Source organism: Brevibacterium sp. UBA7493 (assembly GCF_002479565.1).
GTDB lineage: Bacteria > Actinomycetota > Actinomycetes > Actinomycetales > Brevibacteriaceae > Brevibacterium > Brevibacterium luteolum.
Genome location: NZ_DLOD01000019.1, coordinates 1 through 55,558 on the forward strand (window position 1 = coordinate 1; position 55,558 = coordinate 55,558).

Sequence of the window (55,558 nt, forward strand, 5' to 3'; positions counted from 1 at the left end):
ATTTTGCCCAGGCGGAGCTCGACCGCCGCTGACAGATATCGATGGTTTCATCGATGATCATCGCCATGAGTTCGGAGTCGAGCCGATCTGTCGAACACTGTCTCAGACAGGTGTACAGGTCGCTGCGAGCTCGTATTACGCGAGAAAGACGAGACCGGTCTCAGCCCGGAAACAAGCTGACGCGAAATGGGATGATCGGATTCGGAAAGTGCATTCTGACAATCGTGGATTGTTCGGCGCACGGAAAGTGTGGGTGATGCTGCGCCGGCTCTACCCGAACGAGCCGATCGCCAGGTGCACGGTCGAACGCCGTATGCGCGCCCTGGGGCTGGCCGGGGTGTCCAATGCCCGGTCGACGACTACGACACGGCAGACCAAGACCGCTTCGTATCCGGGTGACCTCGTCCAGCGGGATTTCACCGCAGATACTCCTGATACTCGCTGGGTCGCCGATATCACCTATGTGCCGACATGGACTGGTTTCGCCTATGTCGCTTTCGTCACGGATCTGTTTTCCCGAATGATTGTTGGGTGGCGAGTCGACACGACTCTACGAACCGATTTGGCGCTGGATGCTCTGGAGCACGCGTTATGGGAAAGGAAACGAAAGAACAGGAGCATCGACCAGTTAATTCATCATTCGGACAAGGGGAGCCAGTATGTTTCCATTGCTTATACAGAGCGTCTACGTGAAGCTGGAATAGAAGCCTCGGTCGGTTCGACTGGAGATTCTTATGATAATGCCGCAGCAGAAGCGCTGAATAAACTATATAAGAAAGAGGTGGTGTGGCGCGAGGGCCCGTGGACCGGTCGTGATGCTGTGGAATTCGCGACTTTGGAATGGGTTCATTGGTATAACCACACCCGCCCGCATTCGTACTGCGGAGACCTCGCTCCAGCGCAGTTCGAGGAACACTACTACACTGAAACCAGTCGGCCAGAGGTGGCTGGCGTACCGCTATGAGCTCTCCACCGAACTCGGGGCGATCCACGGCTGCCGGCCACCGCCTCGGGCACGGGGGACTGGCCGGCATGCTGGCACCCAGGGCAGCGGCTACACTGGGGGATCGTGGCTTTAACTATCGGAATCGTCGGACTGCCCAACGTCGGCAAGTCGACCATGTTCAACGCATTGACCAAGAACCAGGTGCTGGCAGCGAACTACCCGTTCGCGACGATCGAGCCGAACATCGGCGTCGTCGAACTGCCCGACGAGCGGCTGACCCGGCTGGCGGAGATCTTCGGCTCAGCGAAGATCCTGCCGGCAACGGTGAACTTCGTCGACATCGCCGGCATCGTCCGCGGCGCCTCGGAGGGGGAGGGGCTGGGCAACCAGTTTTTGGCCAACATCCGCGAGGCCGACGCGATCTGCCAGGTGATCCGCGGGTTCAGCGATTCCGACGTTGTCCACGTCGACGGCAAGGTCAACCCGGCCGACGACATCGACACGATCAACACCGAACTCATCCTCGCGGACCTGCAGACCCTCGAACGGGCGCTGCCCCGGATCGAGAAAGAGGTCAAGCAGAAGCGCGCCGAGCCCGAGGTGCTGGCTGCGATGCAGGAGGCGCAGGGGATCCTGGAGGAAGGGCGCACCCTGTACCAGGCGATGCAGGCCGACGGCTTCGACGCAGCCCCCCTGCGCGAGCTGCAGCTGATGACGACTAAGCCGTTCCTCTATGTCTTCAACGTCGATGACGATGTGCTGGCTGATGAGGCGGAGAAAGACGAGATGCGCGCACTGGTCGCCCCGGTCGAGGCGATCTTCCTCGATGCCAAGTTCGAGTCCGAGCTCGCTGAGCTCGACGACGAGGAAGCCGCTGAAATGCTGGAGATGAGCGGCCAGGACGAGGCCGGGCTCGATCAGCTGGCCCGCGTCGGATTCGATACCCTCGGTCTGCAGACCTACCTGACTGCCGGGCCGAAGGAGGCGCGGGCCTGGACGATCCGCAAGGGCTGGACCGCTCCCGAGGCCGCCGGCGTCATCCACACTGATTTCCAGAAGGGCTTCATCAAGGCTGAGATCGTCTCCTTCGAGGACCTCGATGCGCTCGGTTCGATGGCCGAAGCGCGCGCGGCCGGCAAGGTGCGCATGGAGGGCAAGGACTATGTCATGGCCGACGGCGACGTCGTCGAGTTCCGAACTGGGCTAACGTCTGGAGGTAAAAAGTGACAAAATCACGCAACCTGCACGCCAGGGTCCGCAACTTCATCGACGGAGAGGTCAGCCACATATGGGCGTGTGAGCTGGGGGCTCCTCGATGATCAAATCTGCCAACCAGTATCCGGTGCACACGCTGTTCAGTCACGAAGGCAACGTGCTTTACCGGATCCCGCCCTACCAGCGCGAGTACTCCTGGTATAAGTCCCACTGGGAAGACCTGTTCGAAGATCTCATCGAGGCCGAGGGCGCGCACTTCCTGGGCACCATCATCACGCTCGACCAGACCACGGACACGCTCGAGGGCAACATCCTGCAGGTCATCGATGGGCAGCAGCGACTGACGACGCTCACCTTGTTGTTGGCCGCCGTCTATTCGGTACTCAAGGAACACTTCGACGATCTCGACGAGGACACACGAACGGACGTCATCAACCTCGGTCGGCAGTTGGTGCGGAAAGCAGACCAGCAGCCGAGGGTGACACCGCAGAAACAGGGCCACAACCTCTCCGACTTCCGCAAGGTGCTCGAGGAAGCCGGCTTGCCGGTGGAGGGAGAATGGAAGCCGTACTTCCCCAGCCGCAGGATTGCCAAGTGCTACCGCTACTTCCGCTCCGCGATCCAGAGGCTCGCCGAGACTGAGGAGATCACACAGCCGGAGGCGGCCCTGCGGGTGCATGAGGCGGCCCTACAGGCGGTGATCGTGAAGATTGAGGTGGCCAACCACGCCGACGCCTTCGTGCTGTTCGAGTCCCTGAACAACCGCGGGATGCCCCTCTCACCGGTGGACCTGATCAAGAACCACCTTCTCGCCGAGTCGGAGAAGAAGCAGATCATGGACGTCGACGAGGCGTTCAAACACTGGAACGACATGCTGACCAGCCTAGGTGACAGCTACTCCACCCAGGAGCGCTTCCTCCGCCAGTACTACAACGCGTTCAAGTCAGAGCTGCCCGAAGTCTCAAACGCCTCGGTCGCCACGAAGTCCAACCTGATCAGGGTCTACGAGAAGATTCTCGAGCAGGGCCTCAAACGCGTCGTCGATTCGCTGGTGACGGCGAGCAAGATCTACGGGCGAATCAACTGCGTCGTTGAACTCGATCAGCCGACAACCCTTGACAGGTCGTTCCAGCGCCTGATGCGCGCTCAGGGCGCGCCGTCCTACGTGCTCCTCATGTGGCTGATATCGAAGCAGTCCGATCTGGCTCTGACAGATGCACACATCGAGACGGTCGTAGACCGCCTCACGAGCTTCTTTGTCCGACGCAACCTAACGGGATACCCGCAGACGTATGCACTGGCGAAGCTGTTTATGACGACCATCGACGCTGTGGGTGATGCCCGAGGTGACGAGGTGGTGGTGATCGTCGAGGAGAAGCTAAGTGCGGCCTCAGTGTCCGACGAGGAGTTCCGCACCCGCCTCCTGGGGCGAATCTACGAGGAGAACAGCGACGTCGCCCGGTTCGTCCTCGCGACGCTGGCCGAGGACGCCATGACCAAGGAGACGCGCATCGACCTGTGGCGCCAGGAAAAGAACCGTTTCGTTTGGACGATCGAGCACATCCTCCCGCAGGGCGAGAACCTTCCGGCTGAGTGGCAGGAGATGCTCGGGGGTGAGGAGGTCGCTGCCCAGGTTCAGGAGGAGCACAAGCATAGGCTCGGCAACCTCACCATTACCGCGTATAACAGCAACCTCAGCAACAAGTCTTTCCTTGAGAAGCGCGACCGCCAGGACTCGAAGGGCAGGCGTATCGGCTATCGAAACGGCCTGTCACTGAACGCTGACCTGGCCACGAGGGAGTCTTGGACCCCTAATGACATCGAGAATCGCACCGAAGAATTGGCGGAACGGGTGATACAGCGCTTCCCACTGGCCATTGTCAGATAAAGTATCAATGGTGACGCGGTTGAGTTCAGGTTTAACGTGTAGCGTTATTGACGCTGTGCGTTATTGGTGGGTATGGTTAAGTTGTGATCCAGTCATTCGCCGACAAGGACACCGAGCGACTTTGGAATCGAGAGCGGGCGCGTTCAATCGATTCCCGAATCCACTCAGTGGCGTTGAGGAAACTGCGCCAGCTCGGTTACGCGCAGAGTCTCGAAGATTTGCGGATTCCGCCAGGTAACCGTCTCGAAACACTTAAGGGCGATCGCGCGGGTCAGCACAGTATCCGTATCAACGACCAGTGGCGGATTTGCTTTCGGTGGACCGTTGCTGGGCCAGAGGAGGTTGAGATCGTTGACTACCACTGACAAGCTCCCTCCGGTTCATCCCGGAGAAGTCCTCATGGAGGACTTTCTTAAAGACATGGGTATTACACAGCACAAGCTCGCCGTCTCCATCGGAGTTCCGCCTCGCAGGATCAACGAGATCGTCCATGGTAAGCGTGCGATCACCGCTGACACTGCACTTCGGTTGGCGAAGTTCTTTGGTATAAGCCCGCAGTTCTGGCTTGGGCTGCAGACTCAGTACGACCTTGATGTGGCAGAAGACAAGATCTTTCCCGAAATCGAGCAGATTCAAACCATCGAAGTTGCCTGAATAAGAAACAGGCGATCCCACTCGGCGAGATCGAGGAGTTGACGGAGGTGCCGAGAATGTCAAACTTGGCGACTACCACTGAAGCCGATGTGATCGAGCCGATTCATCCGGGCGAGGTCCTCATGGCGGACTTCATCAAGGGGCTCGGAATCACGCAGAACAGGCTTGCCGTCTCGATCGGTGTTCCGCCTCGTCGAATCAATGAGATCGTGCACGGAAAGCGTGGAATCACTGCCGATACTGCAATTCGTTTGGCGCGATACTTCAGGACTTCCGACGAATTCTGGATGAACCTGCAGTTGAACTACGAGTTGAGGCGCGGGCGTCTTGCGCTGCGTGATCAGGTTGCCGAGACCAAACCCCTTGAACTTGCCTGACGATAGGTTCGAGTGAGATCGTTCGACGATGGTCGTGGTCGCTTTGCCAGAACTGCGAGTCATCATGCTCATTGCAGTGTCAGCTGCTCGGTCTGATACTTGAGCCATGACGATCGGGAAAGTGTCCGACGACCGGTTTGATCGGCACACGACTCAAGACCTTGCTTACCGCGTCCGAGTGCGCGTCATCACGCCGAACGCGCTGGACTGCGTGGGCGCGCATCGTTGAAGAATACGGTTCTGACGGTGAGGGCGTTGTGCCCATCGGCGGGGCCGCGCTCATTCGAGTGAATGACTGCGAGGCCGAAGCCATCAGCGGGGGAGAAGACGCTCTTGACTCGCTCGAGTGGGCGGTCAATGACGTCCTCGGGGAACCCCACCCTTCGACTAAACCCCTCAGAAGGTCCTGTGGGTGTTGAGATCACAGCGGTAGACCACCTCGTGTTCAAACTGCTCCGACGTCCGTTCCACTGCCGAGTGGTACCAACGCGCCCTCGGCGTCGAGGTTGAAACTCACGATGACCCTTGCCTCCAGCTGGGTCGGTGGCTGACTGCTCTCTAAGTTGGGCGCGAAGGTCGTCATCATCTCCGGTGCCGCGGTCACGACCGCAGGCCTCCTCTTTCTCCAGGGGCTGGCAGTGGACTCGTCTTACACCGCCGTACTCTTTCCCGCGCTGATCCTTGTCGGTTTCGGCATGGGTACAGTCTTCACAGCGGCAATCGCGACGGCAACGACGGGTGTCGACCTCGCCGACGTCGGCGTCGCCTCAGCGACCGTCAACATGGTCCAGCAGATCGGCGGCTCTATCGGCATCGCCCTATTCATTGGCCTTTATGCCTCCGCCGTGGCGCGACGCATCGCAGCGACGGGAGCCGGCGCCGCAGAGGCAACTGTCCATGGCTACTATTTCCCGCCCTGCGGGGAGACGCCGAATACAACGCGATCAGCAACATCATGGACCCGCTCATGGGGCCTGCGGCTATTTCACTGGCCACAAGCAACATCGGGTTCGTGGCTGAGCGATTTCCGTCTCTTTCCACATGGTCAAAATAGACCTCATCAGCCGGTCAGAACCAAGGCTCTGAAAATGAACGCAGGTCTCGACGGTGGGTTGCGAGTGCGGATCGGCACGGTTCCATTCCTGCTGGACATCCCGGCAGCACTTTGCAGACCAGGGCGTTGCAGGGGCACGTGAATCTGCATGGTGGCGATCTGATGGAGCTCGTTCGAGAACGACGCACGTCAAAGGTCTTTGCCCACAGATCCTTACGGATGCGACCTATACTCCTGTTGAGACGACCATGATCACAGTGCCGTGCCACCAGTCGCGCGTTGTCGTAGGGGACTTAACGCTGCCGGGAACGATGCCTGAGGCCGGCCACACTGAACGCCGCGCCTCCCCTGCGCGTGCTGAGGAGCTAAGCACATCTCATGACCCCGTCGTCACGTCACCGGTCGCGCATAACCATCGGGGCCGCATCGATCATCGCCCTAGCGCTGACAGGCTGCACGGATGGCGAGGACAGCGCATCAGTGGAGCTGAGGGAATATGTGAGCCGCCCGGACCTCACCGCCCCGCCTATCGAGGGTGAGCCTCTCGATCTGAGCGTCAATGGTATCGACCAGTATGTCTTCCTCGGCCCGAAGTCACAGGAGACAGGCATCTGGTCCGGCCGGCTCATCGTCGACGGCGCCGGGGAGCCCGTATGGATCGAGGAAGATTCCGACCCGGACGGCGACACCGCAGGGTGGGATCTGCGCGTCCAGGACTACCAGGGCCAGGGAGTCCTCACGTGGTGGGAGGGAACGGTCGATACCCCGCTGGCCGAAGGAGAGGTTGTCAATCTCGATGACTCGTATGAGCAGATCGCCCGTGTGGGCACCGGCGGGGACCTGCCGCATCGCATGGTCGATCTCCATGAGACGACGGTGACGGAGGAGGGCACGCTGCTGGTGCTCGCCTATGTTCCGAAGCAGACTGATCTCACCGCGTTCGGAGGTGAGACGGACGGCTGAGTCTGGGACGGCGTCGTTCAGGAGATCGACCTCGAAACCGGCGAGGTCCTGTTCGACTGGAGCTCACTCGACCATATCCCCGTCACCGAAACCCAGCGCGAGTTCGAAGACGACGCGGGAACCGAGGAGAAGCCCTTCGACTACTTCCACGGCAATTCCGCCACCGTCGATGACGACGGTTCGCTGCTGGTGAATGCGCGCAACACACACGCCTTCTACAACCTCGACAGGGAATCCGGCGAGGTGAACTGGACAGCCGGCGGGCCTGAGTCCGACTTCGAGCTTGGTGACGGCGTTTACTTCGCATGGCAGCATGACATCGAACGTCAGGCTGACAGCTCGATCACGATGTTCGACAACCAGTCAGCACCCACACGCGGTGACTCTTCGCGCGGGCTGCGCCTCGACGTCGACACCGACGAGATGACCATCGAGATCATCACCGAGTATCTGCCGCCAGTTGATCGGATCGCAGCCAACCAGGGCTCGTTCCAGGAGCTGGCCAACGGACGCGTCGTGCTGGGCTGGGGTGCCCTACCGTCATGGACGCTGTACGCCCAGGACGGGGAGGTTCTCGGCGACTGGACCGTGGCAGCTGACTCGAACTATCGCGCGTACTTCCACGAGTGGACGGCGACACCCACGGCACCGCCCGCAGCCGTCGCGCGGACAGAGGATGGCGTCACGAGTGTCTATGTCAGCTGGAACGGTGCGACAGAAGTCGAGTCATGGCGCGTGCTGGTCGGTGCCGATTCGTCCACGCTTTCCGAGGTCGCCACCAGTGAGCGCACTGGCTTTGAGACGGCGATCGAACTGCCGGAGGGCGCGGACGGAAACGGCGACGATGATGCTGATGAGGGCTCGGGGGAGTCACCGCAGTCGTTCGAACACATCGTTGTCGAAGCACTCAATGCCGACGGTGACCCGATCGGCAGCGCGGCAGTCCAGCCCGAGGGCGAAGGACTGGCACAGTAGACGGAAGACCAGCCGTGAGCTGGAGGTGCGGTGTGAAGTGGAAAGGGCCAGCAGCGCTGTTCAGCGCGTGGCTCCTGCACGATGTCGAGGAAGCACTCGCGTTTCCGGCGACCTGTGAGCGCCTTGCCGCTCAGACTGGAATCCAGCAGCTGCGTATGACCCCGCGCCAGTCTTAGATCGCTGTTGGTCTCATGGGGCTGCTGGCACCGGCGGCATGCGCACGAGGAGTTGCAGAATCGGGTGATTCTCGCTTCTACCGGGCGGTCGCTGCTGGGCTCGAAGCCCACGTGGGAACACATCTGCTCGCATCAATCCTCCAGCGCGGATACACCGCAGGTGTGGTCTCAGCCGTGTTGGTGATGTTGCCGGGAACAGTCAACGCTCGCAGGGAGTTGGCACGCTGCGGCCTCGACATCAGCGTGCGAGACACAGCAGCAGGCATCGCGATCCTGGTGCCAGCAGCTACCGCTTGCCACGTCCTCGCCCGGTTCGCAGATTCGAGGAAGTGATCTCCTTCTGCGCAACACTGTGACCGGTGCTCTCAGCCACCCGGCCACCGCATCGCTGAGATAGGGTTGAAGATGCTGACGGATACTGCATTTCTCTACAGGAGGCAGCGATGAGCTTCAATGTCTATCTTTCCGGCGAGATCCACACTGACTGGCGGGACGAGATCGAACGAGGTGCCGAGGCCGCCGGTCTGGACGTCGTGTTCACCGCACCGGTGACCGACCACCCTGCAAGCGATGCAGCCGGCGACCATCTGGGTGAGACGCCCAGCCAGTTCTGGCGCGATCACCAGTCAGCCAAGGTCAACGCCATCCGCACCCGCACCCTCATCGAGAACAGCGATATGGTCGTTGTGCGCTTCGGCGACAAGTACAAGCAATGGAATGCCGCCTTCGATGCCGGGTACTGTGCGGCGCTGGGCACCCCGTACATCACCCTGCACGACGAAGACACCGTCCATGCGCTCAAGGAAGTGGACGCCGGTGCCCAAGCCTGGTGCAAGACCACTGATCAGGTCGTCGAGACTCTGCGCTACGTGCTCAACGCCTAAGAGCTCTATCACAGCGGTTGCGGGGCGGGCTTTCGCTGACCTGCCGCGTGGAGGTGAGAACATGGACCTCACCGACACCGATCCGGTTTCGCGGTCTCCCCGTCTGGCGATCGCGCCAGCTTCCCCGTTCGCTGCCCCCGAAGCTCCTGCCAGCGCCGCCCGAGGGAATCGGCGTCGGCAGGCCTGCTCTCACGCCATAGTTCTGATCGCCTCGGCGAGGCCGGAATACTGTACGGCCTGACCAGCGTGCCGTTCGAGCGTCGGCAGACTGATAGCCGAATAACCGAGCTGCTGCAGGATGCGGCGAGGAAGTACGTAGAACTTCCATTGCGAGACGGCGAGTGCGTCGTACTCTTCGTGCGTCTGTGCCGTGTGCACTGCGAACACGTACATATCGGCGTTGTACGTCTTTTCGGCACTCAGACCGGAGGCGGTGTCCCATATGCGTCCTTTCAGACCGCTGAAGCTGATGCGTGAGACTGTGCGCTGTTCCCATGCCTGGACATAGGCGGATGTTTTGACCTCGATTGTGGTTCCCTCAGGTGTGACCACATCGTAGGCGTCCCACTCGATTCGAGATCCGACAGCGCCGACCGCGCGAGAGACGAGGAACTCGGCGATGTATCCGCGCACGTTGTTCACCCTCAAGTTCGACAGCGCGAATCGCCAGAAGTCGAGAACTGTCGCATCGATTCCGTCGAATGGTTCGTCTCCTCGCAGAGGGGCAGGCTGCGGTGGCTGCAGTGCAAAGTCCGACATGATCCCATTATCGGGGTCTCTGCCGGCGCGGAAGGGCGATCGCGCCGAATCAGATGCTTATGCGCTCTTCGACGAGTCAGACTTCTTCGTCGAAGACTTCTTTCCATCGGACTTGTTGCCACCGGACTTCTTGCCGCTCGAGGACCCGCCCGATTTCTGCTTCGACCCGCCGCGCTTGCGATCCAGTGAGGACTTCAGCGCCTCCATCAGGTCGACGACATCAGCGTCATCACCACCGTCGGCCTCGTCAGGCGTCTCACCGAAGGTCGCCTCGGTGTCGAGCGTGTCACCGGCTTCGAGCTTGGCGTCGATGAGCTTGCGCAGCTCGACCTGGTAATCATCCTCGAACTCTTCGGGGGTGAAGTCCGAGGCGAACTGCTCGACCAGCGCGCCGGCGAGCTCCTTCTCCTTGCTGCTGATCTTCGCCTTCGACTTCACGCCCTTGAAGTCGACGCTGCGGACCTCATCGGCCCATAGCATGCCCTGCAGCACGAGCACCTTCCCGCGCACCCGCAGCACACCCAGCCGGGTCTTCTGCCGCAGCGAATACGTCACAACGGCGGTCCGGTCGCTGTCCTCCAGCGCCTGGCGCAGCAGCAGATACGACTTCGGCGACTTCGCTGCAGGCTCCAGATAGTACGTGCGGTCGAGCATGATCGGATCGATCTGCTCAGTCGGGACGAACTGCACGACCTCGATCTCGTCGTTGTCGCTCTCCGGCAGCGCCTCGAAGTCATCATCAGTGACGATGACGGTGTCGTCACCGGACTCGTAGGCCTTGTCGATGTCCTTGTACTCGACCTTCTCACCGCAGACCTCGCAGCGTCGCTCATAGCGGATCCGCCCGCCATCTGCGTCGTGGACCTGGTGGAAGGACACGTCGTGATTCTCCGTGGCGCTGTAGGCCTTGACGGGAACGTTCACGAGCCCGAAGGTGATGGCGCCGGTCCATATTGCTCGCATAGCATGGATTCTACGCAGAAAGGGACCACGATGGCGCCAGCTCGCAAGAAGTTCCAGGTCGGAGACCGCACGCTCACCGTCTCCAACCTCGACAAGGTCCTCTACCCGGAGACCCGCACCACGAAGGCCGACGTCATCCGCTACTACCTCACCGTCGCTGACGTCCTCATCCCGCAGGTGACCGGCCGGCCGGTCACCCGCAAACGCTGGGTCAACGGGGTCGGCGCCGCCGCCGAGGCAGGGGATGCCTTCTTCCGCAAAGACCTGGAGGACTCGGCCCCGGACTGGATCCCCACCGGCACCATCAAGCACAAAAGCGGCACCAACACCTATCCGCTCGCCGAGGAACCGGCCGTGCTCGCGTGGTTCGGCCAGGTCGCAGCCCTCGAACTGCACACCCCACAGTGGCGCTTCGGCCGCAACGGCCAGCCGCGCAACCCCGACCGCCTCGTCCTCGACCTCGACCCCGGCCCGGGAACCGACCTCACCGACTGCGCCACCGTCGCCACCTGGTGCCGGGAGATCCTCGAGGACATGGGCATGCCGACCTACCCGGTGACCTCCGGATCGAAGGGCATCCACCTCTACGCCGCTCTCGACGGTCGGCACAACTCCGAGCAGATCTCCGACGTCGCCCACGAACTCGCCCGCGCACTCGAAGCCGACCACCCCGATGAGGTCGTCTCGACGATGAAGAAGACCGACCGCACCGGCAAGGTCTTCCTCGACTGGAGTCAGAACAGCGCATCGAAGACCACCGTCAGCCCCTACTCGCTGCGCGGCCGTCTGCGCCCCACCGTCGCCGCCCCGCGCACCTGGGAGGAACTGGCCAGCCCAGAGCTTGCTCAGTTGGAGCTCGACGACGTCATCGCCCGCATCGAAGAGGGGCTTGACCCAATCGCGGACCTCGGTGCTGACCGGTTGGAGACCTACCGGTCGATGCGCGACGCCGCCAAGACCAGCGAACCGGTTCCGGCACACAGGCCAGCCGACACCTCGGGAACGGATGACCCGAGCTTCGTCATCCAGGAGCACCACGCCAGCAGCCTGCACTGGGACTTCCGGCTGGAGCACTCCGGAGTGCTCGTCAGCTGGGCGGTGCCCAAGGGCGTGCCGCTGAAGCACAACGTCAACCGGCTGGCCGTCCAGACCGAGGACCACCCGCTCGAATACGGCAGCTTCGAGGGCACGATCGCCAAGGGCGAGTACGGCGCCGGCGAGGTCACCATCTGGGACGCCGGCACCTATGAGCGCGAGAAGTGGCGCGATGACAAGGAGATCATCGCCGTCCTCCACGGCCGCGAGGACGGCGGGCTCAAAGGCATCCCACGCCGGTTCGCACTCATCCGCACGAAGGGAATGAACGGGAAGAACACGTGGCTGCTGCAGCTGATGAAGGACCAGCCCGGCGACGGGAACGGTCCCGCGCCCGAGGCGGGGGAGCGCGGCGAGAAGGCGGCTCCTTCTGCAGGTGGCCAGGACTCCGGCGACGTTCCTGCGCTCAGCGACATCCCCGCCCCGATGCTCGCCCGCGCGGGCTCGGAGGCCGACATCCGCCTCGGGAAGGGTGCTGGCGAGACGTGGGTCGCGGAGATGAAATGGGACGGTTACCGGATGCTCGCAGGCGTGGGCACCGGGGGAGTGGTGCTCGCCAGCCGCAACGGCAAGGACATGAGCGCGCAGTTCCCGCAGGCAGGTGAGCTTACTGAGCTGCTGGACGGAACTGGAATCCTCGACGGGGAGCTCGTAGCGCTCGACGGGGACGGGAGGCCGGACTTCAGTCTGCTGCAGGCGATGCTCAGCGGCGAGGACGACGTGCCCGATGACGCCGAGCTGCGTTACATGGTCTTCGACATCCTCGCCCACAACGGTCGCTCGCTCATCCGCGAAACCTACCGGGCCCGCCGGAAGATTCTCGCCGAGGTGCTTGATGAAGGTGAGTACGTCATCGTGCCGCCTGCTCACGACGGGTCGCTTGAGGCGGCGGTCAAGGCCAGCCGGGCGCTCGGGCTCGAAGGGGTCGTCGCCAAGCGCGCCGATTCGGTCTACCTGACCGGTCAGCGCGGCTCAGCGTGGGTCAAACTCAAAACGCAGCTGCATCAGGAGGTCATTGTCATCGGCGCCCGCGACGGGAAGGGTGCCAGGGCTGGTGGGATCGGTTCGCTGCTTGTCGCCGTGCCTGATGATGCCAGCGAGCTGCGCTACGCCGGCCGGGTCGGCACAGGATTCACCGACCGGCAGCTGGCTGAGATCGAGGCGAAGCTGCGGAAACTTGAGCGCAAGACCCCGCCGGTCGACGATGTGCCGACCGAAGACCAGGCTGATGCATGGTGGGTGAGGCCGACGCTCGTCGCCGAGGTGGCGCTTGCCGGGCGGACGCGGCAGGGCCGGGTCCGGCAGGCCGCCTGGCGCGGCTGGCGTGAGGACAAGGATCCTGCTGAGGTGCGGTGGGAGGTGTGACACATCGTGACGGTGCCGTGGGAAGCTGGAGTCTTCGCCGGTGTCGATCTCGCTGCCGAACCGGGCAGGACCGGATTCGCCCGACTGCAGCGCACACCGCAGAACCGGGTCGTCGTGGAAGACGCCGGTTGCGGGCTCGCTGATGAGGAGCTCATCGAGATGCTCAGTGGGGTCTCGAAGGCCGGCATCGATGTGCCCTTCGGCTGGCCGGCGGGGTTCATCGAATTCCTCGCAGATCATGCACTGCAGCAGCACGCGGCGCCTATGGCAGCAGATGTGCGGTGGCGCCGGGGGATGGTGCTGCGCCGGACGGATCAGCTCGTGCACCAGTGGTGCGGTCTCACGCCCTTGAGTGCGGCCGCCGATCGTATCGCGTACCCGGCGCTGCGCTGGGCCGCAGTCGAGGCGCGCCTGCGCGACCGCGGCATCAACTGCCGACGCGATGGTGCCGGGCGGGTGTGTGAGGTGTACCCGGCGGCAGCGCTGAAGGTGTGGCAGCTTCCATTTCGCGGCTACAAGCGGGACCCAGGGCTGCGGGAGGACATCGTGGCGGGGCTGAACGGGCGGTGCGCAGTTGACTGGAACGGATACGATTCGGTCTGTGTGGCATCGGATGACGCTCTCGACGCGGTGATCTCTGCTTTGGTTGCCGTCGAGGCGGCAGACGGGCACACGCGTGTGCCGGCAGCGGCGGAGCACGCAGATGCCCTGATAGAGGGGTGGATCCACGTTCCGTTTGGCACGGTGGCCGTGTGAGTGGTGCATGTTCGGCACCGCAGTGTCGCGAGCGAGTTTCACGCCCGGTGGGTTGGTCGGTGGTGCCGGTGGGTACTCGTGCCTCTGGTTCCACGTCGCCGAACATTTTGCTACCGTGATGAACGTCACATGCGGATGGTGATACGTGCCTTCTGTTCTGAAGTCCTAGTCAGGGTCTGCGGGACGGTGCGGCTCTGACTGGTCCTTGTCCACAGTTTCGTTTCGGCTGTTCCTTCGCAGGTATGAGTGACCTAGTTTTGGTGTAACCGGAAGAGGAGTCGACAGGATGCGGTACCGAGGACGAGGCGTGGTGATGGGTGCGTCGCTGAGCGCGCTGGTGCTGGTCGCTAGTGGGTGCACCGGTGCCGAGGAAGCGGAGCCGACCCCCTCGTTTGCTTCATCCACCGCCGATGCGGATCCGAGCCCTGAGCTCACCGAGCCTCCATACGAGACCGAGTTGAACCTAACGCCGGATGAGAAGAAGGCGGCGGACGAGGCTTACGACGTGCTGGTGGAGTTCCTCGACGCCTACAACCGGGTAGCGGCAGACTCTGGATCCGATCCGGATCGAGCTCTTCAGTTCACGGATGGAGAACTCTACGAAAAACACTCGGCGGGATACGCCGAGATGGCTGAGAACGGTGAGAAGCAGGTCGGAGATATTGTGCACAGATCTCACCACCTCGATCGGGTGGAAATTTCCGAGGAGGCGACAGGCTCAATCCAATTCGAATCATGTGTGGACTACAGCCAGATCGATGTCGTAGATGCAAGCGGCAAGTCAGTAGCAGCGCCGGACCTAGAGCCGATAGTCGTTTTTTATGAGTTTCAGAACTCTGGTTCCGCTTGGAAGCTGGATTCGGTCGAGTTTACGGACGAATCATGCGGCTAATAGCGCGTGCGGTGCCTGTCTACGTTCTGGCGGTTGTTTCGCTCCTCTTGACAGGCCTGGTCCCTATGCCCTTCTTAGCATCCCCGGGGCTCGCAGCCTCCTGTGAGTCGGAGCTTTTCCGCGAGAACATCCGGACAAAGTGTAAAAATAGGAACGAGGGACCAAAACGCGAACGGACGCCACCGAAGAAGGACCGCGACGGTTCGGGCCGGGGCGGCGGCAACCGCAACGGCGACAATTCCGATCGTGATCGCCGGGACAACAACGCTGATTCCGGGCCTCGGGCCTGCCAGTTGCTTGAGGGCGACCCGGGGAGCCGGGCCAGGCAGTGTGAGCGCCGGCCGCAGCCGTCGCCGGATCGTGACGGCAACAGCCCGCCTGACACAGACTTCTATGTGGAGCCTCCACCGGATGTGACGTGGGAAGACGTCGGGGAGACCTCGATCCCGCCGTCTGACATCTTCGTCATGCCCGAGGGGTGGGGTGTGGTGAACAAGCCTGTAGCCGTATGGGCCGGCAACAATTCCTCGCGGACAGAGACGATGGAGCTCGCCGGATACACCGTCGAGATCCGGGTGACGCCAGCGCAGTACAAATGGAACTTCGGTGACGGCAACACAATCACCACGACCTCAGCCGGCCGCAAGCCCAGATACGCACACGACGCCGATATCAGCCATTCGTACACGGAAAGCGGTGACTACACGATCAATCTGACGACCAGTTACGTCGGTCAGTTCCGTGTCGACGGCGGAGCATGGGAGGACATTCCCGGCACAGCTGAGATCGCATCGAGACCGGTGCCAGTCGAGATCTACCGATACGTGCGCTACCTCGTCGACGAGGACTGCACCAAGAACCCCGACGGCCCCGACTGCCCATGAGAACGCCGTCGGTCCGCTGGGCGATCGTCATCGAACCTCAGATGTGAGTGCCGGCGTTGACGACACGTCCCGAGGAGTCACGCCAGAAGTAACGGCGCACGCCACACTCATCTGATCACAGCGGGTGGACCAGCTCGGCGCCGGTGTCGAGAGCTTTCTCGGATCCGGGGTCAGGCGACCGTGCGCCCACCGAGCTGCCCGCCGGACTCATCGCGCAGCCGTGGTGTCACCTGCCGGTGCGGGCGGATGCCGGTCTTATCAGCGTAGAAGGCGCGGATCCGATCCATATCGGATGCGATATCACCGGTCATCTCCAGGGTCGGGCCGAGCCCGGTCGTGTGCGTCGTCGAATCGACGTAGCCCAGGGTCACCGGCATGCCGGTCTCGCGAGCGATGCGGTAGAACCCGGATTTCCAGTGGGTGTGCCCGCTGCGGGTGCCGTCCGGGGTGATGACGAGCCCGAAGATCTCCCCAGCGCGGGCGGCCTCGACGACCTCGGCGACGACGCGGCTGGGATTGTCGCGGTCGACCGGGATGCCGCCGGTGGCGCGCATGAACGGCCCCCGCCAGGAGCGGAACAGGCTCTTCTTTCCCATCCAGCGCACATCGATGCCCAGCTCCCAGGCGATGCAGAGCATGAGTATGAAGTCCCAGTTCGAGGTGTGGGGTGCGCCGATGAGGATCGTCGGCTGAGTCGGTGCCGGCTGGGTGCGCAGCGTCCAGCGGCTGAAGCGCCAGAAGGCGCGGGCGGTGAGTCGTCGGAGCATAGCTCAACCGTAGAGCACTCCCGACCCCCGAAGCGCACCGGTCCATCCGGCGTGCAGCCAGGCGCGCAACGTCGGTCACCGCTCCCGAGGTGGTTCACACGATGCACAACTCGTTGCCTTCGGACTCGTGCATGAGCAGCCAGTGGCCCGCCGGTTCGTGGAACTTGCCGGTGAACGCGATATCAGGCTCGACGAGACTCTTGGCATGGACGTGCATCGACTCGACGTCCTTGGCCTCGCTGGAGCTGCGCGATTGATCTCGGCTGTTGCGTCTCAGCGCCGACGGCGCCGGCCGGTGCCGAAGATCCCGCGGGCGATCTCGCGGGCAGCGGTGCGGGTGAACTGCCGGAACTCGCGGGAATTCACCACCTGCTCGAGCATCGTCCGATCCTGTCTGCCGGGCGTCGTCGACCGGCTGCGGCTGGTTCTGCCCGCCCCTGCGGTGTCCGGCAGCGGGATCCGAGCCTCATCGTGTTCGGCATCCGGCCCGCTGCCTGGCGCCGGCTCCGGGCCCGAGGTGCCCTCCGCCTCGGCGTCGGCAGCACCGGCTTCCAGGCGCTGGGTGAGGATCTCGCGGGCCGATTCCCGGTCGATGCGCTCACCGTAGGTCGCCTGATGGGCAGAATCGGCGACGAGCTGTTCCATCAGGGCCGGGTCGCTGGGACCCATCTTCGAGCGCGGGGCGAAGATCTTCGTCGCAGCGACCGGTGTCGGTGCCCCATCGGGATCCATGACGGTTACGATCGCCTCGCCGGTGCCCAGCGTGGTGAGCAGCGCACCGAGGTCGACATCAGTCGTCGGGAAGGTCGACACCGTCTCCTTGAGCGCTTTGGCCTCCTTGGGAGTGTGGGCGCGCAGCTGATGCTGGATGCGCGAGCCGAGCTGGGCGAGCACCGCCTCGGGAACGTCGGTGGGCTGCTGGGTGACGAAGAAGACGCCCACACCCTTCGAACGGATAAGGCGCACCGTCTGGGCGACCGAGTCGAGAAACGCCTTCGACGCGTTGGCGAACAGCAGGTGGGCTTCGTCGAAGAAGAACACGAGCGTGGGTTTGTCGGCGTCACCCACCTCGGGCAGGGTTTCGAACAGCTCGGCGAGGAGCCACATGAGGAAGGTCGAGAACAGGGCCGGGCGGTTCTGCACGGCCGGCAGCTCGAGCATCGAGATCGTGCCGGCAGCCCCCTGGGTGCGCAGCAGGTCGGAGATGTCGTATTCGGGTTCGCCGAAGAACGCGTCGGCACCCTGGATCTCCAGGTTCGCGATCGCGCGCAGGATCACCCCAGCCGAGGCGGTGGAGACTCCGCCGATGTCCTTCAGGTCCGCCTTGCCCTCCGGGGAGGTGAGGAAGGACAGCACCGCCTTGAGGTCGGAGAGGTCGAGCAGCGCCAGGCCTGCGGAGTCGGCGTAGTGGAAGATGAGGCCGAGGACGGACTCCTGGGTGTCGTTGAGGCCCAGGACTTTCGACAGCAGGAGTGGTCCGAAGGAGCTGACGCTCGCACGCATCGGGATGCCGGTGCCCTCTCCGCCGAGGGAGTAGAAGGTCACCGGGGAGGCCTCGGGCTGCCAGTCCTGGCCGTTGGCCTGGGTGCGGGCGGTGAGCTTCTCGGACGGCTCACCGGGGCTCGCCATGCCGGACAGGTCGCCTTTGAGATCGGCTGCGAACACGGGAACGCCGGCAGTGGAGAGCGCCTCGGCAAGCACCTGGAGGGTGATCGTCTTGCCGGTGCCTGTGGCACCGGCGATGAGGCCGTGGCGGTTGAACATCGCCAGCGGGATGCGCACGCGCACATCAGGGGCGGGGGTGTCGCCGTCAAAGGCGGAGCCGAGGTCGATGGCGGGTTCGTCGAAGGTGTATCCGGCGCGGATCGCTTCAAGGGCCTGCGTGTCGCTCATGAGGTCATTCAAGCACAGCAGGCGCGCGCAGCAGCGGCGATCGCTTCAGGGGCCGGTAGGAGCACACCATGCGGTTCTCTCTGCGTGGGCCGGGAGTCTGCGTTGGCTCTGGTTCTTGCCTGGTTGACTCTGGTTCTCAGCTGCAGACAGGTGATATCATGAGTGATATCAAACGGAGGTGATGCGTGATGGCTGCGATAGTGGTGCGAGGACTCGAGGAATCGGTCAAATCCGCCCTGGCTGCGCGGGCGCGGAAGCACGGGCGCTCCATGGAAGCTGAAGTGCGCGAGATTCTGACGCAGGCGGCCAGCAGACCGAATATCGGAATGGCACTGATGCAGGCCGCTCGGGAAGCTGGAGGCGTTGATGAGCTTCCCGTTCCCAGCAGGGACGAGCGCGCACGCTCGGTGGACTTCGCGTGATCGTCTTAGACACGAACGTCATCTCGGAGCTGTTCCGTCCGCTGCCGAACCCGCGTGTGGTGGCGTGGCTCGAATCGCTGTCTGGTGAGGTTGCGATCACTGCGATCACGGCTGCCGAGCTGTTGGTCGGTGTTCGCCGTCTGCCCGGCGGCAGACGTCAGACGCAGCTTGCACAGGGTGTCGAAGCTGTCCTGGACCAATACCGGCGGCTCAATGCTGTGCTGCCCTTCGACGTCGCCGCTGCATCTCATTACGCAGATCTCGTCGCCAATCGTAAAGCTTCGGGATCTCCCATCAGCATGGCTGACGCGGAGATCGCGGCGATCTGCCGCACTCATCTCGCAACGTGCGCAACGCGCAACGTCAAGGACTTCCAGGGAACTGGTGTCTCCACGATCAATCCGTGGGAAGCCTGAACAGCTCTCTCAGTCGGCGGTGGAAGGCTCGGCGGCCGTCGTGCCGGATGGGTGCGACGAGATCAGTCTGCCCGGCAGGCTGTCGAGCACTGGGGCATCATGGAGGCAGTCTGAGGGCACATGTGCGCCCGTCGACGATGACGGTCAGGCTGGTGAGGAGACTGTTCTGTGGAGACTGGGACACATGCCCGAGAAGCGGGCCGCATCAGGTCGCCAAGGCGCGTCCTCGTGCTCCTGAATCCTCTGGCCGCTGACCGGCACCCCGGGTGTGCGACCGCGCTCGCCGCAGCAGCGGCGGACCTTGAGCTGCTCGTGCCGACCGGTGCTGACGCCCAGCTCCAGTTCAACGCCGCGGCCGAGGCGGTTGAGACCGGTGTCGATGCGGTGGTCGTCTGCGGCGGTGACGTCACAGTGGCCGCCGGTTTCGCCCTGACTGCTGGCACCGGCATCCCGCTGAGCATCGTGCCGGCAGGCACCGGCAATGATTTCGCCCGCGCCGCCCGGATCGAACGCGGCGACCCGGTCGGCAGCCTGTCCCGGCTGCTCGATGGGCTGCGGGACGGTGCGCTGCGGGACGGTGCGCTGCGCAGCTGCACGGTAGATGCGCTGCACATGACGGTCACGACTCCGGACTCAGGCCAGTCGCACGTATGGGTAGCGAACTCCGCCAACATCGGCTTCGACGCGCTCGTCAACGCACGCGCCAACACCTACCGCCGGCTGCCTGTCACCGGACGCTACCTCGTGGCGCTCCTGCGCGAACTCCCAGCATTCCGCCCGGCACGATTCCGCATCTCGCGCGACGACCAGCCGCCTCAGAATCTGACGGCCACGCTCATCTGCGTGCAGAACGGGCCCTGGATCGGCGGCGGCATCCCACTGGCCCCCGCAGCCGACCCCAGGTCCGGGACCGCCGTCATGAGCACAGTCGACAGGATTCCCCGCCACGTGCTGGCAGGCCTCTTCCCGCTCATCTATCTGCGCGCCCACCGACTGTTGGCACCGCTACGGCAGCATCGGGTCGAACGCGTCCGGGTCACAGTCCCCAGCGGCGTGCCGGTCTACACAGACGGCGAGGAGATCCTCCCCAGCAGCCACGACGGGGCCGAAGTGGAGATCGCTGTCATGCCCCGGGCTGTCCGCCTCATCCAGGGTCTGCCCGACTGACAGCCTCCGTGTGGGGCATCATGGATGTATGAGTGAGATCACCATTGCACGCATCTATGACGACAACGCAGGTGGCTATCGCGTGCTGCTCGACCGGCTCTGGCCGCGCGGCATCAGCAAGGAGGACGCGGATTTGGATCGGTGGGCCAAGGACGTTGCCCCGAGTGATGATCTGCGCACGTGGTTCCACAACGGCGGAGACTACAGCGAATTCGCAAAGCGCTACCGCGCCGAGCTCAAGGACAACGAGGAATTCGACGACTTCGCCGCCACGCTGGCCGAGCAGAAGAACATCGTGCTGCTGACCGCGTCGAAGGACCCCGAGCACAGCCACCTGAGCGTGATGAAGAAGATCCTCTCCTCACGCAGCACGAAGAGCTGAGCTGCGGCTGCATCGCCGGGGCCGGCCGTCAGGCAGCCGGCAGTCGGGGCAGCACGCAGTTCAGGCGAAGAACTCCTGGCTCGCCACGCTCGGGGCATCGGGGCCGATGACGTCGATGAGCACATCGGCATCCCGGTAGGAGGCGTGCCGGGTCCACCCGTCGATGCCGGCCAGCGCCGCATGGGCGCTTTCAGCGCGCCGGTAGCCACCGGGCACCGGGTGCCGCCAGTGCGCGGCCAGCACCACCCCGCCTGAGCGCAGGCTCGCCGCCGCCGAGGTGAGGAACCCTGCGAATGACTCGTCGCTGAGGTAGTAGGCCAATTCGCTGAAGACAATGAGGTCGAAGCTGCCGGTCGGCCAGTCCTCGATCCCGGCACAGCGCACCTCGACCGAGGCGCCGGCACCGCTGGCGCGCAGCCGCTGCCGGGCGGCATGGACGGCAGCAGGCACGACATCAGCGCAGATGAGCTCCTCACAGCGGTCAGCGAGCTGCTCGCTCAGCATCCCGATCGAGCAGCCGGGTTCGAACGCCCGGTCGAAGCGCGGCTTGGGCAGCATCGCCATGATGAGCTCAGCGCGCCTGCGCTCGTACCACCGCTGGCCGACCGACCACGGGTCATCAGCGTGCCGGTAGAGGTCATCGAAGCCGGCCGAACGGTGGACGAAGACCACCTGCCGCTCCCGGCACATCCGCTCCCGCACCCTCGCCGGCAGAACCACCGCCTCGGGCCCGGCGGCCGGATCCCGGTCGACGGCGACCCCGTAGTCGAGACTGACCTGGGAGCGGAAGCAGTCCAGCGCGGCAGGCAGCGACGCCCGCAGCCGCTCGGGCACATCGAGGCGCACCGCATCTGCCGCGAGCTCATCGGGCACGTCTGCCGGCGCGGTGTGCTGCCACAGCCACACCGGATATTCGACGACCGGGCAGGTCGGACGGGTCGCAGCGGCGGCGAAGGCGGCCCGGCCAGCCGCGTCGTGATCGGGGTGACCGTCGGTGCGCAGGGGAGCAGCGATCCACGTGCCGGTCGGCAGCTCATCGAGGAGTTCAGCCAGCCGCCCGGCAAGCGTCTCCTCATGCTCGGCAACTGCGCCGTCGGGGATCGACAGCCGGGTGACCGGCGGGACGGGACAGCCGGCGGCATCAGCGAGAACCTGCAGGGCCGCGTCAGTTTCACCCCGGCGGATGGCGGCGAGCTCGGCCGGATCGATGGCCTCCGGCGGGTGTGAACCCTCGCCGTCGGTGACCGCAGCCAGGCGGACTGGGATACCGGCATCGAGGGCGGCAGCGAACAGCCCGCCGGCGCCGGCGATCTCATCATCGGGGTGTGGAGCGACGATGAGCAGTCCCGGCAGCGCCTCGGCTCCCGGCCAGGCGGGCAGCGCGGCGGCACAGGTGTCGATCTCCGTGCCCGAGGCGGCAGGCACCTGGGCGCCGGAGAAGGTGCGCTCGCCGGCAGACTCAGCGTCGGCTGCGGGACCGGTTGCGGGGGTGGGCTCAGTCATGGGCGCCGGTGAGTCCGAGGAGCCGATCCCAGGCTGCAGTCGGAGCAGTGTCATCGTTGTGTTCGGTGATCTGGGCGGCGATGGCAGCCTCGTCGGCTTCGGCGTGGGTCTGGCGGATGTAGACGCTGAGGTCGGCCACCAGCTGCGCGTGCTCGCCGTCGCCGCACAGCGGCCCGGCACCGAGTGCCCGGCCGACGCGTTCGATGACATCAGCTGCCATCCGGTCGATGCGGGTGCGCACCGCCAGCGCGCGAGCCATCATCAGCCCCGAGGAGTTGCCGGGGTCGGCGTCGATGAACGCGGCAGTCGACTCCAGCAGCGCCCAGCCGGCGGCAAGCTCGGCTGCGACCGCACCGGCCTGCGCGGCGATGAGCGGGGAGACGCCCTCACGCAGTGCCTTGGCCAGCAGCGGTTCGGCCACGGCGCGGGCGCCGCCGTACCAGCAGGCTGCGACACCAGCACCGCCGTGCCAGAAGCCGGGCCGGTCGAGATAGTCGCGGTGGCTGCCGAGCCGGCGGGCCGGCACCGTGTCGAACTCGACCCAGCCGGAGTCGCTGGCAGCCATTCCGACAGCAGGCCACGTTTCGGGCACCGCACGCACGCCGTCCTGGCGCAGATCGACGGCGAAGAACCCCACCTGCCCGGTTTCCTCTCGGGCGGTCACTAGCGCATGGGTGCACATGCCGGCCCCTGAGCACCACGGTTTGGTGCCGGTCAGCGACCAGGCGCCTGCCGCCTCGGCGGCGGTGAGCTGCGGCTGCGGCGGCTCAGCCGCCCATACGCCCCAGTGGCTGCCCGGTTCGACGAGGTCGGGTGCGCCGAGGTCGGTGGTGATCGCCTGGGCATCGGCGTGGGCTTCGATGAACCGGGCGGTGACGAGGTCCGCGCGGGCGAGGCGCGCCAGCGTGGCGAACCGGGTGAGGGTGTCGCCGCTGGCGGGGTGGGGGAGTGCGTGGCCGGTGAGCTGGGCGGCTCGCCGGCCGCGGGTCTGGGTCATGAGATGAGCTCCTTGAGGTCGTCGGACAGGCCGCCGGGTGAGCGGCCATCGGTGCGGCGGGAGGTGGTGACGGGGATGTCGAGCGGCCAGCGCACGTCAAGGCCGGCGGCCTCAGCGCGGGTGACGAGGTCGACGTCCTCGTGCACGGCCAGGGCTGCGAATCCGCCGAGGACGTCGTAAGTGCGCGGGTGGAAGGACAGGTTGGCGCCGTGGATGTGGCGGTGGCCGGCCGGGGTGATGCCGGTGGCATACAGGGCCGACCAGCGGGTGCCCAGCGTGTCCTGGAGGTGCGGGTCTGCCGGGGGTTCGAGGCAGACGGTGCCGGCGATGAGCTCGGCGCCTTCGGCGCTGAGCTCGAGGAGGCGGCGGCACCACGAGGTGGGTACGGCGCTGTCGGCGTCGGTGGTGGCCAGCCAGGCGGCCTGTGGTGCGGTGGCGCGCAGGTGGGCGAATCCGGCGTGCCGGGCCGCACCGACCCGGCCGAGACGGACCGGCAGCACGTCGGCGCCGTGGGCGCGGGCGGTGGCCGCGGTGGCATCGGTGCAGGAGTCGGCGACGACGAGGACGCCGAGCCGGCAGCCGGCCGCCGCCGCCGAGGCGTTGAGGGCATTGAGCGCGCGGGGCAGGAGGGCTTCCTCGTTGTGGGCGGGGATGACGACGTGCAGCTGTGCGGAATCCGTCACCTGTCCATCCCTCCTGCCACAGTTCTCCCAGGAGCGGGCGGGCCATTCCCAGGGAGTCAAGGAACCTTGTACTGTGATCCTACCTGCTCATTTTCGTCACCGGCAGCACTGCGGCCGTGGTGATGATGAGCTGACCTGAGGAGATGCCATGGGCAGACGACAGCACTACGCAGCGTTCTACGAACTCGCCCCCGCACCGTGGGCAGACGACCGGCCGAAAGCGATTGTGGTGGGCAACTGCCAGGCGGAGTCGATGCGCATCCTGCTGGAGTCCAGCGGGTGGCTCACCACCATGCGGATCCCGCCGATCTTCGAATGGACCGAAGAGGACACCGCCCGGGCTCGGGCGCTCATCGAGGGCATCGATGTGCTCGTCATCCAGCCGGTGCACGCCGACTACCGCGGAATGCCGTGTGGCACCGAACAGCTCGAAGCCCTCCTGCGCCCCGAAGCGGTCAGCGTGCGGATCCCCTCCCTGCGCTACAACGGTCTGCACCCCTATCACGCGATCGTGCGCGACCCGCAGGATTCGAGCCTCGACCCGCCGGTGGTGCCGTATTCGGACCTGCGCACCATCATCGCCGCTGCCGCCGGCCGCGATCCCGCTGACGCCGCCGCCTGGCTGGCCGGCGCGCCACCGCTGAGCCCGCAGGCCATCACCGCCGCGGCTGCGGAGTCGGTCGCCCAGCTGCGTCGCCGGCAGGACGCCCACGGCACCGTCGTCATGGACGATGTGCTCGCAGCCGCCCCGCATTGGCCGACGATCAACCATCCTGACACCGTCACGCTCATGACCCTGGCCGAGCGCACACTTCAGCGTGCCGCCGAGGACACCGGCACCGAGGCGGTGGTCACCCCGGTGCATCCGGGACGCGAGCTGCTCGGAGGGCTGGAGGCACCGGTGCGGATGGAGGCGGCAGCGGTATTGGCTGCCGAACTGCGGCCAGGAGCCCGGGAGGATGCATGGCAGTCCCGTGACTGGGATCCGCCGGTCAGCGAAGAGCAGGTCGCTGCCGAGCAGATCGTGTTCTGCCAGCGGCCCGGATTCCTCGACGCGGCACTCACCCGGTGCCGGGAGCGCATCGAGATCCTCGGGCTCGACGCCCTGCTGCCGTAGGCGCGCCGGGTCAATCGGCGTCGGCTGCGCGTGCGGCACGGGCGAGATCGGCAGGAGTGTCGATGTCGATGAGCTCGGCCGCGCTGGCCGGGATGAGCGTGACATTGTGGCTGCCGTACAGTGCCCTGACCGGACGGCCGGCTGCCGGCCCCACGCCCGTGAGAGCATCCCGCAGGGTCGCCTCGGGCCAGGCCGCACACAGAAACTGCACCCGCCCACTCGGGTCGACGGCTGCAGCCGGAGACGCGGCCGCGGCAGACTCGCGCAGCCGGTCGAGCAGTGACGCGGTGATCGCCGGCATGTCACCGGCGAGCACCAGGATGACCCTCTCACCGGCCGGCAGTGCGGCAAGGGAGCAGCTGATGCCGTGCAACGGCCCGCCGAAGGCCGGCTCCTCGGCCACCACCTGCACCCGGGCGCGCACGCTGGCATCGATGCCAGCCGCCGAACCGCACACGACGATCTCACCAACCCCGGTAGCCTCGACGGCGGCCAGCAGGGAGCTGATGACCGGTGTTCCGGCGATCTCGATGCCCGGGGTGTGGCGGCCGCCGAAGCGCCTTGAGCGCCCGCCGGTGAGGATGATCGCCGCAGTGTCCATACCGCTAGCCTACGGGCGCATCCCAGCCTGCGGCGAGAACCGCCTCGGGCGCGGACCGCCTGGCACGCCGGGAGCGCAGGCTCTCCCCGCCCAGCGCGTCGCGGCGTTCACCTCAGCCGCGCCGATCGTGCTGACCTTCGCCGCTCTGGACCACCACCGGCCCTACGGCGCACCTCGGCATCATCGACGGCGCCTGCACTGAGTACCCCGGCCAGCGCTGCACATCTCACTTGGTCGGGCAGGGCGCTGCTTTTCGTCTTTCCGGGCATGAGGCTGCTGCGCTCCGACGGCCGTCACCTCGGCGACAGGATCGCCGACACCCAGGTGGTCCCGGTCGGGAGTACAATCGCGCCATGAGTGAGGATCTGCCCGGCGGTGCCGTCCATCCGCTGCCTGAGGATCTGGGCGCAGAGCTCACCGCGCACGCCCAGGCGCGTGAGGCGTGGCTGGACATCACGACTCTGGCGCGCAACGAGTTCATCTGCTGGGTCGAAGACGCCAAGCAGGCCGCAACGCGTGAGCGCCGCATCCGGCGCACCCGCGAGGAGCTCGAGGACGGGATGCGCCGGCCGTGCTGCTGGCCCGGCTGCAAGCACCGCGAGCGCACCGGCAGGCCACCGGCTGCCCAGGGCAGCTGAACCTCAGTCGTTCTCCTCGGTGGCGGCGATGACCCGGTAGACGCCGGGCAGTTCGGTCAGCTCTTCGACCAGCGTGCCGGACTTGAGATCCGGGCCGGGGGTGAAGCGCAGCGACGCCTGGATGATCGTGCCCTTCCGGCCGTGCAGGCGCTGCGTGTGGGTCAGGGCCGCCTCGTATCCCAGCTCCGAGGCGGTGGCGAGGATGTCGCGCAGCACACCGTGGCCGTCAGCGTAGCGGATCGTGATGTAGCGCGAATGGCGCGGATCCCGCATCCGCTTGACTGCGAAGGTCACGACGAACACGGTCAGCAGGTACAGTCCGACCGTCAGCGCCGCAACAGCCGGCATGCCGGCACCGCAGGCCATCCCGACCGAAGCGGTCACCCAGATGCTGGCTGCGGTCGTGAGCCCGGAGACGATGTTCTGGCGCACGAAGATGACACCAGCACCGAGGAAGCCGATGCCGGTGACGATCTGCGCGGCGATCCGGGCGGGATCGCGGGTGACGTCCTCAGCTGAGGCGAAGCCGTAGACCGACACGAGCGTGAAGAGGGCAGCGCCCAGGCCGACGAGGATGTGCGTGCGTGCTCCGGCGCTCTTGTGACGCAGCTCGCGTTCGACGCCGATGATCGCCGAGAGCACGAAGGCGGCCACCAGCAGCACGGCCTGGGTGCCCAGGTCGGCGGGAAGGAGATCAATGTCCACGTCGGTGTCCTCACTCCCTGTTCTGTCAGCTGCCGTCGCCGAGGCGGTGGGCACCGGTGCCGGGGACGAGTCCGTTGCGTGCAGCGAAGGGGTCCCAGCCCGGGTCGGCATGGACGTCGAGTTCGACGAAGTCGCAGGCCTCACGGGCCTGCTCCGGGCTCGTAAGCGATGCGATGAGGGCAGCGGTCATGTCCATCCCGGCAGCCACACCCGAGGATGTCCAGCGGCTGCCGTCTTCGACCCAGCGGGCGACCGGCTGCCAGTCGACATCGCTTCCGAAGCCCGTCGCCCACCGGTAGGCGCGCTTGTTCGTCGTCGCCCGGTGCCCATCGAGCAGGCCGGCCGCTGCCAGCAGCGCCGATCCGGTGCACACCGAAGCCACCACCTCGGCGTCGGCACAGTACTCCCGCAGCCAAGTGAGGAACCTCTCCTCGGTGACGAGCCGGCGCGTGCCGAAGCCGCCGGGGACAAGTACGATATCGGCTGCCGGGGCTGCGGTGCAGGCGGTGTCGGGCACGATCCGGGTGCCCTGATGGCTGACGACCGGCTCACCGGTGGGCCCGAGCATGACGATGGTGAAGTGATCGGGCAACACGCTGAGCAGCTCGACGGGCCCGAAGACATCGAGCAGTTCGAACCCCTCGAACAGGACGACGGCGACAGTGCGGTTCTCCACCATCCCAGTCTACGCAGGAGAACTCCGAAGCAGGTTCCGGTCGACTGAACCCGGGCAGCACAAGGGCGGAGCAGCATCGTCTGCTGCTCCGCCCTCTCAGCGGGTCCAATGGATCACCTGCTCACCGGCACGTGATCACGCGTGTCATCAGGCCCGATTGCGGCGGGTAAGCGCGACAGCTGCGGCACCCGTTGCGAGCAGTGCGAGTCCGAATCCGACGGACATACCGACCTCGGCGCCGGTGCGCGGCAGGTCGCGGTCGTCGTCGCGGCCCGAGCCATCGTCATCGCGGCCGTCGTCATCCTTGCCGTCGTCGTCCCCGGGCTTGTCAGAGGGCTTGTCAGACGGCTCGTCCGAGGGCTCGTCCGAGGGCTGGTCGCTGGGCTGATCGGTCGGATCATCCGAAGGCGTGTCCGTCGGCTGCTCCGTCGGGTCATCGGTCGGGGTCTCCGTCGGATCATCCGTGGGATCCTCGGTCGGCTCCTCGGCGGGATCGTCACCAGCCTTCCAGTTGACGACGGTGCAGGTGACGACCTGTTCGCGCTCGACTGTCAGGCTGAAGCCGGTCTCACCGGCGTTCTCAACCGGCACATCGACCGGCTCCTCACCGCTGGTCTCCCGGCACACAGCGTTCTTGCCGTCCTGCTGCAGCAGCGTGAAGTCGTCCTTGAGCGTTTCGGTGATCGTCGTGTCCACTGTCGGGTTGGAGACGAGATCCTCATAGGAGAAGTTCGCCACGCCGTTCTCATCGGTGGTGGCCTGCGCGGGGTCGGCGTTGGTGGCTGTGAAGTCCCAGCCTTCGGCCGGCTCCGGCTCAGCCTCGCCGATCTGCGTCTTCTTCAGCACCGTCACGCTGCCTTCGCAGGTGGCGGCAGCGATCTGCCGCAGACGCTCGCCGAGCTGGTTGTAGTCATCGGCGGAGAAGTAGTCGGAGTTCTCATTCGGGCCTGAGATCTGCACGATGTTCTCGATCGTCGGCTCGCTGCCCACGGCGATGCCGACCATCTTCGTGCCTTCGCCCTTAACGCCGTTGGCCGAGGTGATGGCGGTGTCGAGGTCGATCTGGTCGAACCGGCTTCCGCGGTCGGTGTTGTCGCCCACACCGGGGGTGCCGTAGGCGGTCGGCTTGCCGTCGGTGACGAAGAGCACGGCGTCGTAGCTCTTGCCCTGGGCCTGGGCGATGCCGCGGTCCCAGTTGGTGCCGCCGTCGCTTCTGGCGGGGCGTGTGAGTCCGTCGATGCGGTCCTTGACGCTGGCGGCATTGCCGGATTCGGCGATGCTCGTGACCGGGATATCGGCGTTGTCGCCGGCCGGGGAGAAGGTGGCGAAGGTCTGCACGCCCACGGAGCTCGGAGTGCCGGTGAGGGTGTCGACGACGCCCTTGGCGGCTTCCTTGGACTTTTCGACATCGGCATCGGTCAAGGAGTTGGACAGGTCGAGCACGATGCCGAGGTTGAGGCCGCAGCGATCAGGCAGGGATGGGTTCGGAGCTGGTTCGATGGACTGCGCAGCAGCAGGGGAAGCTCCGATGAACGCCGTGGCGGCGACCAGGGATCCAGCCGCGGTTGCGGCCAAGAGGCTGCGGAAGCCACGTGAACGGGTGGGTGGCGTCATGTTCTCTCACTCAGTTAGGTATATATTCATACGAGACATGGTTCACGTTATACAGATGTCACTGTCAGGTCAATCACAGAGACGCCGCTCTCTCTGAATAACGTCTGTGTGCGCGTGGGGGCTGGCTCGTCACTAGACTGTTCGCCATGAGTCCACAGACCCAGACGACCGGCACCGGTGAGACCCGAGCGCAGACGAAGCTGCACACCACGCAGATCGGCAGCGGCAGCGGTGACACCGAGAAGATCGTCTTCCTCCACGGCCTGTTCGGCCGCGGCAAGAACTTCACCTCGATCGCCAAGGGCCTCGAGCCCGAATGCACGAGCCTGCTCGTCGACCTGCCCAACCACGGGCAATCCCCGTGGACCGAAGAGTTCGACTACGTCGCGATGGCCGATGCCGTCGCCGAGGAGCTCGTCGCCTTCGGTGCCGAGGAGTCGCCTGTCGGTGTGGTCGGGCATTCGATGGGCGGCAAAGTCGCGATGATGCTCGCCCTACGTCACCCCCAGCTGGTCGACCGCCTCGTCGTCGAGGACATCTCGCCGGTCAGCAGTGCAGACTCCTCACACGATGCCGGCAGCAGCTTCTCCCACCTGCTCAACACCCTGCGCGCCCTCGACCTCTCCACCGTCGACTCCCGCAGTGAGGCTGATGAGAAACTCGCCACAGACATCCCCGATGACCGTGTGCGCGGCTTCCTGCTGCAGAACCTGCGCCCCGGCGACGACGGTTACTACTGGGAACCGAACCTCGACCTGCTGTGCCGATCCCTGTCGACCATCGGCGACTTCCCGGACGCAGACGACAAGACCTACGACCGGCTCGTTCTCTGGGTGGCAGGGGAGAAGTCCGACTACATCAAACCCGAGTACACCCCGGCGATGCGCGCCCTGTTCCCGCGCATGCTCAAGATCACCATCAAGGGAGCCGGGCACTGGATCCACTCGGAGAAGCCCCAGGAGTTCCTCGCCGCGCTGCGGCGCTTCTTCATCTCATAAGCGCCGCAGCCGCCTCGAACGCGCGCCGCAGGTGGTCTCGCGCTGGTAGTTTTGATGCCATGCATGATGACCAGCCGGGATACCCCGACCCTGCCCGCTCTCCCCATCCCCAGCCAGGTGCCGCACCGGGCCCTGCGACTGGCCACAACCCGGGCTACGACCCCGCGCCCATGCCACCGGCAGCTCCTGCCGGCCAGCCCGCACCAGTTGGCGAGCCATACGCCGCGGCCGGAGCGGACCCGTACGCCGCAGCCAACCCATACGTCGCCGGTGATCCGGCTGCGTCCGCCGAACGCGGTCAGACGCATTCGGAGTTCTACCGCCTGCCGGGCAACCGCTGGTGGAAGGGCGTCATCACGATCATTGCGCTGCTCGTCACGATGCTGGTCGCCTCGTTCGTGTTCACCCTCATCGCCGGCATCATCGACCTGGCCACCGGCCAGCTCGATTTCGAAGCGGCGGCGGAGGGCAGGATCGGCATGTCGCCGCTCATGCTGCTGGCCACCAACCTCTCACTCATCGCACTCGCCGTCGTCGCGCTCATCTTCCACCGCTTCCTGTTCCGGCAGCGCATCGGCTTCCTCAATTCGGTGGTCGGACGGTTCCGCTGGACGTGGCTTCTGTGGAGCCTCATCCCCATCGGCATCGGCTTCGCCATCTACATCACACTGCTCGTCGTCAGCAGCGACTGGGATGCCTACGCCCCGCTGCCGGCCGGCATGACGATCTTCTACCTCGTCGTCGTCCTGCTCACCACCCCGTTCCAGGCTGCAGCTGAGGAGTACGTCTTCCGCGGCGTCATCCAGCGCATCACCGGCTCCTGGGTGCGCGGGCCCATCCCGTCGCTCATCCTCGGCACCGCCGTCAGCTCTGTGCTCTTCGCCGCAGCCCACATGGCCGGCGACCCGTGGCTGATCCTGTACTACTGGCTCTTCGGCGTCTTCCTCTCCCTCCTCGCCCACTACAGCGGCGGTCTGGAGGCGCCGATCGTCATCCACGCGATCAACAACGTCGCCCTGTTCGTCACCGCGACCTTCAGCGGTGAGATCGCCCAGGAGATCGACCGCTCGGCCGGTGCCGGCGGGCCGTTCATGCTCATCCCGGTCGCTGCGATCCTCGTCGTCTCCGCCGCAGCGATCATCCTCGCCCGAGTGCGCAGCGTCCAGATGTACGGGGTGGCCGAGGAGATTCCGCGCCGCGGCGCCGCGACCACCGGAGCTCCGGTGCAGCAGTGGGGTGCCGAGGCGCCAGCCCCGCTGCCGTACGATCACTACGCGCGGGCCGATGCCGGACAGCCGCCCGCTCCCGAGGCGGCGCCGCCACAGCACTTCGGCACCGGCTGGCAGGACGGGAACGCCGGCCAGCCCGGACCCAGCCAGCCCGCCCCCGGGCAGACAGGTCAGCATCGTGGCCAGCAGCCAGGTCAGCAGCAGCCCGGCTGGCCGGACCAGCGGTGACAGCGACAGCGGCCGGGATCCGATCGGATCCCGGCCGCTGCATTTCTCAACCGCTTTAAGCGGTCGATAATCACTTCTGCTGCTTGGCTGCCTTCGCCGCGGCCTTGCGGGCCTTCTTGTTCTCCCGCACCTGCTGCAGCGTCTCATCATCGACGATGTCAGCAGCAGAGATGAGCGCGTCCTCATCCCCGTACTCACCGGCCGCCTCACGCCAGCCCTCAGCCTGCAGATCGAACTGCTTGCCCAAAAGCGATAAGAAGATCTTCGCCTTCTGATCGCCGAAGCCCGGCAGCTTCTTCAGCCGCTTGAGCACCTCGGCCCCATCCGGGTCGCCGGCAGTCCACAGCGCCTCGGTTTTGCCGTCGTAGTCGGCACAGATCGTGGCCGCGAGCTTCTGCACCCGCTCAGCCATCGACTTCGGGAACCGGTGGACGGCCGGCTTTTCCTTGAACGCCTCGAGGAACTCCTCGGGATCGGCCTCGGCCACCAGCTCGGGGGAGTAGCCGCCGAGGCGCTCGGCCAGTTTGGCCGGTCCGGCGAAAGCGGACTCCATGGTCACTTGTTGATCGAGGAGCATTCCAGTCAGCAGGGCGAAGGGATTCTCAGCCAGCAGCTTGTCAGCGGCCGGCTCGGTCGCCAGATACAGAGTCGTCATGCCCCTATTGTGTCAGCACTGGACATTCCTGTGCCTGCGCCGATCCTGCTAGCGTCGGATCCATGACAACGCATGCGTTCTCCCGCAGCAGCGGCGGTGCGACCTGCCCGTGCGGCGGCCTGCCGAAAGGTGCAGCCTTCCGCGACTGCTGCCAGCCCGCCCTCAACCTGCAGACCTGGCCTGCCACCGCCGAGGCGCTCATGCGCTCACGCTACTCCGCCTTCGCCACCGGCAACGGCGACCACCTCTTCCGCACCTGGGATCCGCGCACCCGCCCAGCCGACACCTCCCCGCCGGTCGCCGACTGGGTGCGCCTGGAGATCCTGCGCACCGAAGCTGGGGGAGAAGACGACACCGAGGGCATCGTCGAATTCCGCGCCCACTGCATCGAAGACAAGAAGAAGCACATCATCCACGAGGTCTCCACCTTCGCCAAGCGCGCCGGCCGCTGGGTCTACGTCGACGCCCTCGAAGCCTCCGGGCAGCCGGCAGCGACACCGTGAGCCAGGTCAGCGCCTTCTTCCTGCGCGGCATCAACCTCGGCGGCCGCAACCGCGTGCCCATGGCCGAACTGCGCCAACTCGCCGACCGCCTCGGCGCCGGTGACATCGCCACCCACCTGGCCAGCGGCAACCTCGTGTGCACCCCGCCCGAGGCGCCGGGCGCCTTCGCCGATCGCCTCACCGCGGCAGTCGAGGAGACGTACGGATTCGCAGTCCCGGTCGTCACCCGCACCGCAGCCGAACTCGCAGCGATCCTCGCCGACGATCCCTTCGCCGGGATCGCCGACAATCCCAGCACCGAACTCGTCTACCTCTTCGCCGCGCCCGTCGCCGAGTCCGGCCGCTGCGCGTTGCCGCTCACCGGCGGCGAACAGGCCGCCTGGGCAGACGATCACGTGCGGGTCTGGCACGATCGCGGCGTGCACGGCTCGAAGGTCTCCCACAGCCTGCTCGAACGCCGGCTGGGCTTCACCGTCACCGCCCGCAACGTCCGCACCCTGGCGGCCGTCTCGGCACTGTGCGACCGGGCGGAATAGGATGGGCAGGCGTGCCGTTACGCACTCAAGAAGCCACACCCCTATGGAGGTTCAGTGACACAGCGCCCCGCGGCCGACCCGAATGAGAAGTTCAGCGACTACACCCACGGCGAGAAGCTCGTGAGCACCGCCTGGGTCGCCGAACACCTCGGCGACGACGGACTTGTCATCGTCGAAAGCGACGAGGACGTCCTGCTCTACGAGACCGGCCACATTCCCGGAGCCGTCAAGGTCGACTGGCACACCGAGCTCAACGATCCGGTCACCCGCGACTACCTCGACGGCGAGGGCTTTGCCGCCCTCATGTCGAAGAAGGGCATCAGCCGCGAGGACACCGTCGTCATATACGGCGACAAGTCCAACTGGTGGGCCGCCTACGCGCTGTGGGTCTTCGAGCTCTTCGGCCACCCGGATGTGCGCCTCATGGACGGCGGGCGCGCGGCCTGGATCGCCTCCGGCGGTGAGATGACGACCGACGCCCCCAAGCGCGAGGCCACCGAATACCCGGTCGTCGAGCGAGTCGACGCCGGCAGCCGCGCCTTCATGACCGATGTGCTCGACCACCTCGGCAAGCCGCTCATCGACGTGCGCTCGCCGGAGGAGTACACCGGTGCCCGCACCCACATGCCCGACTACCCCGAAGAGGGCGCCTTGCGCGGCGGGCACATCCCGTCCGCCGCCTCGGTGCCGTGGGCCCGGGCAGCCAACGACGACGGGACCTTCCGCTCCCGCGACGAACTCGAAGCGATCTACACCGACGAGGTCGGCCTCGACCGCAACGATGACATCATCGCCTACTGCCGGATCGGTGAGCGCTCCAGCCACACCTGGTTCGTGCTGCGCTACCTGCTCGGCTACGAGTCGGTGCGCAACTACGACGGCTCCTGGACCGAATGGGGCAACGCCGTGCGCGTGCCGATCGTCAAGGGCGAAGACCGCGGGGAGGTGCCCGGCCGCGCATGAGCGAGAACCTTCCTGAGTCGCTGCAGGAGATCATCGACGACTTCGCAGCGCTGGCCGAACCGGACAAGCTGCAGCTGCTGCTCGAATTCAGCAACGAGCTGCCCGGCCTGCCCGAGCGCTACGCCGACCACCCCGAGCTGCTCGAACCGGTCCCAGAGTGCCAGTCGCCGATCTTCCTCGTCACCGAAGTCGGCGACGGCGAGCAGGCCAGCACAGAGGCGCCGGCTGGCGAGGACGCTGAGGTGCGGCTGTTCTTCTCCGCCCCGCCCGAGGCGCCGACGACCCGCGGCTTCGCCGGCATCCTGCACGAGGGTCTCAATGGGCTCACGGCCAAGGAGATCCTCGAGGTGCCCTCGGACCTGGCGCTCAAGCTCTCGCTCAACGACTCCGTCAGCCCGCTGCGGCTGCGCGGCATGTCCGGGATGCTCGCCCGCATCCAGCGGCAGGTCAAGGAGAAGGCCCTCGGCTGAACCCCGCAGGGCCCACCCGAGGGCCATCCGCCCGCAGGCCGGCGCAAGCGCCTGAGCCCGCGCCTGTCTCAGCCGAGCAGTGCGCGCAGGGTGACGACGCCGACCGAGCCGATGAGCGCTGCCGCCGGCAGGGTGATGACCCAGGCCAGAGCGATCGGCTTCATGAGGTTCCAGTTCGCCGCCCGGTTGACCAGGCCGACACCGAGCACCGCGCCGATGAGGATGTGTGTTGAGGACACCGGCAGGCCTAGTACCGAAGCACCCATGACGACACCGGCAGCGGCGAGCTCGGCGGCGAACCCGGAGGCCGGGTGCATCTTCGTCAGGCCCGTGCCGACGGTCTGGATGACCTTGCGGCCGACGAACCACAGCCCGGCGATGAGCGCGACACCAGCAGTGACCATGATCGCCGCCGGCACCGCCGACTCCTCAGCCACCGACTGCGTTTTGAGCACATCGATGATCGCTGCGAACGGGCCGACGGCGTTGGCGATGTCATTCGAGCCGTGGGAGAACGCGAACGCCGAAGCGGTGAACACCTGCATCCAGCTGAAGAGCAGGAACGTCGAGCGTGACAGGTCGTGGTGGCGCAGCGTCTTGGCGAAGATGAACACCGCCATCCACACCGACGCACCGATCATGCCGAGGATGAGGTAGTTGCCGACACCGTCGATCGACAGGTCGAGGTTCTTCAGCCCCTTGAACAGCAGCATCGAGCCGATGATGATCGATCCGCCGGCAGCCAGCAGCGGCACCCACACCTGCAGCGCGCGGTGCGCATCGACCTGCTCGGCCTCCTGCTGCAGGTCGTACAGCTCCCGGTAGTAGTCGGATTCGAGCTCCTCGCGCTTGAAGTCCGGCAGGTTCACCTGCGCGGCATCGCGGGCCATGACATTGGTGTAGGCGATCTGCTGCAGCTCTGTCAGCCGCTCAAACGACTGCTTGTGCCGGTTGCGCAGCTCCGCCCGGCTCACGCGCAGCTGGCGCAGCTTCTCATCGGCTTCCTCGTTGTAGACGAGGATGTGCTTCTTGATCCGGCCGAACAGCACGTAGGCGACGAGCCCGCCGAGCACGGGGGAGAGCACCCAGGAGATCGCGATCTGGCCGATCTGACCCCACTGCACCATCTCCAGTCCACCGGTGCCGGTGACGATGCCGAGGGTGACAGCCGCGCCGACGATGCCGCCGATGATCGAGTGCGTTGTCGAGACCGGCCAGCCCATCCGGGTGGCCACCAGCAGCCACACGGCGGCGCCGAGCAGTGCCGACATCATGATGAACACGAAGTCCATCGGGTCGACCTGCATCCCGCCGAGGTCGACGATGCCCGAGCGCACCGTATCGGTGACATCACCCCCGGCGAGCACCGCACCGGAGACCTCGAAGACGGCGGCGACCATGAGCGCCTGCTTCATCGTCAGCGTCCCAGCGCCCACACTCGTGCCGAAGGAGTTGGCGACGTCGTTGCCGCCGATGTTGAAGGCCATGAACATGCCGAAGATGATCGTGGTGATGAGCACGAGCCGGAACTGGGTCTGGCCGACATAGCCGAACGACCAGAACGTGAAGCCGATGAACGCTGCCGCCAGCAGCAGTCCGAACCAGATGTGCCACCACTTGTCGGGGCCGAGAAAACCTCGCGTCACCGGAGCATGTGCGCCGCGGGTCATCGTATCGTCTGCCATGATTCCTCCAGACACATAAGCGCTTGCTTTCACTGGATTGTCGGCACCACAGGTGGCCTGTGGCTGAATTCCAGAGGAGTTTTGGGCGTACTCTCGCCGTTCCCGAGGCGCCGGGCACCTGCCCAGTGCGCGAATGAGGTTGTCCTAACTACCGGTGGGGTAGGGTGGGGCCGTGGCCGCACCCGGCCAGATCCCTACATGCGAAAGGCAGGTTGCCGCAATGGCGCCAGCGAAGAAGCGCACTCTGCGCCACGGCACCGTCACCTCCCGGCGGGGGCTCTCCGATGAGCTCATCCGCCTCACCGTCACCAGCCCGGATCTCATCGGCCTCGACCTGCCGTACACCGACCATTACATCAAGCTGCTCTTCCCGCCCGCCGGTGCCGAGTACGCCTGGCCCGACGATGCCGCCGAGGTGCTCGAAGACCGCACCCGGCCCGATGCGCCGGTCACCCGCACCTACACGCTGCGCCGCGTCGACACGGAGACCGGGGAGGCGGAGATCGACTTCGTCATCCACGGTGAAGAGGGACTCGCCGGCCCCTGGGCCCGCGACGCTGAACCCGGCGACCGGTTCGCCTTCTTCGGTCCCGGCGGTGCCTGGGCGCCACCGGCCGGAGTGCACATCGTGCTCGCCGGCGATGAGTCGGCAGCCCCGGCGATCGCCGCCGCCTTCGATGCCCTGCCAGCCGGCACCTCGGCGACGGCCTTCATCGAGATCGCCCACCAGCGTGCCCGCTTCGAGATGCCCGAACCCGAAGGCGCGACACTGCAGTGGGTCGCCCGCGACGGCGCGACACCGGGCACCGCGCTTGCCGCTGCCGTGCGCGACTTCACCCCGCCTGCAGGCGAGGTCGCCTATTTCATCCACGGCGTCGCTGAGATGATCAAGGATCTGCGCCGGTTCCTCTTCGTCGAACGGGGAGTGGAGAAGTCCGCCGCCTCGATCTCCGGCTATTGGCGGCTGGGCATGACCGAGGACGAATGGCAGTCCTCCAAGCGCGAGTTCGTTGCCGAGATGGAGGCCAGCGAACAAGCCGCCACCGGCAGCTGAATCCGGTGCCGCAGCCGTGTGTGGCGCCGGTCATATAAGACAGGGGCAACTATTGTTGCGCGCCGATCCGAGATAATGTATAGACATATCCCCGTTGGTTCGCTGCAGAAAGGCATCGACATGCCCCTTCACCTTGGAGACACCGCCCCTGACTTCACCACCGAGACCTCGACGGGACCCATCGCGTTCCACGACTGGGCCGGTGACGAGTGGGTCGTGTTCTTCTCCCACCCAGCCGACTTCACCCCTGTGTGCACCACTGAGCTCGGCCGCGTCTCCCAGCTGCAGGCCGAATGGGACAAGCGCGGCGTCAAGCCGATCGCGCTCTCGGTCGACACGAACGAGGAGCACGCCCAGTGGATCCCCGACATCAACGAGTACAACAACACCACCGTTGAGTACCCGATCATCGCCGACCCGGACAAGAAGGTCGCCGAGCTCTACGACATGATCCACCCCGGCGAGGGCGACACCTCCTCGGTGCGCTCGGTGTTCGTCATCGACCCGGATAAGAAGATCCGCCTGACGATGACCTACCCGAAGTCCACCGGCCGCAACTTCGACGAGATTCTGCGCGTCATCGACGCCCTGCAGGAAGCCGACCGCGGCGAATGCGCCACCGGCGTCGACTGGCAGCCCGGCGACAAGGTCATCGTGCCCCCGGAGGTGCCGACCGCTGAGGCGAAGGAGAAGTTCGACGACGTCGAGGAGCACTACTCCTACCTGCGCACCGCCCGCGTCAAGGCCGACGCCGCTGGCACCGGCGCTGTCGCCTGCGGCTGACACCGCGCTGACGTGCGCATGACGGCTGACCGGCGCGCTCCGGTCACCGGCTGCTGACTGTTCTGCGGCCCCGCCCACCGGCGGGGCCGCAGTCGTCTGCAGGCCGCGGAATCTCAGTCTCCGTGGGCCTCGCGGATGAGCGGGACGAAGGCGTAGCCGCCGTGTTCGGTGATGTGCACCTCGCCCTGGACGAGCTTCTTCACCCGCAGCATCGTCGAGCCGACCGGGATGACGAGGATGCCGCCGGGAACGAGCTGGTCGATGAGCTCTTCGGGCAGCTGGGTGGCGGCAGCCGAGACGAGGATCCGGTCGAAGGGCTCGGCATCCGGCAGTCCGAACACCCCGCCGGTCGCCTCGACGATCTCGACGGCGTCGATGTCTGCCAGCAGCTGCCGGGCGGTGTCGGCCAGCGCACTGATCCGCTCGACACCGGTGACCGAACCGTCAGATCCGACGAGTTCGGCGAGGATCGCGGTGCTCCAGCCGGTGCCGCAGCCGATGTCGAGGACCCGCATCCCCGGGTGGACCTGGAGCAGGTCCATCATCGCCACCACCGTGCGCGGCTGGGAGTTCGTCTGCCCGTAGCCGATCGGCACCGGCCGGTCCCACTGGCTGCTGCGGCGATGCTGGGCAGGCAGGAACCGGGCGCGGTCGAGGCGCTCCATCACATCACGGATCTCCGGCGGGCGGGCGGCTGCGGTCATGTCCTCACTCCTTTGCTGCCACCAGTGTAGGAACCCTGCCTGTGTCCGGGCTGGCCTCAGCCGGCCAGGCACAGGGCAGCGTGGAACGGCTCCTCAGCTGCCACTGGTACGACGTCAGCGGGAACGGTGACGTCGCAGAGGCACATGCTGGCCCCCGCGCCCGAGGCGGTGGTGACGTCATCGGCGGCGAGATCGCGCAGCAGGCCGGTCCCGTAGGCCTTGAGGAGTGCCTCCTTGCGCACCCACAGCTGGGTGAACACGACAGCCTGCTCGGCGCGCTCAGCCTGGGCGATCGCCGCCTGTTCGACCGGATGCAGCAGCGCCGCGACCTCGGTCGCGGTCTGCCGGGTGGCTCGCGCTTCGATGTCGACGCCGAGGCGGACATCGGCTGCCGCGATCGCCAGCAGACCTCCGGAACTGGCAAAGGAGACGCACGGACCAGGCGCGCCGTCGACGAACAGCAGGGGAGCGCCGCGCTCATCACTGTCCAGGTCCACGGACTCGACCGGCACCTGCAGCCAGCCGGCGAGCACCTGCCGGCTGATCTGCATCCGCATCGCTGCCTCAGCAGAACCAGCCGATCGTCCCGGGGACGAGGACACGTCTGTCATGCATGCGCTGAAGTCGGCGATCCACATGGGCACATCGGGTCGGCGCGGGCACGGGACGGTGAGCCTGGTGACCCCAGGCGGCAGGTTCATGAGCCGTCGAGACCGAGGAATTCGCGGATCGCCGGCATCTCGCGGCGCACCTGCGACAGGCCCATCCGGTGGGCTGCGGCGAGCTTCGAAAGATTGCGCTCGCCGTTGGACACCGGCATGATCTCCGGTGCGAAGACATACGCTTTGTCCTGGCGTTCGAGTTCGAAGACCTGCTCGCGCATCTCGTTGTAGCGCTTCCACCGGCCCAGCAGCGCATCGGCGACCGCCGGGTGCCGGCGGAAATAGCTGCGGTAGAAGGCCGGGAACCGCTGCGGGGCCTTCTCATAGTCACGCTGCTGGGTCAGCACGATGAGGAACTTCTCGTAACCGGCCCGCTGGGCGGTCGGCAGCGGAATCCCGCCGTGCTCGGCGAGCGCACCGTCGACATAGGTGCGCTCGCCGATCGTCACCGGCGGCATCACCACCGGCATCGTCGACGATGCCTGGACGGCCGTCATCAGGTCGTGCATCTCATCGACATCGGCGCGCGACCAGATCCGCTCCTCACCGGATTCCACATCGACAGCCGCGATGGCGAACTCCGCCGGATTGGCCTCGAAGGTCTCCCAGTCGAACGGCAGCGCCTCATCCGGCTGCGAGGTGCCCTGGTAGATGTACTCGGAGTTGAACAGGCCCTGCCCGCGCAGGAACGTGCGCATATTGCCGAAGTTCGGGTCAGCGGAGAACTCGATGAAGCAGCGGCGGGCCCGCCACGGGTCATGCGAGAGGTAGTTCGCGGTGTTCGTCGCACCGGCGCTGATGCCTGCCACCCAGTCGAAGTAGATCTCCTCCTCGAGCAGGCGGATGACCATCGCCGACGTCAGCGCTGCGCGCATTCCGCCGCCTTCGAAGATGAGAGCCGTATCGGTCACCGTGCTGTGCAGCTGAGCCGCGCCAGCTGTTGTGTCGTCTCCTGGCATGGCTCCAATCTACGACACCACGCGGTATTTCGGGTGGGCTCAGGCCGTCCCGATTTCCGTGAGATCAGCCATGCCCGCACGCAGTCCTGTGCCGCAGACATCCATAGTGAAGCACAAGACAGCTTGCCGGATAGGTTCAGCAGGCTAGGCTCAGGACATGACCGAACGCCTGCCGCACCCGCTCACCGGCCAGCTCTTCGCCTCGCCGGTGCCTGCCGGCCAGGGCTGGCCGGAAGATCCTGCCAAGCGCAGCACCCCGGTGGCCCGCAGTGCTGAGGACGTCACCCGCCTGGCCGATCGTGCACGCACCCTGGCTGAGCTCGATGCCCGGGTGACGAAGTGCCGGGCCTGCCCGAGGCTCGTCGACTGGCGCGAATCGGTCGCACACGACAAGCGCGCATCCTTTGCCGGGGAGCCGTACTGGGGCAGGCCGGTCGCCTCGCTCGGAGATCCGGAGGCGTGGCTGGGCATCATCGGCCTCGCCCCGGCGGCCCACGGCGGGAACCGGACCGGGCGGATGTTCACCGGTGACCGGTCCGGCGACTGGGTCCATGCTGCGCTCTACCGGGCGGGCATGAACTCCCAGCCCGACTCGAAGGTGGCAGGCGACGGACTCGTCATGACCGGCGCGCGCACGATCGCCCCGGTCCACTGCGCCCCGCCGGACAACAAACCCACCCCAGACGAACGGCACGCCTGTGCCGGGTGGCTGCGGCGCGAACTCCAGCTCATCCCCACCCTCGAAATCCTCATCGCTCTCGGTGGGATCGCCTGGCAGGCGACCCTGTCCGGTGTGCGCGCCATGGGCTGGGATGTCCCGCGCCCCCAGCCGCGGTTCGGCCACGGCGCCGAGGCGGTGCTCACCCGGCCAGACGGCGTGCCGGTGCGGCTGGTCGGCAGCTATCATCCCAGCCAGCAGAACACCTTCACCGGCCGGCTGACGACGGAGATGCTCGATGCGGTGTTTGCCCGGGCGAAGGAGATTCACCAGGTGGACACTGGTGAAACCCTGAATCCCGACTCATGAGAGAACGTGCATAGGACGCCTGCCCGGTCGTAATCTGGAGGCAGGCAGTCGGATCGGCTGTCCGTCTCGCGAAAGGTTCACGATCGTGAAAGCTGCACGCTACTACGACAACCACGACATCCGCATCGAAGACATCCCCGAGCCGGAGCTCAAGCCCGGCACCGTCGCCATCGACGTCGCCTGGTGCGGCATCTGCGGAACCGATCTGCACGAGTACCTCGAAGGCCCCATCTTCATCCCGCCCAAGGGCAGCCCGCACCCGATCTCAGGGGAAGAGGCCCCGGTGACGATGGGCCACGAGTTCTCCGGCACCGTCACCGCCCTCGGCGAGGGTGTTGACGACCTCACCGTCGGTGAGTCCGTCGTCGTCGAACCCTACATCATCGCCGAAGGCGTCGACACCGGTGAAGGATCGGATTACCACCTGTCGCCGAACATGAACTTCATCGGCCTCGGCGGCCGCGGTGGTGGCCTGTCGGAGAAGATCGTCGTCGAACGCCGCTGGGTGCACCCGGTCGGCGATATGCCGCTCGACCAGGCCGCGCTCATCGAACCGCTCTCAGTCGGCCACCACGCCTACGTCCGCTCGGATGCCAAGGCCGGTGACGTCGCCATCGTCGGCGGTGCCGGTCCGATCGGCCTGCTGACCGCCGCTGTGCTCAAGGCCGAGGGCCTGACGGTCTACATCTCCGAGCTCTCCGAGGCGCGCAAGGCCAAGGCGCGTGAGACCGGTGTCGCCGATGAGGTCTTCGACCCGCGTGAGGTCAATGTCGCTGACGAGGTCCGTAAGCGCACCGACGGCAAGGGCGCAGACGTCGGCTTCGAGTGCTCCTCGGTGCCGGCCGTCCTCGACATGCTGCTCGATGCGGTGCGTCCCGGCGCGGTCATCGTCAACGTCTCGATCTGGGGCTTCAACCCCGAGGTCGCGATGCCGCTGCTGGTGCTCAAGGAGATCGACCTGCGCGGCACCATCGGCTACGCCAACGACCACCCGGCCACCATCGAGCTCGTGCGTTCGGGCAAGCTCGACCTCGCCCCGTTCATCACCGCGAAGATCCCGCTCGATGATCTGGTCGAAAAGGGCTTCGACCAGCTCATCAACAACAACGAGCATCATGTGAAGATCCTCGTCGACCCCAACGCCTGACGCTCTCCGCATCAGGCATCGACACGGCCCGCCGCTTCAGGAAACTCTGAAGCGGCGGGCCTACGATGTTCGACGGACCATCTGCCGAGACCCCCGAGGACCCTATGTCGCATCAGGCACACACCCCGCATGCCGCCCAGCCGCCGCGTGCCCCGCGCCGACCGTGGTATTTCGTGCCGCTGGACATGTTGCGCGGCTTCCTCATCGGGTGTGCTGAGCTCGTCCCCGGTGTCTCCGGCGGCACGATCGCGCTGGTGACCGGCATCTACGACGAGCTCATCGGCTCAGCCTCCCATGTCATCTCCGCCGCCAAGAAGCTCGTCGTCGGACCCGACCGGATCAGCGGGATGATGACAGAGCTGCGCCGCACCCAGTGGATGCTCATCATCCCCGTCCTCATCGGCATGGCCACCGCCGTGCTGACCGTCGCCGGCGTCATGAAGGACTTCGTCGCCGCCTATCCGGAGCACTCCCGCGGACTGTTCTTCGGCCTTGTGTTCGTCTCGATCCTCGTGCCGCTTCGCATGCTGCCGGCACGCCGGCCCGGCCAGCACCGGATCACCGGGATCCTCCTCTTCATCCTCGCCGCCGCAGCCGCGTTCATCATGGTCGGCTTCGCCGGCAGCGGCTCAGCTGCCAGCCCCTCGCTCATCGTCATCTTCTTCGCCGCTGCCGTGGCGATCTGCGCACTCGTCATCCCCGGTGTCTCCGGATCCTTCTTCCTGCTCGCCGTCGGCCTCTACACCACGACGCTGACCGCAGTGAGCGAACGCGACCTCGGCTACATCGCGATCTTCGCCCTCGGTGCGATCTTCGGGCTGGCCAGCTTCGTCAGCCTGCTGCGCTACCTGCTCACCCACCACAGGCGCGCGACCCTGCTCGTCATGGCCGGGCTGATGTTCGGTTCGCTGCGCGCCCTGTGGCCGTGGCAGAGCGAGGGCACCCCGGATGCTAGCGGCGAGACCCACGGGGTCGGCGACCTCATCCTGCCAACCGCCCCGATCGCCGGACCCGTGCTGCTGGCCCTCGCCGGTGCTGCGGTCGTGCTGATCCTCATCCTCGTCGAAGCCCGCTACTCGCCGGTCGACCACGACGAGGAACTCGACATCGAGCACAAACCGGCCAGCTGAGGACCGGGAGTCTCATCCCCGCTGTGCGTCATTTGCCAGGGGTGTGCAGGCGCGTAAGGTGAAGGCATGGCTACTACCGCATTCCAGGGAGACCCTGTCAGCACCAACGGCTCGCTGCCCGAGACCGGCAGCAAGGCACCTGCCTTCGAGCTCGTCGGCACCGACCTGTCCGCAGTCACCTCAGCCGACGTCGCCGGCAAGCGCGTCGTGCTCAACATCTTCCCCAGCGTCGACACCGGCGTGTGCGCCGACAGCGTGCGCAAGTTCAACGAACTCGCCGGCAAGCTTGAGAACACCGCCGTCATCTGCGCCTCGAAGGACCTGCCGTTCGCTCTCGGCCGGTTCTGCGGCGCCGAGGGCCTGGAAAACGTCACCAGCGCCTCGGCCTTCCGCACCGACTTCGGCGATGACTACGGTGTGCGCATGACCGACGGCCCGCTGGCCGGCCTGCTCGCCCGCTCCGTCGTCGTACTCGACGAGAACGGCGTTGTGCTCCACTCCCAGCTCGTCCCGGAGATCGGACAGGAACCCGACTACGACGCAGCCGTCGCCGCCCTGAGCTGACGCACCCACCACCTCGGCGCCGGAACCTGGCGCTTGACCGACAGCCGGCTGGATCTGCACAGATCCAGCCGGCTTCTCACATCTGGATAGCGCGGAAGCCCACCGCGTTGGCCACCCCGGCGCGCTCACCGGCAGCCGTCGTCATGCCCTCGAGCATCTCGCGCGGGGCCGGATGGCCGGGCAGGGCCTCAAGGTAGACCTCGTGGGCTGACAGCGAGGCGATGCCGCGCTCCAGCGGCTCCCCGGTGACCTCGACCGCGCAGGTCGGCTCGTCCCCGGAGACGAGCAGCCAGTCGGTCTTCCACGCCTCCAGGCCCTCTTCGGTCTGCAGCTCGGGGAAGATCCACGGATTGTCGGCATCGCGGATCGCATCGATGACGGCCAGGCCGACATTGCGGTGGTCGACGTGGTTGAGTCCGAAGCTGACCTCCAGCTTCCACGGCAACGTGATGATCGCCTGCGGGCGGTAGGTGCGGATCTGCCGGGTGATCGCCTTGCGCAGCGCATGGTCGGCCTCGACGAGACCATCGGGGAAGTCGAGGATCGTCAGCGACTCGACTCCCACCTCGGCGCAGGCGGCCTCCTGCTCGCGGCGGCGCAAAGGTGCGACCTCTGCCGGGTCCATGGTGCGGATGCCGGCCTCCCCGGCGGTCAGCAGCAGATAAGAGACGTCGATCCCGGCCGCCGTCCAGGCCGCGACAGCGCACGAGGCGCCGTACTCCATGTCATCGGGGTGGGCGACGACGCCGAGGACGCGGTCGATGCCGGTGGTGTCGAAGAACTCGAGATCGCTCATGCATCCACCCTAGGCCATGGGCGGGCAGATCTCAGCGGGACTCGTCTGCCGCCCCCGGTCCGTCGCCGGCGGCATGGGAGCCGCCTGCAGTGTCAGTGCCGGACGGCGCTCCGGGAGCGGAGCCGGTGCTCGCCGGCGCACCTGCCGCGGCGTTGTGCGTGTCGTCCTTCTTGCCGTGGCCGAAGGGCAGCAGGTGCATGATGCCGACGATGATGAGTCCGACGATGAGGCCGAGGATCAGCGAGCAGATCGTGTTGATGAGCCAGCCGAGCACCGCGCCGACTGCCGGCACGGCAGCGCCGTAGCCTTCGAGGTGGTGGACGACGCTGTAGAGGCCGTCCCAGCCGAGGTCCTTGGTGCCGACGAGCAGGATGTGCCCGCCGACCCACAGCATCGCGAAGGTGCCGATGATCGAGATCGCATCGAGCACCCGCGGCATCGCCGCGACGAGGAAGTGCCCGAACTTCTGCGTGCCGGCAGAGTCCTTCTGGGTCATCGCCAGGCCGATGTCGTCCATCTTCACCAGCAGCGCGACAACGCCGTAGACGAGGACGGTGATGCCGATGGCGACGGCGATGAGGATGATCGTGCGGTTGAGGATCGGTTCGCTGGCGACCTCGTTGAGGGAGATGACCATGATCTCGGTCGAGAGGATGAAGTCGGTGCGCACCGCGCCGGTGACGACCTGCTTCTCGCTCTTCTCGCCCTGCAGCTGGGTCGGCTCGCCCTTCTCGGCGTGGTGGCCGCGGATCTTCTCCCAGACCTTCTCTGCGCCTTCGAAGCACAGATAGCAGCCGCCGATCATGAGCAGCGGGGTGAGCACCCACGGCAGGAACTGGCTGAGCAGCAGCGCTGCGGGCAGGATGATGAGCAGCTTGTTGCGCAGCGAACCGAGGGTGATCTTCCAGATGATCGGCAGCTCACGGGCCGGTGAGACGCCATGGACGTACTGCGGGGTGACCGCGGCATCGTCGACGACGACGCCGGCGGCCTTCGCACTGGCCCGGGCGGTCGCGGCGGCGACGTCATCGGCGCTGGCAGCTGCCATGCGCGCCATCGCAGCGATGTCGTCGAGCAGGGCGACGATGCCGCCGCTCATCGGTCGGCTCCGAACGTCCTGATTCCCGTCGCCGAGGCGGTGGCCGGGCTGGCCGGCCGGCGAAGGTGGGTGCGTGCTGTCATAGCTGACATCTTACGGGCTACCGGCGCCGACGCGGCGCTCATCGGCAGGGTCACTTGACTCCGCGCATGAGCTTGATGACCGGCTTGGCGGTCATGAGCACGAGGAGACCGGCGACGATCGAGGCCAGGCCCAGCGTCGTCCAGTACGGCACCTGGTTGTCGGCGTCGTAGTACTTGGCGAACACGCCGGACAGCGAGGTGCCGACACCGGAGCCGAGGAAGTACAGCGCGATCATCTGCGAGGTGAACACCTTCGGCGACAGGCGGGTGGCCACCGACAGGCCGATGGGAGAGATGAGCAGCTCGGCGGCGACGAAGAGCGCGAGGATGAACACGACCCACAGCAGTGGGACGGTGTTGTTCTGCGCGTGAGCATAGGGCAGGAACAGCAGGTAGGCCCCGCCGATGATGAGCAGGGACAGGCCTGCCTTGACCGGGGTGGCCGGTTGCCGGTCGCCGAGCTTGAGCCAGATGGCGGAGAACACCGGGGCCAGGGCGATGACGAAGAACGCCGGGATCAGGGTGATCCACGAGATCGGCATCTCCCAGCCGAAGATGTTGCGGTTCATCTGCGTATCGGAGTAGCCGGTCAGGGCGTTGAAGATCTGCTGGTACAGCGACCAGAACGCGACGGTGGCCAGCACGAACGGGATGAACGCCAGCGTGCGGGAGCGCTCGACGTCGGTGATCTCCTTGGAGCGCAGGATGACAGTGAAGTAGGCGATCGCTGCGACGAGGCACACGATGGTCGTCCACATCGCGAGGTTGTCGGCGTTCATCGCGCCGGTCATCCACAGCACGGCGATGGCGGCGACGACACCGAGAGCACCGGCACCGAACTTCCAGCGTGCACCGGCAGGCAGCGGGTTGACGACGACCTTCGCCGATGCCGGAAGGTTCTTCCGGCCGGTGAGGTAGAGCGCCAGGCCGATGGCCATGCCGACCGCGGCAGCGCCGAAGCCGATGTGGAAGCCGATGTCCTTCTGCAGCCAGCCGGTCACCAGCGGGCCGAGCAGCGCACCGATGTTGATGCCCATGTAGAACAGCGAGAAACCGGCCTCACGGCGGGTGTCCTTCTCGGTGTAGAGCGTGCCGACGATCGCACTGGCGGTGGCCTTGAGACCTCCGGAGCCCAAAGCGACGAGGATGAGGCCGAGTGCCACGCCGCCGATGCCCGGCAACAGGCCGAGGGCGATGTGACCGCACATGATGATGACAGCAGACCAGAACAGCACCGGTTCAGCGCCGAACACCCGGTCGGCCAGCCAGGCGCCGCCGACAGTGGCGAGGAACACCGCACCGCCGTAGGCGCCGACGATCGCGAATGCCGTCGGCTGGTCCATGCCGATGCCGCCGTCGGTGGTGGAGAAATACAGGTAGAGGACCAGGATGCCGGTCATGCCGTAGTAGGAGAAGCGCTCCCACATCTCGAGGCCGAACAGCTGCATGAGCGGCAGCGGATGGCCGAAGAAGCGAGTGTCGTTGCGCATGTCCTCAGCTGTCAGAGCCGAGGCGTCCGTGGGAGACGAGCCAGTCATATCCTTAGTCCTTGTCACTCGGTCGCTGCCTTCAGACCAGGGGCCGGCAGGTGCCGGGGCAGTGCTGAAGGCCGCCGACACTCTACTCCTGTGACACAGCTCGCGCCAACGAACCTTGTCGCCTCGCGCACACCCTCCAGCCGCTGACCCGAACGCCCTCATCACCACGGGCGACAGCGGCCCGGCCGCGCTGTACATGGCATCGCCGCTGGTGGGAGGATGAGGCCATGACTGCACAGGAGACCACCGGCGGCGGGGCACAGCGCCGCGTCGAGGTGACAAGGATCACGGAGAACCACTACCGGGCGCGCACCGCCTCGGGTGCGGAGATCGAGTTCGGCCGCGGCGAGGGCCTCATGACCCCCGTCGAGCTGCTGCTGGCGGCCACCGCCGGCTGCTCGGCCATCGACCTCGACACCGTCACCACCCGCCGCACCGAACCCGAACGCTTCGACATCACCGCCACCGGCGAGAAGATCGTCGAAGACGACGAGGCCTCCCGGCTCGACGACATCCGGCTGCACTTCGACCTCGCCTTCCCCGATGATCAGGCGGGCCGGCAGTCGGCGAAGATGGTCGAGCGGCTGCTCAAGCTCTCCCACGACCGCTACTGCACCGTCTCGCGCACGATCGAGAACGGCGCACCGGTGACGATGACCTCCGAGGTCAGCCCCGACATCGCAGCACGCTCTCAGGACGCATAAGCGCCCAGCGCTTCGTGCCGGCGGCGCCTGCGCACCTAGGATGACCGCCATGGATGACACCTGGTTTGCCGGCGTGGCCGAGTACCACGAGCTGCTCATGGGTGCCGCCTGGCAGCGGCTCATGGCCCACATCGGGCCCGCCGTCGCCGAGGCGGTCAGCACCTCGGCGGGTCCGATCGTTGAGTTCAGGGCCGGGTCGGGCATCGGCACCTCGCGCCTGCATGAGCGGTTCCCGCACGCCGATCTCATCGCGTGCGAACCTGATGCGATCATGCGCGCCGTGCTCTTCGGCCGGCTCGGGGCTGATGCGAGGATGCGTGAGCGCGTCACCGTCATCCCGCTGCCGGTCGCAGCCGAGCACGCAGAAGAGCTGCGCGCCCAGCTGCCGGCTCCCGGCAGTGTGCCGGTCATCCTCGTCGCCCATGTGCTCGGCATCCTCGACGCCGATGCCCGGGGTCTGCGGTGGCAGCTCATCGCAGAGTCGCTGACCGATTCCGGCATCGCACTCATCACCGCCGGGTCCCCGCACGCAGACGACCCGGAAGACGCTGACGCGCAGACCGCGCCAGACGCTCCGCAGGTCTTCATCGAGGACATCACTGTCGGTGCGCACACTGTCACCGGGGAGTACCGGCGCGCGAACGGGCACATGCAGGTGACTTACACCCAACGTGATGCCGCCGGTGCGGTGCTGCGGCAGGTCGCGACCGAACCGCGGGAGATCACCGCTCCGCTGATGAACGAGGACTACTGACGTGAAGCAGCCGACCACGGCTTGGAATCACAGGTGGTCTCGGGCTACATCCTCAGGCTCAGCCGTCAGCCTCAGTGAACACCTGGGCGAAGGCTGCGTGGATGTCAGGGGAGAAGAGCACGAAGCGCACCTCGTCGATGCCCTCCCAGCCATGGGCGGAGCATGCCTGCCCGGCGGCCTCAGCGGTCTCGGAAGCCGACCAGCCGTAGACCCCGGCGCCGATCGCCGGAAACGCCACCGTCCTGGCTCCCATACGCTGCGCCTCTCTCAGGCTCTCCGCATAGCAGGAGACGAGCACCTCGGGATCGGTCTGGCCGGCGTGCCGGTTCGGGCCGACGGTGTGGATGACCCAGTCAGCAGACAGGTTTCCGGCCGGAGTCGCGACCGCCTGGCCGGCCGGCAGGCCGTCGGGCAGCTGCTCGGCACGGACTTTCCGGCACTCTTCGAGCAGGTCCGGTCCGGCTGCCCGGTGGATCGCGCCGTCGACTCCGCCGCCGCCGAGCAGGGAGGAGTTGGCGGCATTGACGATCGCTTCGCAGGTCTCGGCGGTGATGTCTCCGGTGCGCAGGGTGATGCGCATAGTCAAGCTGCTCCTTCGGATCAGGCGGCGGTCAGCGAGACGGAGCACAGCCCGCCATTGACGTCGTATTCGGTGCGGATCTCGATCATCTCCAGGTTGAACACCTCAGCGCCGGCCGTGTTGTCCTCGAACAGGGCGTGGACCCGCTGCGGGGCGCCGAACGTCTTGTGCACCTGCGCGGCATTCGGCCGGCACCACCACGACTCGATGAGCCAGGAGGGCACGACGATGCCGTTGAAGGAACCGGTGCGGTCGTAAACGAGGCGCAGCTCCACCTCGGCCAGCGTGCCGTAGGCGAAGAGGAACTCGACACCGGAGTTGACGAAGGTCCACCACACGCAGTCATCGGATTCCGTGCGCAGCGGATTCTCCCCGACGACGAGCATGGCGGAGAGGACGGCGATGTCATCGCAGCGGCGGCCGACAGCGCGACTGAGGGGAAGGATGTTTCCGGACACGGGCAGCGCGTTCATGTGACACAGCTTACAGTCGCTCACGTGTGAAGCGGGAGGGGCTGGACAGCGCGCCTGTATCACGATTGCGTGACGATCGGCGACCCGGCGGGTGGATCTTTTCACCGGCAATCGGGTTTTGGCTACGGTGAGATCGCATTCGTGTCCCACTTCCCACCAGGTCACTGGAAGGACATCCATGTCTCGCACGACCCATGCCCCGCTGCGCCGACGGTACCGCACCGTCCTCGCCGCAGCCGTTCTCACAGCCGCCGGGCTCACCGGCGTGGCCGGTCCCGCCGCGGCCAACCCGCTGGCCGATCCTCCGCAGATCGGTCACGATCTGCTGCCGCGCCCGCCGATCAAGCAGATCGAAGTCGATCCGCTCACCGGCCACGTCATCGACACCAACCCGGCCGCCGATCCGCCGCTCAAGCCCGGCTCCGGGCTGCACGAGGGCAAACCGGCCTTCGTCGACGTCGCCGTTGCCACGGTCTGGACCGATTCCTCCAGCCCGCGCAAGGTCGACCAGCCGGCGCTGGCCAACCCAGTGAAGCTCGATGAGTGGAACGCCAACCTCAAGGACACCGAGGTGCGCCGCGGACTGACCGGCAAGACACAGACCCAGGCGCTCTACGGCGACGAAGTCCGTGTCCTGTCGCTTACGAAGGACTGGGCGAAGGTCGCCGTGCGCTCGCAGTCCGACCCCGGCGCCAAGCACGGCTATGAGGGCTGGATGCCGCGCGCCCAGCTCGTCGGCAACCCGGACTTCGGCAAGCTGCGCGGTGCAGGCGAGCTCGCCGTCGTCAAGGCGGTCAAGACCGCTGTCAGCGACGCCCCGGGCGGCAAGGCGATGAAGGCCGTGTCGACGAACACCGAACTGCCGGTGCTCACCCGCAGCGATGATGCCGTGCGCGTGCGCCTGCCCAACGGCACCACCGGCTGGGTCAAGTCCGCTGACGTGCGCCTGCAGGCGTCCGGCACCGGCGCCCCGAAGCCCAAGCCGACCGATCTGACCGCCACGGCCAAACGGTATGAGGGCATCCGGTACCTGTGGGCTGGCACGTCCCAGTACGGCTTCGACTGCTCCGGTTTCACCTATGCAGTCTTCCGCTCCCACGGCATCGACATCCCGCGCGACTCCGGCCCGCAGTCGAAGGCCGGCAAGAGCGTGAAGGCCTCGCAGCTGCAGCATGGCGACCTCATCTTCTTCGCCAATCGCGGCGGCAAGGGATCGGTCCACCATGTCGGCATGTACATCGGCGGCGGGAAGATGATCCACGCCCCGAACGCCTCGAAGAACGTCGAGATCGTCGACTGGAAGAAGTGGGATCGCTCCGGCCAGTTCGCCGGCGCCAAGCGCTACCTCTGACAGATCTGAGCGCTGAGAACAGCAGGGCCCGGAACCGATCGGTTCCGGGCCCAGCTGTTGTCGCTGAGGATCAGAGGATCAGACGTCCTTCTTCTCCAGCGTCTTCATGATCTCGTTGAGAGTCTTCGACGGACGCATGACAGCCGAGGCCTTCTTGTCCTCGGGCAGGTAGTAGCCGCCGATGTCGGCGGAATCGCCCTGCACGGCGAGCAGCTCCTCATCGATCGTGTCGACGTTCTCGCGCAGCTGACCGGCGATCTGCTTGAACGCCTCAGCCAGCTCAGCGTCCTCGGTCTGCTTGGCCAGCTCCTCAGCCCAGTACAGGGCCAGGTGGAAGTGGCTGCCGCGCGAATCCCGCTCGCCGACCTTGCGCGACGGCGACTGGTTCTCGTTGAGATAGGTCTCGGTCGCCTTGTCCAGGGTCGATGCCAGCACACCGGCGCGCTCATTGCCCGCACTGCGGTTGAGGTGGCGGAAGCTCTCGGCAGTGGCGAGGAACTCACCGAGGGAGTCCCAGCGCAGGTGGTTCTCCTCCAGCAGCTGCTGGACGTGCTTCGGTGCCGAGCCTCCGGCTCCGGTCTCGAACAGGCCGCCGCCTGCGATGAGCGGAACGACCGAGAGCATCTTTGCCGAGGTGCCGAGCTCGAGGATTGGGAACAGGTCGGTGTTGTAGTCACGCAGCACGTTGCCGGTCACCGAGATGGTGTCCTGGCCGTTGCGGATGCGCTTAAGCGAGTGCTTGGTTGCCGCGACCGGATCCATGATCTGGATGTCGAGGCCGTCGGTGTCGTGCTCGGGCAGGTACTGCTTGACCTTCTCGATAAGGTTGCGGTCATGCGCACGCGACTCATCGAGCCAGAACACGGCCGGGGTGTCGGAGATCCGGGCGCGGGTGACGGCGAGCTTGACCCAGTCGCGGATCGGCTCGTCCTTCGTCTGGCAGGCCCGCCAGATGTCACCGGCCTCGACGTCGTGGCTCATGAGCACGGTGCCGGAGGAGTCGACGACCTCGACGGTGCCGGCTTCGCTGATCTCGAAGGTCTTGTCGTGGCTGCCGTACTCCTCGGCCTTCTGGGCCATGAGACCGACATTGGGCACCGAGCCCATGGTGGCCGGATCGTAGGCGCCGTTGGCCTTGCAGTCCTCGACGACTGCCTGGTAGACGCCAGCGTAGGAGGAGTCGGGGATGACGGCCAGCGTGTCGGCTTCTTCACCGTCGGGTCCCCACATCTTGCCGCCGATGCGGATCATCGCCGGCATCGACGCGTCGACGATGACGTCGCTGGGCACGTGCAGGTTGGTGATGCCCTTATCGGAGTTGACCATCGCCATCTCCGGGCCTTCAGCCAGGCCCTTCTCAATGCCTGCGCGGACACCGTCGGCGACGTCTGCCGGGACATCGTCGAGTCCGGAGAGGATCGCGCCGAGCCCGTCGTTGGGGCTCAGGCCGGCCTTGGCCAGCTGCTCGCCGTAGGTGCTGAACACCTCGGGGAAGAACGCCTCGACGACGTGGCCGAAGATGATCGGGTCGGAGACCTTCATCATCGTCGCCTTGAGGTGCACGGAGAACAGCACACCCTCGTCCTTGGCGCGGGCGATCTGGTCGCTGAGGAACGCATCGAGCGCCGAGGCCTTGAGGAAGGTCGCGTCGACGACCTCGCCGGCGAGCACCGGAACCTCCTTGAGGGTCTCGGTTCCCGAGGCGGTGCGCAGGCGGATCGTGAAGGTGTCGTCCTGCTCGGCGATAACGGACTGCTCATTGGAGCGGAAGTCGTCCTTGCCCATCGTGGCAACCGCGGTCTTCGAGTCAGCCGACCATTCGCCCATCGAGTGGGGGTGCTTCTTGGCGTAGTTCTTCACTGCCTCCGGTGCGCGGCGATCGGAGTTGCCCTCGCGCAGCACCGGGTTCACGGCTGAGCCCTTGACCTTGTCGTAGCGGGCGCGGACGTCCTTCTCCTCATCCGTCGCCGGCTCCTCCGGGTAGTCCGGGAGCTTGTAGCCCTTCTCCTGCAGCTCAGCGATCGCGGCCTTGAGCTGCGGGACCGAGGCGGAGATGTTCGGCAGCTTGATGATGTTGGCCTCAGGCTGCTTGGCCAGCTCACCGAGCTCAGCGAGAGCATCGGGAGCCTTCTGCTCTTCGGTGAGGTAGTCGCCGAAGAGGGCGATGGTGCGGCCAGCCAGTGAGATGTCACGGGTCTCGACCTCGACGCCGGCGGTGGTGGCGAAGGCTTCGAGGATCGGCTTGAACGAGTACGTCGCCAGCATCGGCGCTTCATCGGTATGCGTATAGATGATCTTTGACATGGTCAGTGACGTCTCCAGATCGCTAGGGGTTATCTCTGTCAGTCTACTCAGCGTCCCTGGCGGCGGCCTAACCCCCTCGGGCATGATGCGAGTGCGATCGCACACGCCCCGCCGGCCGGCTACCGGTTCGTACTATCCTGTTGCGCGGGGTCCACGCGACCCTGCCGCCACCAGGGAAGATGCGGTGACGGCTGAGAGCCAGCACAGGGGAGGAGACCGCGATGGCGAAGCTGTACTTCCGCTACGGCGCCATGAATTCGGGCAAGTCCACCGCCCTGCTGCAGGCGGCCTACAACTATGAGGAGCGCGGCCAGCGGGTGCTGCTGGCTAAGCCGCGCATCGACACGAAGGGCGCTGACGAGATCGTCTCCCGCTTAGGCGTCACCCGCACCGTCGACTTCCTCATCGACGCTGATGCCGATGTCGAGCAGATCTTTGCCGACACCGCCGGCTACGTCGACCACGATGCGCTCATCGAGAGCCTGGAGATGCCCGTCCAGCCGGTCGCCTGCCTGCTCATCGACGAAGCCCAGTTCCTCACCGACAGCCAGGTCGATGACTGCCTGCGGATCGCGACCCTGCGCAACGTGCCGGTCATGGCCTACGGCATTCGCACCGACTTCCAGACCCGCGCCTTCCCCGGCTCGGCCCGCCTGCTCGAGATCGCCCACACGCTCGAAGAGCTCAAGACGATCTGCCGGTGCGGGCGCAAGGCGATGTTCAACGGCCGCCAGGTTGATGGCGAGTTCGTCTTCTCCGGCGACCAGGTCGCCATCGACGGCATGGACGTCACCTACGAATCGCTGTGTGCCAACTGCTATCTCACCCGGTCCGGGGGAGTGCTCGGCGCGGCAGGCTGAGCCGGCCACCGCCTCGGCGACGGCTAACGATCCGGACACGCCTGCACCCTGCGGTATCGGTGCGTGAGCGCCTTCACTATTGTGGAAGCTGAACGTTCCGTGTGAAGGAGGAGGTTCGCCCATGGCGATCCCGCAGCTGTCCTACTCGATCGTCCACGACCCCGGCCCCGACGCTCCCGTCCTCATCCTCGGCAACGCGCTGGGCACCACCCGCGAACTCTGGGCAGGTGTGGCCTACCGGATGGCCGATGACTACCGCATCGTCACCTTCGACCTGCCCGGCCACGATCCC

Annotated in this window: 59 protein-coding genes, 1 pseudogene and 1 other annotated feature (1 of these 61 cut by a window edge); of the genes and pseudogenes, 37 read left to right on the forward strand and 23 right to left on the reverse strand. The window is 66.1% G+C overall.

The window, feature by feature from the left end; all coding sequences use genetic code 11:
* Nucleotides 1-127: a sequence feature (AL1L pseudoknot), on the forward strand. This feature is flagged as partial in the annotation.
* From B4E96_RS11690 to B4E96_RS11730, 10 genes and pseudogenes are all read left to right on the forward strand, one after another.
* Nucleotides 1-964, forward strand: a 964-nt coding sequence (locus B4E96_RS11690) for an IS3 family transposase (RefSeq protein WP_286957699.1), incomplete at its 5' end; no start/stop codon positions are given. (Overlaps the previous feature by 127 nt.)
* 105 nt (nt 965-1,069) lie before the next feature.
* A complete protein-coding gene (ychF, locus tag B4E96_RS11695; RefSeq protein ID WP_286957701.1) occupies nt 1,070-2,173 on the forward strand; it encodes a redox-regulated ATPase YchF in 1,104 nt (367 codons plus the stop codon).
* 88 nt (nt 2,174-2,261) lie between these two features.
* Complete coding sequence (locus B4E96_RS11700; RefSeq protein ID WP_170274788.1) at nt 2,262-4,049, forward strand: DUF262 domain-containing protein; 1,788 nt, start codon at nt 2,262-2,264, stop codon at nt 4,047-4,049.
* An 83-nt stretch (nt 4,050-4,132) separates the two neighbouring features.
* Entirely contained in the window at nt 4,133-4,414 is a 282-nt protein-coding gene (locus tag B4E96_RS11705; protein WP_170274789.1) for a type II toxin-antitoxin system RelE/ParE family toxin, read from the forward strand.
* Nucleotides 4,401-4,703 carry a HigA family addiction module antitoxin gene (locus B4E96_RS11710; RefSeq protein ID WP_170274790.1) on the forward strand — a complete coding sequence of 101 codons (303 nt, stop codon included), beginning with the start codon at nt 4,401-4,403 and terminating at the stop codon, nt 4,701-4,703. The genes B4E96_RS11705 and B4E96_RS11710 overlap by 14 nt, the downstream gene beginning before the upstream one ends.
* A gap of 56 nt (nt 4,704-4,759) precedes the next feature.
* Entirely contained in the window at nt 4,760-5,080 is a 321-nt protein-coding gene (locus B4E96_RS11715; protein ID WP_170274791.1) for a HigA family addiction module antitoxin, read from the forward strand.
* Between the two features lie 563 nt (nt 5,081-5,643).
* Nucleotides 5,644-6,276 (forward strand): hypothetical protein, encoded by a 633-nt coding sequence (locus B4E96_RS11720; RefSeq protein WP_286957702.1) that lies wholly within the window; start codon nt 5,644-5,646, stop codon nt 6,274-6,276.
* Nucleotides 6,277-6,632: 356 nt separating this feature from the next.
* Nucleotides 6,633-8,072 (forward strand): annotated as a pseudogene (locus tag B4E96_RS11725) (arylsulfotransferase family protein).
* Nucleotides 8,073-8,263: 191 nt separating this feature from the next.
* Nucleotides 8,264-8,581 carry an HXXEE domain-containing protein gene (locus B4E96_RS13420; protein ID WP_375545122.1) on the forward strand — a complete coding sequence of 106 codons (318 nt, stop codon included), beginning with the start codon at nt 8,264-8,266 and terminating at the stop codon, nt 8,579-8,581.
* A 110-nt stretch (nt 8,582-8,691) separates the two neighbouring features.
* On the forward strand, nt 8,692-9,132 hold the full coding sequence (locus B4E96_RS11730) for a YtoQ family protein (RefSeq protein ID WP_286957703.1): 441 nt from the start codon (nt 8,692-8,694) through the stop codon (nt 9,130-9,132).
* A 189-nt stretch (nt 9,133-9,321) separates the two neighbouring features.
* Here B4E96_RS11730 and B4E96_RS11735 read toward each other — a convergent pair whose 3' ends face one another.
* Nucleotides 9,322-9,891 carry a hypothetical protein gene (locus B4E96_RS11735; protein WP_286957704.1) on the reverse strand — a complete coding sequence of 190 codons (570 nt, stop codon included), beginning with the start codon at nt 9,889-9,891 and terminating at the stop codon, nt 9,322-9,324.
* A gap of 57 nt (nt 9,892-9,948) precedes the next feature.
* Nucleotides 9,949-10,854 (reverse strand): Ku protein, encoded by a 906-nt coding sequence (locus B4E96_RS11740; protein ID WP_286957706.1) that lies wholly within the window; start codon nt 10,852-10,854, stop codon nt 9,949-9,951.
* 30 nt (nt 10,855-10,884) lie between these two features.
* Here B4E96_RS11740 and B4E96_RS11745 point away from each other — a divergent pair, with 30 nt between their 5' ends.
* The 4 genes from B4E96_RS11745 (at nt 10,885) to B4E96_RS11760 (ending at nt 15,846) form a co-directional block, all read left to right on the forward strand.
* Nucleotides 10,885-13,314 carry an ATP-dependent DNA ligase gene (locus B4E96_RS11745; RefSeq protein WP_286957707.1) on the forward strand — a complete coding sequence of 810 codons (2,430 nt, stop codon included), beginning with the start codon at nt 10,885-10,887 and terminating at the stop codon, nt 13,312-13,314.
* A gap of 12 nt (nt 13,315-13,326) precedes the next feature.
* A complete protein-coding gene (locus B4E96_RS11750) occupies nt 13,327-14,070 on the forward strand; it encodes a DUF429 domain-containing protein (RefSeq protein ID WP_286957748.1) in 744 nt (247 codons plus the stop codon).
* A 313-nt stretch (nt 14,071-14,383) separates the two neighbouring features.
* Nucleotides 14,384-14,962 carry a hypothetical protein gene (locus B4E96_RS11755; protein ID WP_286957708.1) on the forward strand — a complete coding sequence of 193 codons (579 nt, stop codon included), beginning with the start codon at nt 14,384-14,386 and terminating at the stop codon, nt 14,960-14,962.
* 413 nt (nt 14,963-15,375) lie between these two features.
* On the forward strand, nt 15,376-15,846 hold the full coding sequence (locus B4E96_RS11760; protein ID WP_286957709.1) for a PKD domain-containing protein: 471 nt from the start codon (nt 15,376-15,378) through the stop codon (nt 15,844-15,846).
* A 170-nt stretch (nt 15,847-16,016) separates the two neighbouring features.
* On the opposite strand, the gene B4E96_RS11765 is transcribed toward B4E96_RS11760, so the two are convergent.
* The 3 genes from B4E96_RS11765 to B4E96_RS11775 all read right to left on the reverse strand — a co-directional run bounded on the left by B4E96_RS11765 (nt 16,017) and on the right by B4E96_RS11775 (nt 18,506).
* The gene (locus B4E96_RS11765; protein WP_259856382.1) at nt 16,017-16,613 is read right to left on the reverse strand and encodes a 1-acyl-sn-glycerol-3-phosphate acyltransferase; all 597 of its coding nucleotides are present in this window, start codon (nt 16,611-16,613) and stop codon (nt 16,017-16,019) included.
* Between the two features lie 94 nt (nt 16,614-16,707).
* A complete protein-coding gene (locus B4E96_RS11770; RefSeq protein WP_259845159.1) occupies nt 16,708-16,830 on the reverse strand; it encodes a hypothetical protein in 123 nt (40 codons plus the stop codon).
* 56 nt (nt 16,831-16,886) lie between these two features.
* Nucleotides 16,887-18,506, reverse strand: coding sequence for a helicase HerA-like domain-containing protein (locus B4E96_RS11775; RefSeq protein WP_286957713.1), 1,620 nt, complete (start codon nt 18,504-18,506; stop codon nt 16,887-16,889).
* A 188-nt stretch (nt 18,507-18,694) separates the two neighbouring features.
* Between B4E96_RS11775 and B4E96_RS11780 the strand changes: the two genes are divergently transcribed.
* From B4E96_RS11780 to B4E96_RS11795, 4 genes are all read left to right on the forward strand, one after another.
* Nucleotides 18,695-18,928 (forward strand): FitA-like ribbon-helix-helix domain-containing protein, encoded by a 234-nt coding sequence (locus tag B4E96_RS11780; RefSeq protein ID WP_170274957.1) that lies wholly within the window; start codon nt 18,695-18,697, stop codon nt 18,926-18,928.
* Nucleotides 18,925-19,344 (forward strand): type II toxin-antitoxin system VapC family toxin, encoded by a 420-nt coding sequence (locus B4E96_RS11785; protein WP_286957714.1) that lies wholly within the window; start codon nt 18,925-18,927, stop codon nt 19,342-19,344. The genes B4E96_RS11780 and B4E96_RS11785 overlap by 4 nt, the downstream gene beginning before the upstream one ends.
* A 228-nt stretch (nt 19,345-19,572) precedes the next feature.
* Entirely contained in the window at nt 19,573-20,511 is a 939-nt protein-coding gene (locus B4E96_RS11790) for a diacylglycerol/lipid kinase family protein (protein ID WP_286957715.1), read from the forward strand.
* Between the two features lie 28 nt (nt 20,512-20,539).
* A complete protein-coding gene (locus tag B4E96_RS11795) occupies nt 20,540-20,893 on the forward strand; it encodes a DUF488 domain-containing protein (RefSeq protein ID WP_286957716.1) in 354 nt (117 codons plus the stop codon).
* Between the two features lie 60 nt (nt 20,894-20,953).
* Here B4E96_RS11795 and B4E96_RS11800 read toward each other — a convergent pair whose 3' ends face one another.
* The 3 genes from B4E96_RS11800 to B4E96_RS11810 are packed head-to-tail and all read right to left on the reverse strand — an operon-like array spanning nt 20,954 to nt 24,076.
* Nucleotides 20,954-22,396: a bifunctional PIG-L family deacetylase/class I SAM-dependent methyltransferase gene (locus B4E96_RS11800; RefSeq protein ID WP_286957717.1), complete on the reverse strand. Its 1,443-nt coding sequence runs from the start codon at nt 22,394-22,396 to the stop codon at nt 20,954-20,956.
* A complete protein-coding gene (locus tag B4E96_RS11805) occupies nt 22,389-23,393 on the reverse strand; it encodes an acyl-CoA dehydrogenase family protein (RefSeq protein WP_286957718.1) in 1,005 nt (334 codons plus the stop codon). Before B4E96_RS11805 ends, B4E96_RS11800 begins: the two co-directional genes overlap by 8 nt.
* Entirely contained in the window at nt 23,390-24,076 is a 687-nt protein-coding gene (locus B4E96_RS11810; protein ID WP_286957719.1) for a glycosyltransferase, read from the reverse strand. Before B4E96_RS11810 ends, B4E96_RS11805 begins: the two co-directional genes overlap by 4 nt.
* A 148-nt stretch (nt 24,077-24,224) precedes the next feature.
* Between B4E96_RS11810 and B4E96_RS11815 the strand changes: the two genes are divergently transcribed.
* Complete coding sequence (locus B4E96_RS11815) at nt 24,225-25,193, forward strand: WcbI family polysaccharide biosynthesis putative acetyltransferase (RefSeq protein ID WP_286957720.1); 969 nt, start codon at nt 24,225-24,227, stop codon at nt 25,191-25,193.
* A gap of 10 nt (nt 25,194-25,203) precedes the next feature.
* Here B4E96_RS11815 and mobA read toward each other — a convergent pair whose 3' ends face one another.
* Entirely contained in the window at nt 25,204-25,794 is a 591-nt protein-coding gene (gene mobA / locus B4E96_RS11820) for a molybdenum cofactor guanylyltransferase (protein ID WP_286957721.1), read from the reverse strand.
* Nucleotides 25,795-26,147: 353 nt separating this feature from the next.
* Here mobA and B4E96_RS11825 point away from each other — a divergent pair, with 353 nt between their 5' ends.
* Nucleotides 26,148-26,432 (forward strand): YdeI/OmpD-associated family protein, encoded by a 285-nt coding sequence (locus B4E96_RS11825; protein ID WP_170274967.1) that lies wholly within the window; start codon nt 26,148-26,150, stop codon nt 26,430-26,432.
* A 3-nt stretch (nt 26,433-26,435) separates the two neighbouring features.
* Here B4E96_RS11825 and B4E96_RS11830 read toward each other — a convergent pair whose 3' ends face one another.
* From B4E96_RS11830 to B4E96_RS11840, 3 genes are all read right to left on the reverse strand, one after another.
* Entirely contained in the window at nt 26,436-27,137 is a 702-nt protein-coding gene (locus B4E96_RS11830; RefSeq protein WP_257995196.1) for an MgtC/SapB family protein, read from the reverse strand.
* A 25-nt stretch (nt 27,138-27,162) separates the two neighbouring features.
* Nucleotides 27,163-27,813: a DJ-1/PfpI family protein gene (locus B4E96_RS11835; protein WP_286957722.1), complete on the reverse strand. Its 651-nt coding sequence runs from the start codon at nt 27,811-27,813 to the stop codon at nt 27,163-27,165.
* 147 nt (nt 27,814-27,960) lie between these two features.
* A complete protein-coding gene (locus tag B4E96_RS11840; protein ID WP_286957723.1) occupies nt 27,961-29,427 on the reverse strand; it encodes a VWA domain-containing protein in 1,467 nt (488 codons plus the stop codon).
* Nucleotides 29,428-29,573: 146 nt separating this feature from the next.
* Here B4E96_RS11840 and B4E96_RS11845 point away from each other — a divergent pair, with 146 nt between their 5' ends.
* Entirely contained in the window at nt 29,574-30,425 is an 852-nt protein-coding gene (locus tag B4E96_RS11845; RefSeq protein WP_286957724.1) for an alpha/beta fold hydrolase, read from the forward strand.
* A 170-nt stretch (nt 30,426-30,595) separates the two neighbouring features.
* A complete protein-coding gene (locus B4E96_RS11850; protein WP_286957725.1) occupies nt 30,596-31,882 on the forward strand; it encodes a CPBP family intramembrane glutamic endopeptidase in 1,287 nt (428 codons plus the stop codon).
* Between the two features lie 70 nt (nt 31,883-31,952).
* Here the strand turns inward: B4E96_RS11850 and B4E96_RS11855 are convergent, their stop codons facing one another.
* On the reverse strand, nt 31,953-32,537 hold the full coding sequence (locus tag B4E96_RS11855) for an HhH-GPD-type base excision DNA repair protein (RefSeq protein ID WP_286957726.1): 585 nt from the start codon (nt 32,535-32,537) through the stop codon (nt 31,953-31,955).
* A gap of 62 nt (nt 32,538-32,599) precedes the next feature.
* Here B4E96_RS11855 and B4E96_RS11860 point away from each other — a divergent pair, with 62 nt between their 5' ends.
* The 4 genes from B4E96_RS11860 to B4E96_RS11875 are packed head-to-tail and all read left to right on the forward strand — an operon-like array spanning nt 32,600 to nt 35,009.
* Nucleotides 32,600-33,040, forward strand: coding sequence for a YchJ family protein (locus tag B4E96_RS11860; RefSeq protein ID WP_259835159.1), 441 nt, complete (start codon nt 32,600-32,602; stop codon nt 33,038-33,040).
* Entirely contained in the window at nt 33,037-33,576 is a 540-nt protein-coding gene (locus B4E96_RS11865) for a DUF1697 domain-containing protein (RefSeq protein WP_180964805.1), read from the forward strand. Before B4E96_RS11860 ends, B4E96_RS11865 begins: the two co-directional genes overlap by 4 nt.
* A gap of 54 nt (nt 33,577-33,630) precedes the next feature.
* Nucleotides 33,631-34,539: a sulfurtransferase gene (locus B4E96_RS11870; RefSeq protein WP_286957727.1), complete on the forward strand. Its 909-nt coding sequence runs from the start codon at nt 33,631-33,633 to the stop codon at nt 34,537-34,539.
* Nucleotides 34,536-35,009, forward strand: coding sequence for a SufE family protein (locus tag B4E96_RS11875; RefSeq protein ID WP_102162758.1), 474 nt, complete (start codon nt 34,536-34,538; stop codon nt 35,007-35,009). The genes B4E96_RS11870 and B4E96_RS11875 overlap by 4 nt, the downstream gene beginning before the upstream one ends.
* A gap of 68 nt (nt 35,010-35,077) precedes the next feature.
* Here the strand turns inward: B4E96_RS11875 and B4E96_RS11880 are convergent, their stop codons facing one another.
* Nucleotides 35,078-36,694 carry an inorganic phosphate transporter gene (locus B4E96_RS11880; protein ID WP_170274975.1) on the reverse strand — a complete coding sequence of 539 codons (1,617 nt, stop codon included), beginning with the start codon at nt 36,692-36,694 and terminating at the stop codon, nt 35,078-35,080.
* Nucleotides 36,695-36,914: 220 nt separating this feature from the next.
* Between B4E96_RS11880 and B4E96_RS11885 the strand changes: the two genes are divergently transcribed.
* Nucleotides 36,915-37,748: a siderophore-interacting protein gene (locus tag B4E96_RS11885; protein WP_286957728.1), complete on the forward strand. Its 834-nt coding sequence runs from the start codon at nt 36,915-36,917 to the stop codon at nt 37,746-37,748.
* 120 nt (nt 37,749-37,868) lie between these two features.
* On the forward strand, nt 37,869-38,531 hold the full coding sequence (locus B4E96_RS11890) for a peroxiredoxin (RefSeq protein ID WP_259856884.1): 663 nt from the start codon (nt 37,869-37,871) through the stop codon (nt 38,529-38,531).
* Between the two features lie 113 nt (nt 38,532-38,644).
* Here B4E96_RS11890 and B4E96_RS11895 read toward each other — a convergent pair whose 3' ends face one another.
* The 3 genes from B4E96_RS11895 to B4E96_RS11905 all read right to left on the reverse strand — a co-directional run bounded on the left by B4E96_RS11895 (nt 38,645) and on the right by B4E96_RS11905 (nt 40,856).
* Nucleotides 38,645-39,235, reverse strand: a complete 591-nt coding sequence (locus tag B4E96_RS11895) for a protein-L-isoaspartate O-methyltransferase family protein (RefSeq protein ID WP_286957729.1) — start codon at nt 39,233-39,235, stop codon at nt 38,645-38,647.
* A 56-nt stretch (nt 39,236-39,291) separates the two neighbouring features.
* Nucleotides 39,292-39,792: a 4'-phosphopantetheinyl transferase family protein gene (locus tag B4E96_RS11900; RefSeq protein ID WP_286957731.1), complete on the reverse strand. Its 501-nt coding sequence runs from the start codon at nt 39,790-39,792 to the stop codon at nt 39,292-39,294.
* A 140-nt stretch (nt 39,793-39,932) separates the two neighbouring features.
* Complete coding sequence (locus tag B4E96_RS11905; RefSeq protein ID WP_286957733.1) at nt 39,933-40,856, reverse strand: patatin-like phospholipase family protein; 924 nt, start codon at nt 40,854-40,856, stop codon at nt 39,933-39,935.
* A gap of 157 nt (nt 40,857-41,013) precedes the next feature.
* On the opposite strand from B4E96_RS11905, the gene B4E96_RS11910 reads away from it, so the two are divergent.
* From B4E96_RS11910 to tpx, 4 genes are all read left to right on the forward strand, one after another.
* Nucleotides 41,014-41,883: a uracil-DNA glycosylase gene (locus tag B4E96_RS11910; RefSeq protein WP_286957734.1), complete on the forward strand. Its 870-nt coding sequence runs from the start codon at nt 41,014-41,016 to the stop codon at nt 41,881-41,883.
* Nucleotides 41,884-41,968: 85 nt separating this feature from the next.
* Nucleotides 41,969-43,030, forward strand: coding sequence for a 2,3-butanediol dehydrogenase (locus tag B4E96_RS11915; RefSeq protein ID WP_102162750.1), 1,062 nt, complete (start codon nt 41,969-41,971; stop codon nt 43,028-43,030).
* A 104-nt stretch (nt 43,031-43,134) separates the two neighbouring features.
* On the forward strand, nt 43,135-44,160 hold the full coding sequence (locus B4E96_RS11920) for a DUF368 domain-containing protein (protein ID WP_286957735.1): 1,026 nt from the start codon (nt 43,135-43,137) through the stop codon (nt 44,158-44,160).
* Between the two features lie 66 nt (nt 44,161-44,226).
* Entirely contained in the window at nt 44,227-44,724 is a 498-nt protein-coding gene (gene tpx / locus B4E96_RS11925) for a thiol peroxidase (RefSeq protein WP_286957737.1), read from the forward strand.
* Nucleotides 44,725-44,800: 76 nt separating this feature from the next.
* On the opposite strand, the gene B4E96_RS11930 is transcribed toward tpx, so the two are convergent.
* From B4E96_RS11930 to B4E96_RS11940, 3 genes are all read right to left on the reverse strand, one after another.
* Complete coding sequence (locus B4E96_RS11930) at nt 44,801-45,520, reverse strand: PIG-L deacetylase family protein (RefSeq protein ID WP_286957738.1); 720 nt, start codon at nt 45,518-45,520, stop codon at nt 44,801-44,803.
* 31 nt (nt 45,521-45,551) lie between these two features.
* Entirely contained in the window at nt 45,552-46,619 is a 1,068-nt protein-coding gene (locus tag B4E96_RS11935; RefSeq protein WP_259845119.1) for a DUF808 domain-containing protein, read from the reverse strand.
* Nucleotides 46,620-46,752: 133 nt separating this feature from the next.
* Nucleotides 46,753-48,240, reverse strand: a complete 1,488-nt coding sequence (locus tag B4E96_RS11940) for a peptide MFS transporter (RefSeq protein WP_286957739.1) — start codon at nt 48,238-48,240, stop codon at nt 46,753-46,755.
* Between the two features lie 227 nt (nt 48,241-48,467).
* Here B4E96_RS11940 and B4E96_RS11945 point away from each other — a divergent pair, with 227 nt between their 5' ends.
* Both B4E96_RS11945 and B4E96_RS11950 read left to right on the forward strand, forming a co-directional pair.
* A complete protein-coding gene (locus B4E96_RS11945; RefSeq protein WP_217005428.1) occupies nt 48,468-48,944 on the forward strand; it encodes an OsmC family protein in 477 nt (158 codons plus the stop codon).
* A gap of 49 nt (nt 48,945-48,993) precedes the next feature.
* Complete coding sequence (locus tag B4E96_RS11950) at nt 48,994-49,698, forward strand: hypothetical protein (protein ID WP_286957740.1); 705 nt, start codon at nt 48,994-48,996, stop codon at nt 49,696-49,698.
* 58 nt (nt 49,699-49,756) lie between these two features.
* Here B4E96_RS11950 and B4E96_RS11955 read toward each other — a convergent pair whose 3' ends face one another.
* Together B4E96_RS11955 and B4E96_RS11960 are read right to left on the reverse strand one after the other, a co-directional pair.
* A complete protein-coding gene (locus B4E96_RS11955; RefSeq protein ID WP_286957749.1) occupies nt 49,757-50,278 on the reverse strand; it encodes an O-acetyl-ADP-ribose deacetylase in 522 nt (173 codons plus the stop codon).
* A 20-nt stretch (nt 50,279-50,298) separates the two neighbouring features.
* Nucleotides 50,299-50,751: a hypothetical protein gene (locus B4E96_RS11960; protein WP_286957741.1), complete on the reverse strand. Its 453-nt coding sequence runs from the start codon at nt 50,749-50,751 to the stop codon at nt 50,299-50,301.
* 178 nt (nt 50,752-50,929) lie between these two features.
* On the opposite strand from B4E96_RS11960, the gene B4E96_RS11965 reads away from it, so the two are divergent.
* Nucleotides 50,930-52,102 carry an NlpC/P60 family protein gene (locus tag B4E96_RS11965; RefSeq protein WP_286957743.1) on the forward strand — a complete coding sequence of 391 codons (1,173 nt, stop codon included), beginning with the start codon at nt 50,930-50,932 and terminating at the stop codon, nt 52,100-52,102.
* A gap of 78 nt (nt 52,103-52,180) precedes the next feature.
* On the opposite strand, the gene B4E96_RS11970 is transcribed toward B4E96_RS11965, so the two are convergent.
* Nucleotides 52,181-54,406, reverse strand: a complete 2,226-nt coding sequence (locus tag B4E96_RS11970) for an NADP-dependent isocitrate dehydrogenase (RefSeq protein WP_286957745.1) — start codon at nt 54,404-54,406, stop codon at nt 52,181-52,183.
* Between the two features lie 221 nt (nt 54,407-54,627).
* Here B4E96_RS11970 and B4E96_RS11975 point away from each other — a divergent pair, with 221 nt between their 5' ends.
* Both B4E96_RS11975 and B4E96_RS11980 read left to right on the forward strand, forming a co-directional pair.
* Nucleotides 54,628-55,266 carry a thymidine kinase gene (locus B4E96_RS11975; protein ID WP_259845108.1) on the forward strand — a complete coding sequence of 213 codons (639 nt, stop codon included), beginning with the start codon at nt 54,628-54,630 and terminating at the stop codon, nt 55,264-55,266.
* 121 nt (nt 55,267-55,387) lie between these two features.
* On the forward strand, nt 55,388-55,558 hold the 5' portion of the coding sequence (locus B4E96_RS11980; RefSeq protein WP_259845106.1) for an alpha/beta fold hydrolase. The gene runs 639 nt beyond the window's last position; the window shows 171 of its 810 coding nt (coding positions 1-171); it begins with the start codon at nt 55,388-55,390; its stop codon lies off the right edge, out of view.

Coding starts and splice junctions, on each gene's coding strand:
- B4E96_RS11815 (WP_286957720.1), top strand. CDS start 24,225: ATGGGCAGACGACAGCACTACGCAGCGTTCTACGAACTCGCCCCCGCA.
- mobA (WP_286957721.1), bottom strand. CDS start 25,794: ATGGACACTGCGGCGATCATCCTCACCGGCGGGCGCTCAAGGCGCTTC.
- B4E96_RS11850 (WP_286957725.1), top strand. CDS start 30,596: ATGCCACCGGCAGCTCCTGCCGGCCAGCCCGCACCAGTTGGCGAGCCA.
- B4E96_RS11950 (WP_286957740.1), top strand. CDS start 48,994: ATGGATGACACCTGGTTTGCCGGCGTGGCCGAGTACCACGAGCTGCTC.
- B4E96_RS11905 (WP_286957733.1), bottom strand. CDS start 40,856: ATGCCAGGAGACGACACAACAGCTGGCGCGGCTCAGCTGCACAGCACG.
- B4E96_RS11800 (WP_286957717.1), bottom strand. CDS start 22,396: ATGACTGAGCCCACCCCCGCAACCGGTCCCGCAGCCGACGCTGAGTCT.
- B4E96_RS11775 (WP_286957713.1), bottom strand. CDS start 18,506: ATGAGCGACACGCAGGCCCTTGAAGCGATCCGCGCCGGATACACCTTC.
- B4E96_RS11930 (WP_286957738.1), bottom strand. CDS start 45,520: ATGAGCGATCTCGAGTTCTTCGACACCACCGGCATCGACCGCGTCCTC.
- B4E96_RS11890 (WP_259856884.1), top strand. CDS start 37,869: ATGCCCCTTCACCTTGGAGACACCGCCCCTGACTTCACCACCGAGACC.
- B4E96_RS11840 (WP_286957723.1), bottom strand. CDS start 29,427: ATGACGCCACCCACCCGTTCACGTGGCTTCCGCAGCCTCTTGGCCGCA.
- B4E96_RS11700 (WP_170274788.1), top strand. CDS start 2,262: ATGATCAAATCTGCCAACCAGTATCCGGTGCACACGCTGTTCAGTCAC.
- B4E96_RS11920 (WP_286957735.1), top strand. CDS start 43,135: ATGTCGCATCAGGCACACACCCCGCATGCCGCCCAGCCGCCGCGTGCC.
- B4E96_RS11855 (WP_286957726.1), bottom strand. CDS start 32,537: ATGACGACTCTGTATCTGGCGACCGAGCCGGCCGCTGACAAGCTGCTG.
- B4E96_RS11955 (WP_286957749.1), bottom strand. CDS start 50,278: ATGCGCATCACCCTGCGCACCGGAGACATCACCGCCGAGACCTGCGAA.
- B4E96_RS11825 (WP_170274967.1), top strand. CDS start 26,148: ATGAGTGAGGATCTGCCCGGCGGTGCCGTCCATCCGCTGCCTGAGGAT.
- B4E96_RS11935 (WP_259845119.1), bottom strand. CDS start 46,619: ATGAGCGGCGGCATCGTCGCCCTGCTCGACGACATCGCTGCGATGGCG.
- B4E96_RS11910 (WP_286957734.1), top strand. CDS start 41,014: ATGACCGAACGCCTGCCGCACCCGCTCACCGGCCAGCTCTTCGCCTCG.
- B4E96_RS11755 (WP_286957708.1), top strand. CDS start 14,384: ATGGGTGCGTCGCTGAGCGCGCTGGTGCTGGTCGCTAGTGGGTGCACC.
- B4E96_RS11715 (WP_170274791.1), top strand. CDS start 4,760: ATGTCAAACTTGGCGACTACCACTGAAGCCGATGTGATCGAGCCGATT.
- B4E96_RS11770 (WP_259845159.1), bottom strand. CDS start 16,830: ATGCACGTCCATGCCAAGAGTCTCGTCGAGCCTGATATCGCGTTCACC.
- B4E96_RS11885 (WP_286957728.1), top strand. CDS start 36,915: ATGGCGCCAGCGAAGAAGCGCACTCTGCGCCACGGCACCGTCACCTCC.
- B4E96_RS11740 (WP_286957706.1), bottom strand. CDS start 10,854: ATGCGAGCAATATGGACCGGCGCCATCACCTTCGGGCTCGTGAACGTT.
- tpx (WP_286957737.1), top strand. CDS start 44,227: ATGGCTACTACCGCATTCCAGGGAGACCCTGTCAGCACCAACGGCTCG.
- B4E96_RS11735 (WP_286957704.1), bottom strand. CDS start 9,891: ATGTCGGACTTTGCACTGCAGCCACCGCAGCCTGCCCCTCTGCGAGGA.
- B4E96_RS11940 (WP_286957739.1), bottom strand. CDS start 48,240: ATGACTGGCTCGTCTCCCACGGACGCCTCGGCTCTGACAGCTGAGGAC.
- B4E96_RS11780 (WP_170274957.1), top strand. CDS start 18,695: ATGGCTGCGATAGTGGTGCGAGGACTCGAGGAATCGGTCAAATCCGCC.
- B4E96_RS11745 (WP_286957707.1), top strand. CDS start 10,885: ATGGCGCCAGCTCGCAAGAAGTTCCAGGTCGGAGACCGCACGCTCACC.
- B4E96_RS13420 (WP_375545122.1), top strand. CDS start 8,264: ATGGGGCTGCTGGCACCGGCGGCATGCGCACGAGGAGTTGCAGAATCG.
- B4E96_RS11730 (WP_286957703.1), top strand. CDS start 8,692: ATGAGCTTCAATGTCTATCTTTCCGGCGAGATCCACACTGACTGGCGG.
- B4E96_RS11875 (WP_102162758.1), top strand. CDS start 34,536: ATGAGCGAGAACCTTCCTGAGTCGCTGCAGGAGATCATCGACGACTTC.
- B4E96_RS11805 (WP_286957718.1), bottom strand. CDS start 23,393: ATGACCCAGACCCGCGGCCGGCGAGCCGCCCAGCTCACCGGCCACGCA.
- B4E96_RS11945 (WP_217005428.1), top strand. CDS start 48,468: ATGACTGCACAGGAGACCACCGGCGGCGGGGCACAGCGCCGCGTCGAG.
- B4E96_RS11965 (WP_286957743.1), top strand. CDS start 50,930: ATGTCTCGCACGACCCATGCCCCGCTGCGCCGACGGTACCGCACCGTC.
- B4E96_RS11880 (WP_170274975.1), bottom strand. CDS start 36,694: ATGGCAGACGATACGATGACCCGCGGCGCACATGCTCCGGTGACGCGA.
- B4E96_RS11900 (WP_286957731.1), bottom strand. CDS start 39,792: ATGCGGATGCAGATCAGCCGGCAGGTGCTCGCCGGCTGGCTGCAGGTG.
- B4E96_RS11845 (WP_286957724.1), top strand. CDS start 29,574: ATGAGTCCACAGACCCAGACGACCGGCACCGGTGAGACCCGAGCGCAG.
- B4E96_RS11895 (WP_286957729.1), bottom strand. CDS start 39,235: ATGACCGCAGCCGCCCGCCCGCCGGAGATCCGTGATGTGATGGAGCGC.
- B4E96_RS11860 (WP_259835159.1), top strand. CDS start 32,600: ATGACAACGCATGCGTTCTCCCGCAGCAGCGGCGGTGCGACCTGCCCG.
- B4E96_RS11960 (WP_286957741.1), bottom strand. CDS start 50,751: ATGAACGCGCTGCCCGTGTCCGGAAACATCCTTCCCCTCAGTCGCGCT.
- B4E96_RS11765 (WP_259856382.1), bottom strand. CDS start 16,613: ATGCTCCGACGACTCACCGCCCGCGCCTTCTGGCGCTTCAGCCGCTGG.
- B4E96_RS11795 (WP_286957716.1), top strand. CDS start 20,540: ATGAGTGAGATCACCATTGCACGCATCTATGACGACAACGCAGGTGGC.
- B4E96_RS11975 (WP_259845108.1), top strand. CDS start 54,628: ATGGCGAAGCTGTACTTCCGCTACGGCGCCATGAATTCGGGCAAGTCC.
- B4E96_RS11970 (WP_286957745.1), bottom strand. CDS start 54,406: ATGTCAAAGATCATCTATACGCATACCGATGAAGCGCCGATGCTGGCG.